General features: G+C 67.0%; 64 protein-coding genes, 1 tRNA gene and 1 pseudogene (2 of these 66 only partly in view). 39 read left to right on the forward strand and 27 right to left on the reverse strand.

All coding sequences use genetic code 11. The annotated features are described in order from the left end of the window. Positions 1–26: the 5' portion of a phosphate acyltransferase PlsX gene (gene plsX / locus ILT43_RS08480; RefSeq protein WP_204198523.1), read on the reverse strand. 1,048 nt of this gene lie to the left of the window's left edge; the window shows 26 of its 1,074 coding nt (coding positions 1–26); the start codon lies at positions 24–26; its stop codon lies off the left edge, out of view. Between the two features lie 24 nt (positions 27–50). Continuing rightward, a complete protein-coding gene (gene rpmF / locus ILT43_RS08485) occupies positions 51–230 on the reverse strand; it encodes a 50S ribosomal protein L32 (protein WP_055841808.1) in 180 nt (59 codons plus the stop codon). 248 nt (positions 231–478) lie between these two features. Between rpmF and ILT43_RS08490 the strand changes: the two genes are divergently transcribed. Both ILT43_RS08490 and ILT43_RS08495 read left to right on the forward strand, forming a co-directional pair. Next, positions 479–916, forward strand: coding sequence for an MAPEG family protein (locus tag ILT43_RS08490; RefSeq protein ID WP_204198524.1), 438 nt, complete (start codon positions 479–481; stop codon positions 914–916). Next, on the forward strand, positions 913–2,538 hold the full coding sequence (locus tag ILT43_RS08495) for a M28 family peptidase (RefSeq protein WP_204198525.1): 1,626 nt from the start codon (positions 913–915) through the stop codon (positions 2,536–2,538). The genes ILT43_RS08490 and ILT43_RS08495 overlap by 4 nt, the downstream gene beginning before the upstream one ends. A 37-nt stretch (positions 2,539–2,575) precedes the next feature. On the opposite strand, the gene ILT43_RS08500 is transcribed toward ILT43_RS08495, so the two are convergent. Further along, positions 2,576–3,238 carry an MBL fold metallo-hydrolase gene (locus ILT43_RS08500; RefSeq protein ID WP_204198526.1) on the reverse strand — a complete coding sequence of 221 codons (663 nt, stop codon included), beginning with the start codon at positions 3,236–3,238 and terminating at the stop codon, positions 2,576–2,578. A gap of 69 nt (positions 3,239–3,307) precedes the next feature. Between ILT43_RS08500 and pabB the strand changes: the two genes are divergently transcribed. The 4 genes from pabB to msrA (ILT43_RS08520) all read left to right on the forward strand — a co-directional run bounded on the left by pabB (position 3,308) and on the right by msrA (ILT43_RS08520) (position 7,286). Beyond that, positions 3,308–5,044: an aminodeoxychorismate synthase component I gene (gene pabB / locus ILT43_RS08505; RefSeq protein ID WP_204198527.1), complete on the forward strand. Its 1,737-nt coding sequence runs from the start codon at positions 3,308–3,310 to the stop codon at positions 5,042–5,044. 60 nt (positions 5,045–5,104) lie between these two features. Continuing rightward, on the forward strand, positions 5,105–6,304 hold the full coding sequence (locus tag ILT43_RS08510) for a pyridoxal phosphate-dependent aminotransferase (protein WP_204198528.1): 1,200 nt from the start codon (positions 5,105–5,107) through the stop codon (positions 6,302–6,304). A 183-nt stretch (positions 6,305–6,487) separates the two neighbouring features. After that, positions 6,488–6,631: a hypothetical protein gene (locus ILT43_RS08515; protein WP_204198529.1), complete on the forward strand. Its 144-nt coding sequence runs from the start codon at positions 6,488–6,490 to the stop codon at positions 6,629–6,631. Positions 6,632–6,659: 28 nt separating this feature from the next. After that, positions 6,660–7,286, forward strand: coding sequence for a peptide-methionine (S)-S-oxide reductase MsrA (gene msrA / locus ILT43_RS08520; RefSeq protein WP_425530293.1), 627 nt, complete (start codon positions 6,660–6,662; stop codon positions 7,284–7,286). Positions 7,287–7,513: 227 nt separating this feature from the next. On the opposite strand, the gene pdeM is transcribed toward msrA (ILT43_RS08520), so the two are convergent. Beyond that, positions 7,514–8,176 (reverse strand): ligase-associated DNA damage response endonuclease PdeM, encoded by a 663-nt coding sequence (gene pdeM / locus ILT43_RS08525; protein ID WP_204198531.1) that lies wholly within the window; start codon positions 8,174–8,176, stop codon positions 7,514–7,516. A gap of 102 nt (positions 8,177–8,278) precedes the next feature. On the opposite strand from pdeM, the gene ILT43_RS08530 reads away from it, so the two are divergent. Continuing rightward, a complete protein-coding gene (locus ILT43_RS08530) occupies positions 8,279–8,620 on the forward strand; it encodes a hypothetical protein (protein ID WP_204198532.1) in 342 nt (113 codons plus the stop codon). A 119-nt stretch (positions 8,621–8,739) separates the two neighbouring features. On the opposite strand, the gene ILT43_RS08535 is transcribed toward ILT43_RS08530, so the two are convergent. From ILT43_RS08535 to ILT43_RS19490, 3 genes are all read right to left on the reverse strand, one after another. Next, the gene (locus ILT43_RS08535) at positions 8,740–9,684 is read right to left on the reverse strand and encodes a retroviral-like aspartic protease family protein (protein ID WP_204198533.1); all 945 of its coding nucleotides are present in this window, start codon (positions 9,682–9,684) and stop codon (positions 8,740–8,742) included. A gap of 62 nt (positions 9,685–9,746) precedes the next feature. Beyond that, positions 9,747–12,134 (reverse strand): ligase-associated DNA damage response DEXH box helicase, encoded by a 2,388-nt coding sequence (locus tag ILT43_RS08540; protein WP_275431438.1) that lies wholly within the window; start codon positions 12,132–12,134, stop codon positions 9,747–9,749. A 14-nt stretch (positions 12,135–12,148) separates the two neighbouring features. Next, positions 12,149–12,355, reverse strand: coding sequence for a hypothetical protein (locus ILT43_RS19490; RefSeq protein ID WP_055841837.1), 207 nt, complete (start codon positions 12,353–12,355; stop codon positions 12,149–12,151). 94 nt (positions 12,356–12,449) lie between these two features. Here ILT43_RS19490 and ILT43_RS08545 point away from each other — a divergent pair, with 94 nt between their 5' ends. Beyond that, on the forward strand, positions 12,450–13,448 hold the full coding sequence (locus ILT43_RS08545) for a ligase-associated DNA damage response exonuclease (RefSeq protein WP_204198535.1): 999 nt from the start codon (positions 12,450–12,452) through the stop codon (positions 13,446–13,448). 52 nt (positions 13,449–13,500) lie between these two features. Beyond that, positions 13,501–13,773 carry a hypothetical protein gene (locus ILT43_RS08550; RefSeq protein WP_204198536.1) on the forward strand — a complete coding sequence of 91 codons (273 nt, stop codon included), beginning with the start codon at positions 13,501–13,503 and terminating at the stop codon, positions 13,771–13,773. A gap of 127 nt (positions 13,774–13,900) precedes the next feature. Here ILT43_RS08550 and ILT43_RS08555 read toward each other — a convergent pair whose 3' ends face one another. From ILT43_RS08555 to ILT43_RS08565, 3 genes are read right to left on the reverse strand one after another with little or no spacing between them, the layout of a single operon-like run. Then, a complete protein-coding gene (locus ILT43_RS08555; protein ID WP_204198537.1) occupies positions 13,901–14,470 on the reverse strand; it encodes a Uma2 family endonuclease in 570 nt (189 codons plus the stop codon). A 22-nt stretch (positions 14,471–14,492) separates the two neighbouring features. Next, complete coding sequence (locus ILT43_RS08560) at positions 14,493–15,206, reverse strand: anti-sigma factor domain-containing protein (RefSeq protein WP_204198538.1); 714 nt, start codon at positions 15,204–15,206, stop codon at positions 14,493–14,495. Continuing rightward, positions 15,196–15,720, reverse strand: a complete 525-nt coding sequence (locus ILT43_RS08565) for a sigma-70 family RNA polymerase sigma factor (protein WP_239474426.1) — start codon at positions 15,718–15,720, stop codon at positions 15,196–15,198. Before ILT43_RS08565 ends, ILT43_RS08560 begins: the two co-directional genes overlap by 11 nt. Before the next feature lie 188 nt (positions 15,721–15,908). On the opposite strand from ILT43_RS08565, the gene rpiB reads away from it, so the two are divergent. The 5 genes from rpiB (at position 15,909) to ILT43_RS08590 (ending at position 19,582) form a co-directional block, all read left to right on the forward strand. After that, on the forward strand, positions 15,909–16,382 hold the full coding sequence (gene rpiB / locus ILT43_RS08570) for a ribose 5-phosphate isomerase B (protein ID WP_204198540.1): 474 nt from the start codon (positions 15,909–15,911) through the stop codon (positions 16,380–16,382). Then, on the forward strand, positions 16,379–17,689 hold the full coding sequence (glyA, locus tag ILT43_RS08575) for a serine hydroxymethyltransferase (RefSeq protein WP_204198541.1): 1,311 nt from the start codon (positions 16,379–16,381) through the stop codon (positions 17,687–17,689). Before rpiB ends, glyA begins: the two co-directional genes overlap by 4 nt. A gap of 5 nt (positions 17,690–17,694) precedes the next feature. Continuing rightward, on the forward strand, positions 17,695–17,868 hold the full coding sequence (locus ILT43_RS08580; protein WP_168377296.1) for a small multi-drug export protein: 174 nt from the start codon (positions 17,695–17,697) through the stop codon (positions 17,866–17,868). Between the two features lie 8 nt (positions 17,869–17,876). Further along, a complete protein-coding gene (nrdR, locus tag ILT43_RS08585) occupies positions 17,877–18,341 on the forward strand; it encodes a transcriptional regulator NrdR (protein WP_204198542.1) in 465 nt (154 codons plus the stop codon). A gap of 80 nt (positions 18,342–18,421) precedes the next feature. Then, positions 18,422–19,582, forward strand: a complete 1,161-nt coding sequence (locus tag ILT43_RS08590) for a TrmH family RNA methyltransferase (protein WP_204198543.1) — start codon at positions 18,422–18,424, stop codon at positions 19,580–19,582. Here the strand turns inward: ILT43_RS08590 and ILT43_RS08595 are convergent. Further along, on the reverse strand, positions 19,517–19,819 hold the full coding sequence (locus ILT43_RS08595; protein WP_204198544.1) for a chorismate mutase: 303 nt from the start codon (positions 19,817–19,819) through the stop codon (positions 19,517–19,519). The genes ILT43_RS08590 and ILT43_RS08595 overlap by 66 nt on opposite strands. Positions 19,820–20,013: 194 nt before the next feature. Here ILT43_RS08595 and rpsD point away from each other — a divergent pair, with 194 nt between their 5' ends. From rpsD to ILT43_RS08625, 6 genes are all read left to right on the forward strand, one after another. Then, positions 20,014–20,628: a 30S ribosomal protein S4 gene (gene rpsD / locus ILT43_RS08600; RefSeq protein ID WP_204198545.1), complete on the forward strand. Its 615-nt coding sequence runs from the start codon at positions 20,014–20,016 to the stop codon at positions 20,626–20,628. Between the two features lie 195 nt (positions 20,629–20,823). Continuing rightward, complete coding sequence (locus ILT43_RS08605; RefSeq protein ID WP_204198546.1) at positions 20,824–22,473, forward strand: M28 family metallopeptidase; 1,650 nt, start codon at positions 20,824–20,826, stop codon at positions 22,471–22,473. Further along, positions 22,470–23,435, forward strand: a complete 966-nt coding sequence (locus ILT43_RS08610; RefSeq protein ID WP_204198547.1) for an agmatine deiminase family protein — start codon at positions 22,470–22,472, stop codon at positions 23,433–23,435. Before ILT43_RS08605 ends, ILT43_RS08610 begins: the two co-directional genes overlap by 4 nt. A gap of 1 nt (position 23,436) precedes the next feature. Continuing rightward, complete coding sequence (locus tag ILT43_RS08615; protein ID WP_204198548.1) at positions 23,437–23,787, forward strand: DUF3147 family protein; 351 nt, start codon at positions 23,437–23,439, stop codon at positions 23,785–23,787. Positions 23,788–23,797: 10 nt separating this feature from the next. Beyond that, positions 23,798–24,646, forward strand: a complete 849-nt coding sequence (aguB, locus tag ILT43_RS08620) for an N-carbamoylputrescine amidase (protein WP_204198549.1) — start codon at positions 23,798–23,800, stop codon at positions 24,644–24,646. Then, a complete protein-coding gene (locus ILT43_RS08625; protein WP_204198550.1) occupies positions 24,646–25,467 on the forward strand; it encodes a hypothetical protein in 822 nt (273 codons plus the stop codon). The genes aguB and ILT43_RS08625 overlap by 1 nt, the downstream gene beginning before the upstream one ends. Here the strand turns inward: ILT43_RS08625 and ILT43_RS08630 are convergent. Beyond that, a complete protein-coding gene (locus ILT43_RS08630) occupies positions 25,448–26,113 on the reverse strand; it encodes a uracil-DNA glycosylase (protein WP_239474432.1) in 666 nt (221 codons plus the stop codon). The two genes, ILT43_RS08625 and ILT43_RS08630, sit on opposite strands and share 20 nt — an antisense overlap. Positions 26,114–26,135: 22 nt before the next feature. On the opposite strand from ILT43_RS08630, the gene folK reads away from it, so the two are divergent. Next, complete coding sequence (gene folK / locus ILT43_RS08635) at positions 26,136–26,624, forward strand: 2-amino-4-hydroxy-6-hydroxymethyldihydropteridine diphosphokinase (RefSeq protein WP_204198552.1); 489 nt, start codon at positions 26,136–26,138, stop codon at positions 26,622–26,624. Between the two features lie 25 nt (positions 26,625–26,649). Further along, a tRNA-Lys gene (locus tag ILT43_RS08640) sits at positions 26,650–26,725 on the forward strand. A gap of 40 nt (positions 26,726–26,765) precedes the next feature. Here ILT43_RS08640 and ILT43_RS08645 read toward each other — a convergent pair. Beyond that, entirely contained in the window at positions 26,766–27,290 is a 525-nt protein-coding gene (locus tag ILT43_RS08645; protein ID WP_204198553.1) for a GAF domain-containing protein, read from the reverse strand. Positions 27,291–27,423: 133 nt separating this feature from the next. After that, complete coding sequence (locus ILT43_RS08650) at positions 27,424–27,747, reverse strand: PilZ domain-containing protein (RefSeq protein ID WP_204198554.1); 324 nt, start codon at positions 27,745–27,747, stop codon at positions 27,424–27,426. A 57-nt stretch (positions 27,748–27,804) separates the two neighbouring features. On the opposite strand from ILT43_RS08650, the gene ILT43_RS08655 reads away from it, so the two are divergent. After that, complete coding sequence (locus ILT43_RS08655) at positions 27,805–28,473, forward strand: phosphatase PAP2 family protein (protein ID WP_204198555.1); 669 nt, start codon at positions 27,805–27,807, stop codon at positions 28,471–28,473. Here ILT43_RS08655 and ILT43_RS08660 read toward each other — a convergent pair. Both ILT43_RS08660 and galE read right to left on the reverse strand, forming a co-directional pair. Further along, positions 28,453–29,289, reverse strand: coding sequence for an HpcH/HpaI aldolase/citrate lyase family protein (locus ILT43_RS08660; protein ID WP_204198556.1), 837 nt, complete (start codon positions 29,287–29,289; stop codon positions 28,453–28,455). The two genes, ILT43_RS08655 and ILT43_RS08660, sit on opposite strands and share 21 nt — an antisense overlap. Then, positions 29,286–30,275 (reverse strand): UDP-glucose 4-epimerase GalE, encoded by a 990-nt coding sequence (gene galE, locus ILT43_RS08665; protein WP_204198557.1) that lies wholly within the window; start codon positions 30,273–30,275, stop codon positions 29,286–29,288. The genes ILT43_RS08660 and galE overlap by 4 nt, the downstream gene beginning before the upstream one ends. Positions 30,276–30,343: 68 nt before the next feature. On the opposite strand from galE, the gene msrA (ILT43_RS08670) reads away from it, so the two are divergent. Both msrA (ILT43_RS08670) and ILT43_RS08675 read left to right on the forward strand, forming a co-directional pair. Further along, positions 30,344–30,880, forward strand: a complete 537-nt coding sequence (gene msrA / locus ILT43_RS08670) for a peptide-methionine (S)-S-oxide reductase MsrA (protein ID WP_239474435.1) — start codon at positions 30,344–30,346, stop codon at positions 30,878–30,880. 93 nt (positions 30,881–30,973) lie between these two features. Continuing rightward, positions 30,974–31,261: a hypothetical protein gene (locus ILT43_RS08675; protein ID WP_204198559.1), complete on the forward strand. Its 288-nt coding sequence runs from the start codon at positions 30,974–30,976 to the stop codon at positions 31,259–31,261. 21 nt (positions 31,262–31,282) lie between these two features. On the opposite strand, the gene ILT43_RS08680 is transcribed toward ILT43_RS08675, so the two are convergent. Next, on the reverse strand, positions 31,283–32,233 hold the full coding sequence (locus ILT43_RS08680) for an L-threonylcarbamoyladenylate synthase (protein WP_204198560.1): 951 nt from the start codon (positions 32,231–32,233) through the stop codon (positions 31,283–31,285). A gap of 40 nt (positions 32,234–32,273) precedes the next feature. Here ILT43_RS08680 and ILT43_RS08685 point away from each other — a divergent pair, with 40 nt between their 5' ends. Next, complete coding sequence (locus tag ILT43_RS08685; RefSeq protein WP_204198561.1) at positions 32,274–33,989, forward strand: acyl-CoA dehydrogenase family protein; 1,716 nt, start codon at positions 32,274–32,276, stop codon at positions 33,987–33,989. Between the two features lie 74 nt (positions 33,990–34,063). Here the strand turns inward: ILT43_RS08685 and ILT43_RS08690 are convergent, their stop codons facing one another. Continuing rightward, the gene (locus ILT43_RS08690) at positions 34,064–35,824 is read right to left on the reverse strand and encodes a fatty acyl-AMP ligase (RefSeq protein WP_204198562.1); all 1,761 of its coding nucleotides are present in this window, start codon (positions 35,822–35,824) and stop codon (positions 34,064–34,066) included. Positions 35,825–35,908: 84 nt separating this feature from the next. Between ILT43_RS08690 and ILT43_RS08695 the strand changes: the two genes are divergently transcribed. The 5 genes and pseudogenes from ILT43_RS08695 to ILT43_RS19495 all read left to right on the forward strand — a co-directional run. Beyond that, positions 35,909–36,478, forward strand: coding sequence for a regulatory protein RecX (locus ILT43_RS08695; protein ID WP_204198563.1), 570 nt, complete (start codon positions 35,909–35,911; stop codon positions 36,476–36,478). 29 nt (positions 36,479–36,507) lie between these two features. After that, positions 36,508–37,125, forward strand: coding sequence for a cold-shock protein (locus ILT43_RS08700; protein ID WP_239474239.1), 618 nt, complete (start codon positions 36,508–36,510; stop codon positions 37,123–37,125). A gap of 8 nt (positions 37,126–37,133) precedes the next feature. After that, on the forward strand, positions 37,134–37,610 hold the full coding sequence (locus ILT43_RS08705) for a DUF192 domain-containing protein (RefSeq protein WP_204198564.1): 477 nt from the start codon (positions 37,134–37,136) through the stop codon (positions 37,608–37,610). Positions 37,611–37,667: 57 nt separating this feature from the next. Next, entirely contained in the window at positions 37,668–38,063 is a 396-nt protein-coding gene (locus tag ILT43_RS08710; RefSeq protein WP_204198565.1) for an NADH:ubiquinone oxidoreductase subunit NDUFA12, read from the forward strand. Between the two features lie 206 nt (positions 38,064–38,269). Further along, a pseudogene (locus ILT43_RS19495) lies at positions 38,270–38,503 on the forward strand (DUF2155 domain-containing protein); the annotation flags it as partial. A gap of 35 nt (positions 38,504–38,538) precedes the next feature. Here ILT43_RS19495 and aat read toward each other — a convergent pair. Next, positions 38,539–39,267 (reverse strand): leucyl/phenylalanyl-tRNA--protein transferase, encoded by a 729-nt coding sequence (gene aat / locus ILT43_RS08715; RefSeq protein WP_204198566.1) that lies wholly within the window; start codon positions 39,265–39,267, stop codon positions 38,539–38,541. A gap of 111 nt (positions 39,268–39,378) precedes the next feature. On the opposite strand from aat, the gene ILT43_RS08720 reads away from it, so the two are divergent. The 4 genes from ILT43_RS08720 to ILT43_RS08735 all read left to right on the forward strand — a co-directional run bounded on the left by ILT43_RS08720 (position 39,379) and on the right by ILT43_RS08735 (position 42,618). Next, positions 39,379–40,620, forward strand: coding sequence for a multidrug effflux MFS transporter (locus ILT43_RS08720; RefSeq protein ID WP_204198567.1), 1,242 nt, complete (start codon positions 39,379–39,381; stop codon positions 40,618–40,620). A gap of 64 nt (positions 40,621–40,684) precedes the next feature. Next, a complete protein-coding gene (locus ILT43_RS08725; RefSeq protein ID WP_204198568.1) occupies positions 40,685–41,029 on the forward strand; it encodes a hypothetical protein in 345 nt (114 codons plus the stop codon). A 4-nt stretch (positions 41,030–41,033) separates the two neighbouring features. After that, entirely contained in the window at positions 41,034–41,768 is a 735-nt protein-coding gene (locus tag ILT43_RS19775) for an MliC family protein (RefSeq protein WP_204198569.1), read from the forward strand. A 247-nt stretch (positions 41,769–42,015) separates the two neighbouring features. Next, positions 42,016–42,618, forward strand: coding sequence for an outer membrane protein (locus ILT43_RS08735; RefSeq protein WP_204198570.1), 603 nt, complete (start codon positions 42,016–42,018; stop codon positions 42,616–42,618). A 70-nt stretch (positions 42,619–42,688) separates the two neighbouring features. On the opposite strand, the gene ILT43_RS08740 is transcribed toward ILT43_RS08735, so the two are convergent. Then, positions 42,689–42,889 carry a hypothetical protein gene (locus tag ILT43_RS08740; protein ID WP_239474441.1) on the reverse strand — a complete coding sequence of 67 codons (201 nt, stop codon included), beginning with the start codon at positions 42,887–42,889 and terminating at the stop codon, positions 42,689–42,691. Between the two features lie 287 nt (positions 42,890–43,176). On the opposite strand from ILT43_RS08740, the gene ILT43_RS08745 reads away from it, so the two are divergent. Further along, entirely contained in the window at positions 43,177–43,623 is a 447-nt protein-coding gene (locus ILT43_RS08745) for an ExbD/TolR family protein (RefSeq protein ID WP_204198572.1), read from the forward strand. Positions 43,624–43,892: 269 nt separating this feature from the next. Further along, positions 43,893–44,231: a hypothetical protein gene (locus tag ILT43_RS08750; RefSeq protein ID WP_204198573.1), complete on the forward strand. Its 339-nt coding sequence runs from the start codon at positions 43,893–43,895 to the stop codon at positions 44,229–44,231. A 231-nt stretch (positions 44,232–44,462) separates the two neighbouring features. On the opposite strand, the gene ILT43_RS08755 is transcribed toward ILT43_RS08750, so the two are convergent. From ILT43_RS08755 to ILT43_RS08770, 4 genes are read right to left on the reverse strand one after another with little or no spacing between them, the layout of a single operon-like run. Further along, on the reverse strand, positions 44,463–45,134 hold the full coding sequence (locus ILT43_RS08755; RefSeq protein ID WP_204198574.1) for a hypothetical protein: 672 nt from the start codon (positions 45,132–45,134) through the stop codon (positions 44,463–44,465). Continuing rightward, the gene (locus tag ILT43_RS08760; RefSeq protein WP_204198575.1) at positions 45,131–46,189 is read right to left on the reverse strand and encodes a ParA family protein; all 1,059 of its coding nucleotides are present in this window, start codon (positions 46,187–46,189) and stop codon (positions 45,131–45,133) included. Before ILT43_RS08760 ends, ILT43_RS08755 begins: the two co-directional genes overlap by 4 nt. Before the next feature lie 4 nt (positions 46,190–46,193). Further along, positions 46,194–47,252: a ribonucleotide-diphosphate reductase subunit beta gene (locus ILT43_RS08765; protein ID WP_204198576.1), complete on the reverse strand. Its 1,059-nt coding sequence runs from the start codon at positions 47,250–47,252 to the stop codon at positions 46,194–46,196. A 46-nt stretch (positions 47,253–47,298) separates the two neighbouring features. Then, entirely contained in the window at positions 47,299–47,499 is a 201-nt protein-coding gene (locus tag ILT43_RS08770) for a hypothetical protein (RefSeq protein WP_204198577.1), read from the reverse strand. Between the two features lie 56 nt (positions 47,500–47,555). Here ILT43_RS08770 and ILT43_RS08775 point away from each other — a divergent pair, with 56 nt between their 5' ends. Continuing rightward, positions 47,556–47,807 carry a DUF2171 domain-containing protein gene (locus ILT43_RS08775; RefSeq protein WP_204198578.1) on the forward strand — a complete coding sequence of 84 codons (252 nt, stop codon included), beginning with the start codon at positions 47,556–47,558 and terminating at the stop codon, positions 47,805–47,807. A gap of 77 nt (positions 47,808–47,884) precedes the next feature. On the opposite strand, the gene ILT43_RS08780 is transcribed toward ILT43_RS08775, so the two are convergent. The 3 genes from ILT43_RS08780 to ILT43_RS08790 form a co-directional block, all read right to left on the reverse strand. Continuing rightward, complete coding sequence (locus ILT43_RS08780; protein ID WP_318293476.1) at positions 47,885–48,352, reverse strand: endonuclease domain-containing protein; 468 nt, start codon at positions 48,350–48,352, stop codon at positions 47,885–47,887. 1 nt (position 48,353) lies between these two features. Next, entirely contained in the window at positions 48,354–50,252 is a 1,899-nt protein-coding gene (locus ILT43_RS08785; protein ID WP_204198580.1) for a ribonucleoside-diphosphate reductase subunit alpha, read from the reverse strand. A 389-nt stretch (positions 50,253–50,641) separates the two neighbouring features. Next, on the reverse strand, positions 50,642–53,239 hold the full coding sequence (locus ILT43_RS08790; RefSeq protein WP_204198581.1) for a putative bifunctional diguanylate cyclase/phosphodiesterase: 2,598 nt from the start codon (positions 53,237–53,239) through the stop codon (positions 50,642–50,644). 115 nt (positions 53,240–53,354) lie between these two features. On the opposite strand from ILT43_RS08790, the gene ILT43_RS08795 reads away from it, so the two are divergent. Beyond that, positions 53,355–53,701 carry the start of a fumarate hydratase gene (locus ILT43_RS08795; protein WP_204198582.1) on the forward strand. Its footprint extends 1,174 nt past the window's final position, so 347 of the gene's 1,521 nt are visible here — the first part of the coding sequence; its start codon is at positions 53,355–53,357; the stop codon falls past the right edge of the window.

A 53,701-nucleotide genomic window follows, 5' to 3' on the forward strand; every position in this document is an offset into this window, starting at 1 on the left:
ATGGCGATCCAGGGCTGTTCGGTCATCGTCGGTTCCAGTCGTTCGGAGGCTTACGCCTCGACCGACACGACCTCGCGGCCATTATAATGGCCGCAGGCGCCGCACAGCACGTGCGGGCGCTTCAGCTCGCCGCAGTTCGGGCACTCCTGAAAGGCCGCGACGGTCAGCGAATCGTGACCGCGACGCATGCCGCGCTTGGAGGGAGAGGTCTTTCGCTTGGGAACGGCCATTGCGGCACCTTGTCGTGTTTATACCGGTGGAGACGAACACAAAAAAGTCGGGCACGGCCGAATTGGCCGCGCCGGCATTCCGGGTCCGTCGCGAAGCGTGGCGCTATAGCGAATTCGGCTGCGGTTGCAAGCGTCGCGACGTGCTTCCGATGCGGCCGGAGGTGCGTTTCGACGGCGGGGACTGGCGGCTTGCCGTGCCGCGACGGGCGGTCCATCCCGGACCCGATACCACAGGAAGGCCGACGACGATGATCCTGCCCGTTTCGCTTACCATCGCCGCCGCGTGCGGTGCGCTCAACCTGTGGCTGGCGCTCAGGACCAGCGTCGGCCGGGTCAAGGGCAAGGTGATGATCGGCGACGGCGGCGATCCGACGATGCTGGCGCGGACGCGGGCGCATGCGAACCTGACGGAATACGCCCCGTTCGTGCTGATCCTGATCGCGCTGATCGAACTGGCGGGCGGATCGCCGACGACCTTGTGGTTGCTGGGGAGTGCGTTCGTTCTCGCCCGGATCGCGCACGGGATCGGCATGCTGCGACCCGCGCCCAACATCCTGCGCGCGGGTGGCGCGGTGCTGACGTGGCTGCTGCTCGCCGGGCTGGCAGGATGGGCGCTGGCGATCGTGGTGGCCGCGCCGCGCGTCGCCGCGGGGCATCCGATCGTGCTGACGGTGGCGCCGCAATGATCCGCCTGCTTCCCCTTGCGGCGCTGTTGCTCGGTGCCGCCTCCGCGCCGCCACAGGCGATCTCGCCGGAACGCCTGTCCGCGGATGTGAAGACGCTCGCCTCCGACGCGTTCGGCGGCCGTGCGCCCGGCACGCCGGGAGAGGCGAAGACGGTCGACTGGCTGATCGCCGCGTTCAGGGATGCCGGGCTGCAACCCGGCGGGCGCGGCGATAGCTGGACGCAGGACGTGCCGCTGGTGCGGACGCAGCTTGGCAGCGGCACGGTATCGGCGGGCGGAGCGCCCCTCGCGATCGGGCGCGACGTGTATCTGAGTACCGTCCGCCCGGTGACGCGCACGACGATCGCCGCCGCGCCGATGGTCTTCGTCGGCTATGGTGTCTCCGCGCCCGAACGGGGCTGGGATGATTTCAAGGGTGTGGACCTGAAGGGCAAGGTCGCCGTCATCCTGGTCAACGATCCCGATTTCGAGGCGAAGCCGGGCGACGACGCGGCGGGCAAGTTCGGCGACCGGCGCATGACCTATTACGGGCGCTGGACCTACAAGTTCGAGGAAGCCGCGCGGCGCGGCGCGATCGCCGCGCTGATCGTCCACGACACCGCCGGGGCCGGCTATGGCTGGGCGACCGTCACTGCGCCGGCGGGCGAGAATTACGACGTCGCGAAACCGGCCGCCTCGCGCGTGCTGCTGCAGGGGTGGCTGGAGGGCGCGGCGGCGACGCGGCTGTTCACCGCGGCGGGGCTCGATCTGGCCCAGCAACGGAGAGCGGCCCGGCGCGCCGATTTTCGGCCGGTGATGCTGAAGGGGCAGGCGTTCGCAGCCGACCTGCCGGTGACGGTCACGAGGGCGGTCAGCCGCAACGTGCTGGCGCGCCTGCCCGGCAGCGGCCACGCGGATGAAGTCGTGATGCTCGGCGCGCACTGGGATGCGTATGGGGAGGGTGCGCCGGACGCGCAGGGCCGCCGCATCCGCCCCGGTGCGAACGACGACGCGTTGGGCGTCGCCGGGCTGCTGGAGATCGCCCGTTCCGCCGCCACGGGGCCGCGCCCCGAGCGCAGCCTCGTCTTCGGCGTGTGGACGGGAGAGGAGCGGGGGCTGCTCGGGTCCGAAACCTATGCCGCCGATCCGGTGTATCCGGCCGCGAAGACGGTTGCGAACCTGACGCTCGACATCCTCCAGACGGGTGGCCCCGCACGCGACGTGATGCTGGTCGGCGACGGTAAGAACGCGCTGGAGGACATGCTGCGCGACGCCGCCACCGCGCAGGGCCGGGTGGTGACGCCAGAGGCGCTGCCGGAGCGGGGGCTGTTCTATCGTGCGGATCACTTCAGCCTCGCGCGGCGTGGGGTGCCGACGCTGCTGCTGATGGCGATCAGCGGAGCGCCCGACCTCGTCACCGGCGGGCGTGCGGCGGGGCAGGCTTGGCTGGACGGCTATATGCGCTGCTACCACCAGACGTGCGACGCGTGGGATGCCGGCTGGGACCTGCGCGGCGCGGCGGCGGATGTCGATCTGGTGCGGATGGTGACGATGGGGCTGGCGACCTCGCGCGCATGGCCGGACTGGAAGCCGGGGTCCGAGTTCGCGGCGGTTCGGGCGAAGACGGCGGGGGAGCGGCGCTAGGCCAGCGTCGCCTTTGCACGCATCGTCGGCCGACGCACTACTGCCCGGCCAGCACCGCGTCGCCGACGAAGCCGTTGCTGGCGCGTTCGTGCGCGAAGGTGCTGGCGTGGCCGTGGCCGGGGATGAAGGCGGTGTCGTCGCCGAGCGGCCACAGCTTTTCCACCACCGATCGCACCAGCTGGTCGTGATCGCCGCCGGGAAAGTCGGAGCGGCCGACGGACCCCTGAAACAGCACGTCGCCGACCAGCGCCAGCTTCGACGGCGGGTGGTGGAAGATGACGTGGCCGCGGGTGTGGCCGGGCGTCTCGTATACGTCGAGTATCAGGTCGCCGATCGTCACCGTGTCGCCCTCGACCAGCCAGCGGTCGGGTTCGAACACCACGCCGCGGATGCCGTACGTGCGGCCGTCTTCGTCCAGCCGCGCGAGCCAGAACCGGTCCTCCTCGTGCGGGCCCTCGATCGGCACGCCGAGTTCGTCCGCCAACGGTTTCGCCTCGCCGGCGTGGTCGATATGGCCGTGGGTCAGCAGGATCTTTTCGACCGTGACGCCCGCCTGCGCGATGGCGGCGCGGATGCGGGGCAGGTCGCCGCCGGGATCGATCACCGCCGCCTTCATCGTCGTGGTGCACCAGATGATCGAGCAATTCTGCTGGAGCGGCGTGACCGGGACGATAACGGCGCGAAGGGGAGGCTGGGTCATGGCGGCTGCTTGGCGCAGGATCGCGCGCATGGTCAATGCTTGCCCTGACCGCGCGCAGGATGCATCTGCATGGACATGCAGCCGAAAGCACCGTTCGTCCTGCTCGACGACGCCCGGCAGGGCGGTGCACCCGCTCGGCTCTACGCCGGGCCGGTGGAGGTGGTCGAAACGTGCGAGGCTGGGCAGGTCGCTGCGACGCTCGACCGGGTCCGCGCCGGTATCCGCCGCGGCCTGCACGCGGCGGGGTTCCTGTCCTACGAAGCGGGCGCGGCCTTCGAGCCGACGATCACCGCGGTCGCGCCGACGACGCCGCTCGTCTGGTTCGGCCTGTTCGACGGCTGGACCACGCCGCCGCCGCCGCCCGATCCGGCCGGTGCGTGGATCGGCGCGCCACGGCCTTTGATCGAACGGGAGGACTATGAGGATCAGGTCCGCGCCATCCTGCGCCTGATCGCGGCGGGCGACCTGTACCAGGCGAACCTGTCGTTCCGCGCGGCCGTCCGCATCGTCGGCGACCCGCTCGCGGTCTATACCCGACTGCGCCGTGCCGCGGGCGCCGGATATGGCGCGGTGATCGAGACGGGCAAGGACACGCTCATCAGCCTGTCGCCCGAATTGTTCTTCTCCCTCCACGGCGATCGGCTGACCTGCCGGCCGATGAAGGGCACTGCGCGGCGCGGCGCGACCCCGTCCGCCGACGCCACGCTGGCCGCTGCTCTGGCGCTCGATGCCAAGCAACGTGCCGAGAACCTGATGATCGTCGACCTGATGCGCAACGACCTGTCGCGCGTCGCCGTCGCCGGATCGGTGGCGGTGCCGGACCTGTTCGCGGTCGAGACCTATCCGACCGTCCACCAACTCGTCTCCACGGTCGTCGCGACGCTCGCCCCGGATCGCGACGCGGTCGACGTGTTGGCCGCGGCTTTTCCCTGTGGATCGATCACCGGCGCGCCCAAGGTCCGCGCGATGCAGGCGATCGCGGAGACCGAGCGAGCCCCGCGCGGGGCTTATACGGGCGCGATCGGGCATATCGACCCGGACGGCACGGCGATGTTCAACGTCGCGATCCGGACGTTGACGATCGCGGGCGGCGACGACGTTGCGACGCTGTCGCTGGGCGCGGGCATCGTCGCCGATTCGGACCCGGCGGCGGAGTGGGAGGAATGTCTGGCCAAGGGAGCGTTCGTGGGGGAGGGGCATGTCAGCTTCGACCTGATCGAGACGATGGCGTTCGACCCGGAAGAGGGCATGCCGCTGCTGGAGCGTCATCTGGCGCGCATGAAGGCGAGTGCGGAGGTGTTCGGCTTCGCGTTCGATCGCCACGGTGCGCGCAACGAGTTGCAGGCGGCGACTTTCCGCCTGCGCGACCCGTGCCGCATCCGCCTGTTGCTGGCACCCTCCGGCTCGGTGGCGGTCGAGATGTCGCCGCTGCCACCTGCACCGCGGGATGGGTGGACGGTCGCGATCGTCCCGCTGCCGGTCTCGCCGCACGACCTGCGGCTGCGGCACAAGACCAGCGACCGCGGCTTTTACGACGAGGCGCGCCGGGCGGCGGCCACGGACGAGGTGCTGTTCGAGCATGACGGGGTGCTGACGGAGGGTAGCTTCACGTCGCTGTTCGTGGAGCGTGACGGTGTATTGCTAACGCCCCCACCCGGCCCGCTGCTGCCCGGCGTGCTGGTCGCCGACCTGATCGCGGCGGGCCGCGCGCGCCCCGCAACGCTGACCCGCGCCGACCTGACCGACGGATTTTTCGTCGGCAATGCGTTGCGCGGGCTTATTCCAGCGATTGTTGCGGTTGCGTAAAGGGCGTCGGCGCGGCTAATGGCCCCGCCCCTTGCCGGGCTGCTCTTTGGGACATCCGCCATGCACGCCTCCGCTGCGCTCGACCGCATCAGCCCGTCGCCGACCCTCGGCGTCACCACGCGGGTCAACGAGCTGAAGCGCGCGGGCATCGACGTGATCGGGCTGGGCGCGGGCGAACCGGACTTCGACACGCCCGACTTCGTCAAGGACGCCGCGATTCAGGCGATCCGCGACGGCAAGACCAAATACACCAATGTCGACGGCACGCCCGAGCTGAAGGACGCGATCGTCACGAAGTTCGCGCGCGACAACCGCCTGACCTACACCCCGAACCAGATCAGCGTGAACGTCGGCGGCAAGCATTCGCTGTTCAACGCCATCGTCGCGACCGTCGATGCGGGCGACGAGGTGGTGATTCCGGCACCCTATTGGGTCAGCTATCCCGATGTCGTCCAGTTCGCGGGCGGCGTGCCGGTGATCGTGAAGGCTGGTCCCGAAGCGGATTACAAGCTGTCGCCCGAGGTGCTGGACGCCGCGATCACGCCGCGTACCAAATGGGTGATCCTGAACTCGCCGTCGAACCCGACCGGCGCGGCCTACACCGTCGACGAGCTGAAGGCGCTGGGCGAGGTGCTGTTGCGCCACCCGCACGTATGGGTGTTCGCCGACGATATGTACGAGCACATCACCTATGACGGCTTTCGTTTCGCGACGATCGCCGAGGTGGTGCCGGAGTTGTACGAGCGGACGCTGACCGTGAACGGCTGTTCGAAAGCCTATTCGATGACCGGCTGGCGGATCGGCTTTGCGGCCGGTGCGCCGTGGCTCATCAAGGCGATGGCGAAGTTGCAGTCGCAGTCGACGTCGAACCCCTGTTCGGTGGCGCAGGCCGCGGCAGCGGTCGCGCTGACCGGCGACCAGTCGTTCCTGAAAGAGCGTGCCGCCGCCTTTCAGGTCCGCCGCGACCTCGTGGTCAAGGCGCTGAATGACATTCCCGGCATGAGCTGCCCGACGCCGGAGGGCGCATTCTACGTCTATCCGTCGTTCGCGCCGCTGATCGGCAAGACCACGCCGAAGGGGGTCAAGATCGTCGATGACGAGGCGTTCGTGACCTACCTGCTGGACGATGCCCGGGTTGCGGCGGTGCAGGGCGCGGCGTTCGGCCTCTCGCCGGCGATGCGGATCAGCTACGCGACGTCGGACGCGCTGCTGACCGAGGCGTGCGCGCGCATCGCGGAGGCATGTGCCGCGCTGAAGTAATCGCGCGCTCCCGGACCGGGGGGCGCAGAGCCTGACAGCCACGTGAACGATCGACCCAGTCGAGGTTCAGTGTTGCAACGCTATGTTTCAGGACAGTCATCTTGTCGTGTCGTGGTGCATCCACGACATGGGAGGCAACGTAGCTTCGTCGGCAACCCGGCGAAGTCATCAAGGTTTGGGATTATGTTGAAGCATCTGAAGTCCAGTTTCGTGTGGCAGTTCGCCGGTGGCTTCGTGCTCGGCGCGGTCGGCCTGCTGGCGATCCAGCCCGCCGAAGCCACGCGCGAGCTGGAGCATCGCTTCGCTCCGACGCATCAGGTCCGCTGATATGAAGGCGGCGGCGCTGGGGCTGGGCATGGTCGCGATCGCCGCGACCTTTGCGATGAGCCAGGCGAACGCCGAGCGCGCCGTGCCGATTCCGGCGGCGCGCGCCGATGTCGCGCCGGCGCCCGGTCTCCAGTCGGCGATCTTCGCCGGCGGATGCTTCTGGGGCATGGAAGCGGTGTTCGAGCATGTGAAGGGCGTCCGCAGCGTCACCGCGGGCTATGCCGGCGGCACGCGCGCCACCGCGTCCTACGCGCAAGTGTCGACCGAGACGACGCGTCACGCAGAGGCGATCCGTATCGCCTATGATCCGCGGCAGGTCAGCTACGCGACGCTGCTGCGCGTGTATTTCTCGGTCGCGCACGATCCGACGCAGGTGAACGGCCAGATGCCGGACATGGGGCCGAGCTACCGCTCCGCGATCTTCGCGCAATCGCCCGAGCAGGCGCGCGTCGCGCGGGCGTACATCGCACAGCTCGACGCGACGCGCGCGTTCAGGAAGCCGATCGCGACGAAGCTGGAACAGGGCCAGTTCTTTCCGGCCGAAGCCTATCATCAGGACTTCTTCGACCGGAACCCGGATCATCCCTATATCCGGATGTGGGACAAGCCGAAGCTGGCCGCCTTCCGCGCCGGCTTCCCGTCGCTGGCGCGGTAGCGGTCGTCCCGCATCGGTCTTTCTCCCTCTCCTTGGGGGGACTATTCGGAAACTTTTTCTGCCGCCCCGGCCTACGCCGGAGTGGTGATTTGGTGATCATCCGCGGAGGTACTTCGCAACGGTTCCCCGCAAGGGGACGGCAGGACCGGGTGGAGCTCTGGCCGGCCGTACGCTGAAGCGCCTCGCCCACCGCCTCCCGGAAGGGAAGCGAGGGGAGGGGCTGTGTATCAAGCCGCCAGCGGAAACCGCAGCAGCCGGTCCTCGACCGGAATCAGCGCCTGACCCTCGCGCCCGACCGCGGCGCGGAGGGCAGGGTGGTCGACGTCCAGCCCTCCCGTCAGCGAACCGAACGCCGGCAGCACCAGCTTGGTCGCGGTGGCGACGAAACAGCGGCGCGCCACCTGACGACCCCGCACCCGCACGCGCAGCTTGGGGTGGAAATGCCCCGATACTTCGGGCCGCACGTCCTTCGGGTCGGCTTCGTGACGCAGCACCAGTCCGTCGACGATCGCCTCGTCGAAAACTTCGCCACCACAGCGATCGAGGATCGCGGGATCGTGATTGCCGGTGATCCACGTCCAGCGCGTCGTCGTGGTCAGCCCCCGCAGCGTGTCCTGCGCCGCCACGGGCAGCCGGTCGCACCCGGCGACATCGTGGAAACTATCACCCAGGCACCAGATCTCCCGCGCCTGCGTCCGCTGCACCAGCACCTCCAGCGCGGCGAGCGTCGCCATCGAGTCATAGGGGGGCAGCAACTGGCCCTTGCTGGCGAACCAGCTCGCCTTCTCCAGATGCAGGTCCGCGACCAGCAACGCGCCGCGTGCCGGCCAGAACACCGCGCCCTCGGGCATCGCCATCACTGCGTGGCCGCCGAACGAAAAGGGAACCATGGCCTGCCAATGCCCCGCCGCGCCAGCCTGCGCAAGCACGGGATTGGCTTTCCGCCGCGAGCGGTTCAGGGTGGGCGACGAACATTGCAGAAAGTCCAGCTCGTGATCCTACTCGCCGCCGCCTTGCTCCTGGCCCCCCAAGCCGCCCCCACCGGTGCCGACGCGGACGGGCGTTGCATCGCCGTTCTCGGTTCGATGGGGTCGAAGGGCAATCCGCAGACCGCCGCGATGGCGCAGGCGGGGATCCTCTATTACGTCGGTAAGCTGAAGGGCCGCAACGCGTCGACCAACGTCGGCGCGGTCGTGATGCGGGCGGCACAGCAGGCGACCGCCCAGAAAGCCAATCCGCAGAACGAGTTGAAGCGGTGCGGCGCGGAACTGAACGTCGCCGGCCAGTCGCTGCGCGGCGTGAACACGGGCAAGGCGCCGGTGCCGAAGCGCTGAGCTTTGGCGGGCGGGGGGCTGACGTTCTCGACAGATTACCACCGACATTCCAACTGGACCCCGGCCTCCGCCCGGGTGGTAGACGAGGTTTGCAATGGTGGCATGAACGGAACGGGCGCTCAGAAACCCGTCACGCTCGTGCCCGACACCCGCGAACCGCGGGGCAGGGTGAGGCGGATCGCGCGGTTGGCGAAGTCGATCTCGACCGCGCGGAACAGGCGCAGCGTCTCCATGCCCAGTAGCAGCGCGGGCGTGTCGCCGAGGCCGAAGCGCGCGAACGGCGCGGCGTCGGCGACCGCGACCGACACGCCGTCGAACGCGACTCCGCCGACCTCCAGCCGCTCCAGTCGATAGGCGTCGGCGCTGAGCGTCGCGCCGCTCGGCGTGATGACGGACATCGCGCCCAGGAAGGGCGGTGGCTTGCGCGTGGCGATCCGCAGCAGTGCGGGGTTGGCGATCGTCACCGGTGAGCCGGTGTCGATGACGACAGCGATCTTCTTCCCCCGCCAGCGCGCATCGGTGACGATCAACTGGCCGTAGAGCGACCGCGCGACGATGACGATCTCGTCCGGCGAGGATCGACGCAGCATCCGCTTCTTCGAAGGTGTCAGCGTCATGCGGTTGCGGTCGAAGTCAATCGCGACCTTCTGCCCCTGAAGCGCGTCGATTCCCAGCATGCCGATCGCGCCGAGATTGGCGCGCGTGAAGGTCGGCGCCTCGATCGTATCGGGGGTCAGCGCCTTCAGCCGCAGCATCGGCACCAGCGTGGTCGGCGCGACGACGCTGCCGCTCATCGTCATGACCCGCACGGTGCGGCCGGGCAGCAGCGCCAGCCGGTCGGCGAGTTCGTGCGACACGACCGTCCGCTCCGCGCCGGTATCGATGACGAAGGGCCACGACCCCTTGCCCGCGATCGACACGGGCACGGTCATGCGCAGGTCGGCCTCGCCGATCGCGAGTTCGTCGACGGGTATGTCCAGGGGCGGCGGAGGCACGATCTGGGAGGTGGCCGGCACGGCGAACGCCGCGGCGGCGACGAACGCCAGGGCGGCGATCCTCTCCATGCCAAGAGGCTGCGCCTGTGGTGCGGGTTTGGCAAGGGGCCGCGCGGGACCGCGGGGCGTCGTCAGTCGGCGCGCATCGCTTCCGCCGCGAGGGCTTCGGCTTCGATCAGCAGCGCGTCGTCGCCCGCATTGGTGGACACCTTCTCGCGTCCGATCAGCACCAGTACCGGCACCGCCAGCGGCGACACGCGGGGGAGGTCGATGTGCACCATCGTGTCGGCCGCGCGGTCGAGCAGGTTCGCGAGCCGGCCGACGTCCGTCATCCGCGCGCGCGCGTCGTCCCACGCCGCCTGCAACAACAGATGCGACGGCTCGTACTTCCTGAGCACGTCGTAGATCAGGTCGGTGGAAAACGTCACCTGACGCCCGGTCTTGCGCTTGCCGGGATGCTGGCGCTCGACGAGCCCCCCGATCACCGCCACCTCGCGGAAGGCGCGTTTCAGCAGGTGCGACTGCTGCACCCAGTCGACGAACTCATGTTCGAGGATATCGGCAGAGAACAGCGAGGCGGGGTCCGTGACCTTCTCCGCTGAAAAGCAGGCGATCGCGTAATCGTTGGCGACGAAGCCGAGCGGCTTCAGCCCCTGCGTCTCCATCCGGCGCGTGACGAGCATGCCGAGCGACTGGTGCGCGTTCCATCCCTCGAAACTATAGGCGACCATGTAGTTTCGGCCCTCGCGCGGGAAGGTTTCGACCAGCAACTGATCGGGCTTGGGCAGGATCGAGCGGGCCGCTTGCATGTCCAGCCATTCGTGCACGTCGGGCGGAAAGCGGTCCCATTCCGATGGCGTGGCGAGGAAGCGCCGGACGCGGTCGGCGAGGTTGGTCGACAGCGGCATCCGGCTGCCGCCATAGGTCGGGATGCGGGCGGGGCGGCTGGTGGCGCGGACGATCAAATCCTCGGTGTCGATCTTCTCCACCTCCAGGCTCAGGCCGGCGAAGAAGAAGGTGTCGCCGTGGCTCAGTGTCGCGGCGAAGCCCTCTTCGACCTTGCCGAGGTTGCGCCCGTTGCGGAAGCGGACGTTGAGCATCGTCGCCTCGACGATGATGCCGGCGTTCAGGCGGTGCTGCGCGACGAACTTCGGGTGCGCGATCCGCCAGAGCCCGTCCGCTTCCTGCACCAGCCGCTTGAACCGGTCATAGGCGTGCAGCGAATAGCCGCCGTCGCGGATAAAGCCGAGCACGCGTTCGAACGTGTCCGCGGTCAACGCGGAATAGGGTAGGGCGGAGCGCACCTCGTCCAGCAGGTCCTCCTGACGGAACGGACCCGCACAGGCGCAGGCCATGACGTGCTGCGCCAGCACGTCGAGCGCACCAGGGCGGAACAGGTCGGGGTCGAGTTCGCCCGCCTCCACCGCATCGAGCGCAGCGCGCGCCTCCAGATATTCGAAGCGGTTGCCGGGCACGACGATCGCCTTCGACGATTCGTCCAGCCGGTGGTTGGCGCGGCCGATCCGTTGCAACAGCCGCGACGATCCCTTGGGCGCGCCCATCTGCACGACGCAATCGACATCGCCCCAGTCGACGCCGAGATCGAGGCTGGCGGTCGCGACCAGTGCACGCAGCTTGCCGTCCGCCATCGCGCCCTCGACCTTGCGCCGTGCCTCCAGCGCGAGACTGCCGTGGTGGACGCCGATCGGCAGGCCCTTGTCGTTGGCCTTCCACAAATCCTGAAAGATCAGTTCCGCCAGGCTGCGGGTGTTGCAGAAGACGATGCTGGTCCGGTTCTCCTCGATGACCTTCATCACCTGCGCCGCGGCGTAACGCCCGGAATGCCCGGCCCAGGGGACGCGATCCTCGGGCAACAGGATGGAAATGTCGGGGTCCGCGCCCGGCTCGCCTTGCACCAGGCTCACGGTGTCGATGTCGCCGTCGGGCGCGAGCCAAGCACGGTAGCCGTCCGCATCCGCGACCGTCGCCGACAGTGCGACCCGACGCATGGCCGGCGCGATCCGTTGCAGGCGCGCCATGCACAGGGACAGCAGATCGCCGCGCTTGCCGGTGGCGAAGGCATGGACCTCGTCCACGACGATCGTGCGCAGGCCGGCGAACATCGTCAGGCTGTCGGGGTAGCTGAGCAGCAGCGACAGCGATTCGGGCGTGGTCAGCAGGATGTGCGGCGGCTTGACCCGCTGCCGAGCCTTGCGGTCGGAGGGCGTATCGCCGGTCCGCGTCTCGACCCGGATGTCGAGCCCCATCTCCTCGACCGGCGTCACCAGATTGCGCTGGATGTCGACGGCCAGCGCTTTGAGCGGCGACACGTACAGCGTGTGAAGTCCCTCGGTCGGAACCTCGATCAGTTCGGTGAGCGTAGGCAGGAAGCCGGCAAGGGTCTTGCCCGCGCCGGTGGTCGCGACGAGCAGCGCATGCCGCCCGGCGCGACCCTCCGCCAGCATGTCCCACTGGTGCCGCCGCGGTCGCCAGCCGCGCGCGGCGAACCAGTCCGCCAGTGGGGCCGGTAGCGTCAGGTCCGGTCGTGCGGCTTTTCCGTCGCCCCGTCCTTGTACAGATCGTGCGTCGCTTGCTCCGTCCGGCGATGTTCCTCGGGCGTGATCGCCTTGTTCTTCTGGCGCGCCCAGATCATCACGCCCAGCAGGACGAATGCTCCGACGAACACCACGATCACCCAGAGGCTGCCGTCCGCCCAGTTGCTCGCCACCTGATCGTTCATGATCCATTCCTTCTCTATGTCGGGCTAAAGAACGACAGGGGCAAGGTTTTCGATCCGGGCGGCTCCATCCGACCCGGTCGCGCGTACTAGCCGCATGGCGAAACTCGGCGACTGGATCGAACCGCATCCCCACGGCATCTATGTCCGCCCCGCCGATGCGTGGATCGATCCGTCGGAACCGACACCGCGGGCGCTGGTGACGCACGGTCACGCCGATCACGCGCGCGGCGGGCACGAGCGGGTGTGGGCGACGCCGGAGACGCTGGCGATCATGGATGCGCGCTACGGTCCGCAAACGGGCGAGCCGGTCGCCTATGGCGAAAGCATTCGGATGGGCGATGTGGAGGTGGGCTTCGTCCCTGCCGGGCATGTGCTGGGATCGGCGCAGATCGTGCTCGACTATCGCGGCGAACGGGTCGTCGTGTCGGGCGACTACAAGCGCCGCCCGGACCCGACCTGCGCGGCGTTCCAGCCGGTGAAGTGCGACGTGTTCGTCACCGAGGCGACCTTTGCGCTGCCGGTGTTCCGCCACCCGGATACCGGCGACGAGATCGACAAGCTGCTGGAGCGGCTGCACGCCAATCCCGATCGCTGCGTCGTGGTCGGGGCCTATGCACTGGGCAAGGCGCAGCGCGTGATCGCGGAACTGCGCGACCGCGGCCACGTCGCGCCGATCTACATCCACGGCGCACTCCAGCGCCTCTGCGAACTGTACGAGGAATTGGGTGTCCGTCTGGGGGAGCTGATCCCGGCGACCGGCGTGCCGAAGGCGGCGATGGCGGGGCATGTGGTGATGTGTCCACCGTCCGCACTCAACGATCGCTGGTCGCGGCGGCTGCCCGATCCGATTACGGCGATGGCATCGGGATGGATGCGGGTGCGGCAGCGCGCGCGGCAGAAGAATGTCGAGTTGCCGCTGATCCTGTCCGATCATGCCGACTGGGATGAACTGATCGATACGCTGACCGAGATCGCGCCCAAGGAGGTGTGGGTGACGCACGGGCGCGAGGATGCGTTGGTCCACTGGTGCATGACACGCCAGATCAAGGCGCGGGCGCTGGCGCTGGTCGGGTTTGAGGACGAGGACGACTGAGGGAACAGGTCGCCGCGCTTGTGCGCTTCAGGTTGATAAGAGGAGATTTTTCATGGCCGCAGACCGGCTTACGATCGACACCGCCACCGTATACGATAATGTCGACGATCGCCGGGTCGAGTTCGCCGCGGACATCGGCGACCAGCGCCGGGCGTTCGCCGCGCAATACGACCTGCTGGAGGCGCTGGGGGCCGAAGTGCCGGACGATCGCGCGGTCGCGGTGTTCCGGAAGCATGTCGACACGATCTCGGCGATCGGGGCCAAGGCGCTGGCGCGGAACGAGGACGAGGAGCTGGTGGTGATCAGCGAGAACGATCTGGATTGAGGTGGAAGTGTTGAGAGGATGGAGGCGTCGCTGACTCGGACGTTACGTCTGCCTCAGCGAGGCGGTCAGGCCAAGACCATGACGCTCTGGATTGCTTCGCTACGCTTGCATGATGGCGGCGCCAGTATCAGTCGAGCGTGATGGTCGCATATGTGCCGGGGACAGCCAGCGTTTCGCCGAACGGCACTAGCCGTAGTGAGGCGTAGTCCCCGTCGACGGGATGCTCGAAGACGTGGGTGACCGATCGCTTGCCATCTACGACCCAGTAATGCGGGACACCGGCGCTGGCATAGAGCAGGCGTTTCACGCCGAGGTCGCGGTCCGCGGTCGTCATGGCGATCTCGACTGCCAGCAATATCGCACCCGCCTCAACGGAACGATGTCCTTCGTACGGGGCGGACAATAGTCCGACATCACAAGCGACGATCGTGTCGTCGCCCAAGTCGATCGCGACCTCCCCGCGAAGACGATTGCGAGCATCGGGAAGCACCGCCCACAGTTGCCCGATCAGTTCGGCCTGCCGACCCGCATGCTCGTTCATTGGCGGGTTCATGCGGACGAGTTCCCCTTGGACAAGCTCGATCTGGATATCGTCGAAGGCCCCCGCCTCGACCATGTGCAGGAACTCCGCCGCGGTGAAGCGCGCCGTGCCGCCGGTATCGCCGGTGACGGATGGAAATCGCGCAGGCTTGTTCATGCCCATCCTCCTACCACAGCCGTCAGACCGCCGACAGCGCGCCCGTCGCAACGACCGGACCGGTCGGCAGCCCGGTCGGCGATCCCCCCGTTGGCTCGACCGAGATCGCCAGGGTCGTTCCCGGCACCAGTCGAGCCCGATCCGCGGCCGCCAGTCGCAGTTCCGTGCCCGCCGCTGTCAGCAGGCCGAGCGGGTGCGGTACGCCGTCGCCGCCGATCGCCCATAGCTGCGCGACGCGCGCGGCGGGCACGGTGGGTGCGGCGGCGATGCGCATCAGCCCGTTCTCGGGATGGTAGGCCGCCGCGACCGGCGACTTGGCGTCGCCCAGCGCCGCAATCAGCAGCGTGCGCGAGCCCTCCTGAACCTGCGGCACCGGTGCCGGCAGCGGCGTCGGTGTGGGGCGGAGCGCGATGACGACCAGCAGCACGGCGGCCAGCGCGCTCATCGCCACCGCGATCAGCGGCCATGGCGCACGCCGGGTGCGCGACGGCTTGGGTCCGCCGAGCGACTCGTCGATGCGGTCGATCAACCCTTCCGGCGCTTCCGCCTCCGGCCACAGGTCGAACAGTTGCGCGAAATACAGCCGCCAGCGTTCCACTTCCGCTGCGAAAGCGGGTTCGGCCAGCACGCGGCGCAACGCCGCCGCGCGCTCCTCGCCGTCGAGCAGCCCCAGCGCCAGTTCCGCGGCAGCCACGTCCAGAGGCTCGGGATCGTGGGTGTCGGGCTCAGGCGTCACGGTCTAGGCACTCCTTCAGCCGCGCGAGGCCGCGTCTTATCCAGCTTTTCGCGGTGCCCAGCGGGACGCCGCGGGCCTCCGCATAGTCGGCATAGGTCATGCCGTCGAAGAAGGCGGTGCGGATAGCCTCTCCCTGACGCGGTTCGAGTTCTTCCAGGCAGTGACGCAGCGAGTGGCGCTCACCCGCGGCGACGAGTTCCGATTCGGCGTCGGGCGCTGTGTCGGGTATGTCGGATGCATCGTCGATCGGGCCGGCGCGCCGTACCTTCTGTGCCCGTCGCCAGTCGATCGCGCGATTGCGGGCGATCGTCGCGAGCCACGTGATCGGGCTGGCGCGGCCGGGTTCCCACGCACCGGCGCGGCGCCAGATGATGAGGTAGACGTCATGAAGCACATCCTCCGCCGCCTGGGTGTCGCCACAGATACGCAGCACGACGCCGAAAAGCTTCGCGGAGGTCAGGTGGTACAATTCGCGGAAGGCGGCGCGATCCTCGCTGCCGGTCGCGATCAGCATCCGGGCGAGGTGGGCGCGCGCTTCGTCGCTGGCGGGGCGGGGTTGGGTCACAGCCAGGCAGCGTAGCGGCTGGCGCGGTGGCGGCAAGCTGCGATCGCAATGCTTTGCGGGTGATGCTTCGGGGTGGCGTTTGCGGTGGCCTGCGGCTATGGCGCGCGCCATCCCACGCGATCAAAGGACTCCAGCGTTTGCGCATCGCCCTCGCCTCCGATCACGCCGCCGTCGCGCTGAAATCCTCGCTGGCGAGCTGGCTGTCGGAGCAGGGGCATGACGTGTTCGATCTGGGGGCGGACGGGACGGCGTCGGTCGACTATCCGGATTATGGCTTTGCGCTGGCTGCTGCGATCGGGGACGGCCGTGCCGAGCGGGGTATCGCGCTGTGCGGTTCCGGGGTCGGCATTGCGATTGCCGCCAATCGCCATTCCGCCTGCCGCTGCGCACTGGTGTCGGAACCGCTGTCCGCTGCGCTGGCGCGCCAGCACAACGATGCCAACGCCATCGCGATGGGCGCTCGCCTGATCGGTGAGGACATGGCCAAGGCTTGCATTGTCGCCTTCCTGACCACCGAATTCGAAGGTGGGCGTCATCAACGCCGCGTCGACAAATTGTCGACCAGTTTCAGTTCTGTCGACACATTGTCGGCCAAGGAGTTCGCCGCATGAGCACGCAGCCCCGCACCCTGTCCGACGTCCAGCCGGACGGCTTCTTCACCCGCGAGCTGGCCGACGCCGACGCCGCCGTGTTCGCCGGGATTGCCGCGGAACTGGAGCGCGAACAGACGCAGATCGAGCTGATCGCGTCCGAGAATATCGTGTCGAAGGCTGTGCTCGCCGCGCAAGGGTCCGTGTTCACGAACAAGTATGCGGAGGGCTATCCGGGCAAGCGCTATTACCAGGGCTGCGCACCGTCCGACACGGTCGAGACGCTGGCCATCGAGCGCGCCAAGCAGATCTTCGGGTGCGGCTTCGTCAACGTGCAGCCGCATTCCGGGGCGCAGGCGAATGGCGCGGTCATGCTGGCGCTGGTCAAGCCGGGCGATACGATCCTGGGCATGAGCCTGGACGCGGGCGGCCACCTGACCCACGGCGCGCGCGCGGCGATGTCGGGCAAGTGGTTCAACGCGATCCAGTATGGCGTCGACCCGGTTACGCACCTGATCGACTACGATCAGGTCGAGGCGCTGGCCGTGGAGCATCAGCCGAAGCTGATCATCGCGGGCGGCAGCGCCTATCCGCGCGTCATCGACTTCGCCCGCTTTCGCGCCATCGCCGATAAGGTCGGCGCGTATTTCATGGTCGACATGGCGCATTTCGCGGGGATCGTCGCTGCCGGCCATCATCCGACGCCGTTCGGCCATGCCCATGTCGTGACCACCACGACGCACAAGACGCTGCGCGGGCCGCGTGGCGGCATGATCATGACCAATGACGAGGCGATTGCGAAGAAGATCAACTCGGCTGTGTTCCCGGGGCTCCAGGGCGGGCCGCTGATGCACGTCATCGCGGCGAAGGCGGTCGCGTTCGGCGAGGCGCTGCAGCCCGATTTCAAGAGCTACATCGCCGCGGTGGTGGAGAACGCCAAGGTGCTGGCGGCCACGCTGAAGGAGCGCGGCAGCGATGTCGTATCCGGCGGCACCGACACGCATCTCGCGCTGATCGACCTGACGCCGCTCGGCATCACCGGTCGCGATGCGGACGAGGCGCTGGAACGGGCCGGCATTACCTGCAACAAGAACGGCATCCCGAACGATCCGCTGCCGCCGGTGAAGACCAGCGGCATCCGCGTCGGCTCGCCCGCCGGCACCACGCGCGGCTTCGGCGCGGCGGAGTTCCGCGAGATCGGCCATATGGTCGCGGATGTGCTCGACGGTCTCGCCAGGAATGGCGAGCATGGGGACCCCGAGGTCGAGGCGGACGTTCGGACCCGCGTGCGGGCACTCTGCGCGCGCTTCCCCATCTATCAGGGCTGAACGGCATGTCGAAGATCGAAGAAATCCAGAGCGAAGTGAAGAACACCCCTGGCCTGGGCAAGAAGATGGCCAAGTACAGCGCGATCGGCGCCGTGATCGCGATTCCCCTTCCGGTCGTCGGCCCGGTGCTGGGCGCGATCGCGGGCGCGGCGTTCGCCTATTCCAAGCGCAAGGGCTGAGCTGCTGAATGCGCTGTCCGTTTTGCAGTCACGAGGACAGCCAGGTCAAGGATAGCCGCTCCACCGAAGATGGAGCGGCCATTCGCCGGCGGCGGCAATGCGAGGCGTGCGGAGCGCGCTTCACGACGTTCGAACGCATCCAGTTGCGCGAACTGACGGTGTTGAAGAGCGAGAACCGGCGCGAGCCGTTCGATCGCGAGAAGCTGATGCGCTCCGTGTCGATCGCCGCGCGCAAGCGGCCGGTCGAGGCCGCGCGGATCGAGAAGCTGGTGACCGGTATTCAGCGCCGGCTGGAGACGCTGGGCGAGGGCGAGGTGACCTCCGCCCGGATCGGCGAGCTGGTGATGGACGGGCTGAAGGGGCTGGATTCCGTCGCCTATATCCGCTTCGCCAGCGTGTACCGCGATTTCAACGAAGCGCGTGATTTCGAGGCGTTCGCCGGGGCCGTGGAGGAGGCGGGGCGGAACGAGTAGCGTTTTCGATCGAAAGAACCGTTCGTCCCGAGAGCGGTCGAGCTTGTCGAGACCGCGTATCGAGCAGTAGGTCCCGTCGCATGACCTTCTGGACGTACATCCTCCGCTGCTCCGACGGCAGCTATTATACTGGGCATACCGACGATCTGGAGCGCCGCGTCGGCCAACATCAGGCTGGCGAGATACAGGGTTATACACAGACGCGCCGCCCGGTTGCGCTGATGTGGTCGCAGGAGTTCCCCTCGCGTCAGGAGGCTCTCGCATCCGAGATGCAGGTGAAGGACTGGTCCCGCAAGAAGAAGGAGGCGCTGTTCCGGGGAGATTGGGACGGCGTGTCGGAGGCGGCTCGCAAGGTTTCTCGATACGGTGTCTCGACGGGCTCGACGCCTACTCGAGACGAACGGGAGGTGGAGGTCGCTAGCGGCGGCGAGCGCAGTCGAAACACCTTCCCGAGCACCACCCCACCCCCCGTGATCGTCCTCGTCCGCCCCCAACTCGGCGAGAATATCGGCAAGGCGGCGCGGGCGATGCTGAATTTCGGGCTGGCCGATCTGCGGCTGGTCGCGCCGCGCGACGGGTGGCCGAACCCCGCCGCCGGGCCGGCCGCGTCGGGGGCGGACATCGTCCTCGAACGCGCGCAGCTGTTCGACACCGTTGCCGACGCCGTGGCCGACTGCGCGCAAGTCTATGCCACCACGGTCCGCAAGCGCGGCGTCACGAAGCCTGTGGTCAAGCCCGACGAAGCGGCCACGGCGATCCACGCCGGTCCCGGCCGGTCGGCGATCCTGTTCGGACCGGAGCGCTCCGGGCTCGAGACGGACGATGTCGCGGTCGCGCGGACGATCATCACCGTCCCCATCAATCCTGAATTCGGGAGCCTGAACCTCGCGCAGGCGGTGATCCTCGTCGCGTACGAATGGTCGAAGCATCAGGATCTGGCGCAGCCACCGGAAACCGAGCTGCCGGAACCCGCGCCGCAGGAGGAGCTGGACGGCATGATCGGCCAGCTCGACGCGATGCTCGTTCACGCCAATTTCTACTTCCCGCCGGCGCGTACCGAAACCACGCGGCGGACATTGCGAACGCTGCTGACGAAGCCGGGCTGGTCGACGCAGGAGGTGCGAACGCTGCGTGGCATCCTGTCCGCGCTCGACGGCGCGAAGATGCGGCGGAATTCAGCCGCGCCGATCGAAAGCGGCGAGTTCGTACGCGATCGAGACCTCGACGAGCCGCTCCCATAGATCGGCGATCGCATCGGCCGGCAGGTCGTGCGCTTCGGCGTCGGCACGGGCGTTGGCGATCACCTCCGCCTTGCGCGCCTCGTCGCGGACGTGGCCGCGCTCCGGCTTGATGCGGGCGGCGGCGTCCATATAGCCGAACCGGCGGGCGAGCAGGGCCACCAGCTCGCGATCGGTCGCATCCACGCCGGCGCGGACCTCGGTCATCGTGGAACAGTCGGCGGGCGCGAGGATCGTCATGATCGGCCTAGTGGCTCGCGCTGCGCCGCCTGTCCAGCAGGCGCGCCATTCTTGACTTCGCCTGCACCCTCGGCTAGGCGCGCCGCTTCGCAATGGCTCCGCACTCCGGTGAAGCGGCGGCCCTGCCTTTTCCTCCTGGAAATCCAGCAGAGCGATACCGGAACCAACGTTGTTCGTGATTGCAAGGAATATACATGTCGAAGCGCCATAGCGCCAAGCACAAGCTCGACCGCCGGATGGGCGAGAACATCTGGGGTCGTCCGAAGTCCCCGGTGAACAAGCGTGAATACGGCCCCGGCCAGCATGGTCAGCGCCGCAAGGGCAAGGTGTCCGATTTCGGCATCCAGCTGCGCGCCAAGCAGAAGCTGAAGGGCTATTACGGCGACGTCACCGAGAAGCAGTTCCGCGCGTGCTATCACGAGGCGGCCCGCATGAAGGGTGACACCAGCCAGAACCTGATCGGCCTGCTGGAGCAGCGCCTCGACATGATCGTCTATCGCGCCAAGTTCGCGCCGACGATCTTCGCGGCCCGTCAGATCGTCAGCCACGGTCACATTCGCGTCAACGGCGTGAAGTGCAACATCGCGTCGCGTCGCTGCTTCGTCGGTGACGAGATCACGCTGGGCACGAAGGCCAAGGAAATGGCGCTGGTGCTCGAGGCGCAGGGTCTCGCCGAGCGTGAGATCCCCGACTATGTCGCGCCGGACGGCAACGCCAAGATCACCTTCGTGCGCGTGCCGACGCTGGACGAAGTGCCTTATCCGGTGAAGATGGAGCCGAATCTGGTCGTCGAGTTCTACTCGCGCTAAGACGGGCATGGTCCGACGGCGCGGTGTTCCGCGCCGCTTCGGATGCAAAAGAAAGGGCGGTCCTGAGGGGCCGCCCTTTCTCGTTGTGGCGGGTGCGCTTACCCAATTCATGGAGCATTCCTCCGCCATAGCGAGGTTGCCGAGTCCGCGGCCCGCTGGCACACGGTGGCCATCCTATCGCTCAGCGGAGCCGCCATGATCCCGATCTTTTCGCGCACGATGCTCGCCGCGCTCGCCCTGACCACCAGCATCGCGGCGCACGCCCAGACCGCCCCCGCCATCGCTGTCGACACGCTGAAGACGGTGACCAAGGCGCTGTCCGACGACAGCTACGAAGGCCGCGCGCCGACAACCCCGGCGGAGGCCAAGACGGTCGACTACATCATCGCGCAGATGAAGGCGGCGGGGCTGAAGCCCGGCAACAAGGGTCAGTGGACGCAGGACGTGCCGATGGTGGAGATCACCGCGGCCAACGTTACGCCGATGACGTTCGCGGGGGGCAAGACGCCGGTCAGCATGGCGTATCGCACCGACATGGTCGCCGGTACGTACCGCGTGACGCCGCGCGTTGCGGTGAAGGACAGTCCGGTCGTCTTCGTCGGCTATGGCATCAACGCGCCGGAGAAGGGCTGGAACGACTATGCCGGGCTGGACGTGAAGGGGAAGACGGTCGTCATCCTCGTCAACGATCCCGACTGGCAGACGATGACCCAGGACGGTCCGTTCGAGGGTCGGGCGATGACCTATTACGGCCGCTGGACCTACAAGTTCGAGGAGGCCGCGCGGCAGGGCGCGACCGCGGCGATTATCGTTCACGATACGGAGCCGGCGGCGTATCCCTGGGGTGTCGTCCAGTCGTCGTGGACGGGTCCGCAGCTGGAGCTGGACGAGAAGGGCGACCATATGGACCAGAGCCAGGTCGTGGGCTGGATGCAGCTCGCCAAGGCGCGTGAGCTGTTCGCCAGCGCCGGCAAGGACTTCGCGGCGCTCTCCGCCGCCGCCAAGGTCAAGGGCTTCCGCGCGGTGCCGCTCGGCGTGAGCATGTCCGTCGGCTTCGACACGACCGTCCGGCGTCAGGCTTCGAAGAACGTGCTGGGCGTGCTGCCGGGTACGGCGGATCCGAACGCCTATGTCCTGTACACCGCGCACTGGGATCATCTCGGCCGCTGCGACGCGGTGGATGGCGACGACATCTGCAACGGCGCGGTCGACAACGCCAGCGGCATCGCAGGGCTGATCGCGCTGGCGCAGGCCAACGCCAAGGCCGGACCGGCGAAGCGGTCGATCGGGTTTCTGGCGGTGACGGCGGAGGAGTCGGGACTGCTGGGCTCGCGCTATTACGCGGAGCATCCGGTATTCCCGCTGGCCCAGACGGTCGGCGGCGTGAACATGGATTCACTGAACGTTGCCGGCCGCGCGCGCGACTTCGTGCTGACGGGCGCGGGGAAGTCGCAGATCGAGGATCTGGTGAAGCCGATCGTCGCCGCGGAGGGGCGCACGATCTCGCCCGAGCCTAGCCCGGAGAAGGGGCTCTACTATCGCTCCGACCATTTCTCGTTCGCCAAGCTGGGCGTGCCGATGCTCGATGGAACATCGGGAGAGAACCTCGTCGTCGGCGGACCCGAGGCGGGCAGGAAGGCGGCGGAGGATTACACCACCAACCGCTATCATAAGCCGGCGGACGAATACGACGCGAACTGGGACTGGTCGGGTGCGGTATCGGACCTGACGATCTACTATAATCTCGGTCGCAAGCTGGCGGACGACACGGCGCTGTGGCCCAACTGGTACCCGACGGCCGAGTTCAGGGCGGCCCGCGACAAGAGCCGGGGAAGCGCACGATGACCAACTGCCCGCCTGCCGAATGGGCCCCGCACGAAGCCGTCTGGATCGGCTTTCCCAGCCATCCCGAACTATGGGAGGACGACCTCGATCCCGCGCGCGAAGAGGTCGTTGCGTTCGCTCGTGCCATCTATGCAGACGGGCGCGGGGAGCGCGTGATCCTTGTCTGCGCGGACGGCGAGGCGGAGAAGGCTGCCGCCGAACTCGCGCCGTTCGCGGAGACGCTGGTGGAACCGTTCGGCGATATCTGGTTGCGCGACACCGGTCCGATCCTGCGCGGTGACGGTGGGGCGGCGCTGTTCCGCTTCAACGGCTGGGGTGGCAAGTACGACCTGCCGGGCGACGACAGCATCGGCGGCCGTCTCGCCGCCAGCCGCGAGGCGCCGGTGGAGGCGCATGACTGGGTGCTGGAGGGCGGTGCGATCGACGGCGACGGGACCGGCATCGTCGTCACGACCGAGCAATGCCTGCTCAATCCCAACCGCAATCCCGGCGCGACGCGGGCCACGACCGAGGAACGGCTGAAGCGCGATCTCGGTTTTCGGGAGGTCGTGTGGCTGGGCGAGGGGCTGCTGAACGACCATACCGACGGGCATGTCGACAACCTCGCGCGGTTCGTCGCGCCGGGACGCGTCGCCATTCCCGAGCCGGCGGAGAACGACCCGAACTGGCAGGTGTACATGCATGCCCGCCGCGATCTCGAAGCCGCGGGGCTGGAGGTGGTGACGATCCCGTCGCCGGGCCGCGTGCTGCGCGACGAGGCGATCGTGCCGGCCAGCTACATGAACTTCTACATCGGCAACGCCGCCGTCGTGGTGCCGCTGTACGGTGCGCAGAACGACGCCGCCGCGGTCGCCGCGATCCAGGCGTTGTTCCCCACGCGCGAGGTGGTCGGTCAGCGTGCGGACCACGTCCTGACCGGCGGCGGCAGCTTCCACTGCATATCGCAGCAGATCCCGGCCTGACATGCTGGCCTTCGTCGTTCGGGCGGCGCTGTCGGGCGTGATCGTCGCGCTTGTGGCGTCGATCGCGCGGCGCAGTCCGGCAGCGGGTGCGCTGATCGCATCGCTGCCGCTGGTGTCGGTGCTCGGCATGATCTGGCTGTGGCGCGACACCGGCGACCGCGTGCGGATGGCGGCGCATGCGGAGGCAACCTTCTGGTACGTGCTGCCGTCACTTCCCATGTTCCTGTTGATCCCGGCGCTGCTCCGCCACGATGTCGGCTTTCCGCTGGCGCTGGCCGCGGGGTGCGTGCTGACGATGCTCCTTTACCTCGCCACCGTCGCGATCGCGGCGCGCTTCGGCGTCACGCTGTAGGATTGAACCGATGACCCAGATCACCGTCGCCGCCTTGCAACTGGCGTTTTCCGACGACCTCGAAACGAACATCGCCAACGTGTCGCGGCTGGTCCGCGAGGCCGCAGGACAGGGCGCGCAGGTGATCCTGCCGCCGGAGTTGTTCGAAGGCGAATATTTCTGCCGCGTCGAGGACGAGGGGCTGTTCGCCAATGCCAAGCCGGTCGGCGAGCACAAGGCGGTCCTGGCGATGCAGGCCCTTGCCGAGGCGCTGCGGGTGACGATCCCGACCAGTTTCTTCGAGGCGGACGGGCCGCATCATTATAACTCACTGGCGATGATCGGCCCGGACGGCGAGGTGCAGGGCGTCTATCGCAAGAGCCACATCCCTGATGGCCCCGGGTACGAAGAGAAATTCTATTTCCGCCCCGGCAACACGGGCTTCAAGGTGTGGCCGCACCCCGCCGCGACGCTGGGCGTCGGCGTGTGTTGGGACCAGTGGTACCCCGAAACCGCGCGTGCGATGATGCTGATGGGCGCTGAAGTGCTGTTCTACCCGACCGCGATCGGTAGCGAGCCGCACGATACTTCTCTCGATACGGCAAGGCTTTGGCGGCGGGCTATGGTCGGTCATGCGGTGTCGAACGTGGTCCCGATCGTCGCCGCCAACAGGATCGGTACCGAGCATGGCCAGACCTTCTACGGCACCAGCTTTATCGCGGATGAGCGCGGCGACATTCTGGCTGAGCTGGGCCGCGAGGAGGAAGGGGTGATCGTGGCGACGCTTGATCTCGACCGCATCAAGCGGCACCGTGCCGCCTTTGGCTTCTTCCGCGATCGGCGGCCGGAGCTTTACGGCAGGTTGGTGGAGGATCGGTGATGCTGGCAGCGGCGGCGACCTACCTGTTCGCTGCCACACTGTCTCCGAGCCTTGCTCAGCAGACGCCGCAGCAACCAACGACAGCAATTTCGGACGACATCGTCGTAGAGGGTATGCGGGACATCGACGATCCAACGTCGGCCGTGACGCATTCGACGCTCGGGAGCGGACGCACCGGCGGGGGTGCGCGGCGAAGTCAGGAGGCTCTGACGCTCGCGTCGCGTTTCGCCACGTGCGCCATCAAAGAAGGAGCGGATAACGAATGGCTCCGCGGCGCACTGGACGGCACGATCAACAGCGCGAGTCAGCGGTTTGCGCAGGGTCGCCTTGTCCAGACGCGATCGGCATGCGCCCAAGACACCGAGATCGCTCGGCAGAGCGGCGCGGCCACGATCATCACCGGATACGACACGAGCTATTATGATCGCGGGGCGATGTTCATTCGCGCGATCACCTTGTTCGCGCCCGACCTGCGTCTGACTAAGACGCAAACGGCCGATCCCGCCGTGCAGGCGCGTTTCAATGCGCGGGAGGTTCCGCTCGCGCGCTTTCGGCTGCCGGTCGATCGTACATATTTCGAAATGGCGATATGCCTCGTCCGCCTGCAGCCTGAACTGTCCGTCCGTTTGGTCAAGACCGACGATGCCAGCCAGATCGCACGGCTGGAGGCGTTGATCGTGAATGGTGGTCTAGCCTGCGTCGGCAATGCCAAACGCGTCTATTTCGACCCTTCCCAATTCCGCATGTACATCGCCGATGCGGTCTATCGCTGGGCGGTCGCGGCCAAGGGCGTCGACAGTCTCATTCCGGCCGACGCCTGATTTCCACGGCCCGAGCGAAGACGGCTTCGAACATTTCGGTCGTCAGGCGGCCGGTGTTCTGGTTGTAACGTGAGCAGTGGTAGCTATCGATCAGCGTCACGCCGCTTGGCATCACGTGTTCTGCCAGATGACCGAACTTCGCCTTGGGCAGGCGCCCGCCGAGGACCTTCACCGCCGATTGATGTGCGATCTGCCCAAGCGCCACGACCACGCGGACATTCGGCAGCACGCCCATTTGGCCAGCCAGAAAGGGGCGGCAGGTGTGGATTTCTTCCGGGGTTGGTTTGTTGGCCGGCGGCAGGCACTTGACCGCGTTGACGATGATCGCGCCGGTCAGCGCCAGGTCGTCCTCCGGAGCCCCCGCATAGATGCCCGTCGCAAGTCCGTATTTCGCCAGCGTGGAGAACAGCAGGTCGCCGGAATAGTCGCCGGTGAAAGGGCGCCCGGTACGGTTCGCGCCATGTTTGCCGGGCGCCAGTCCGACGATCGCTAGCCAGGCCGCCGGATCGCCGAACGCGTTGACCGGGGAGTTCCACCAGTCCGGATACTCGGCGCGCAATGCCGCGCGCACGCCGACGAGGCGCGGACAGAGCGGGCAGTCGCGGGGCGGTTCGGTGTCGGCGATGGGGGAGGGTGCGAAATACATCATTCCGAGGTAGGTCGGCACGGTGTCCCCGGCAACGCCCCCCTATCGCTACGTCGTCGCGCTCGGTTCGAACCGGCGGGGACGATATGGCAGCCCGACGCAGGCAATTACGGTCGCGCTGGAGCAGATCGGCGGAGTCCGCGCGGTGTCGCCGGTGATCGCCACCGCGCCGCTCGGTCCGTCCATCCGCCGGTTCGCCAACGCCGCGGCTGTCGTCGAAACGGTCGAGAGCCCCCCGGCACTGCTCGCTCGGCTGAAGCGCATAGAGCGCGCGCTCGGCCGGCGGGCGGGGCGCCGCTGGGGCGCGCGAGCGATCGATCTGGATATCGTCCTGTGGTCAGGAGGGCAGTGGCGCCGTCGATCGCTCATGATCCCGCATGCTGCCTATGCCGCGCGAGCGTTCGTGCTGACCCCGGTGACCGCGATCGCCCCCGATTGGCGCGACCCGCCTACGGGCAGAACTATGCGCCAGATGTCGTCGCTGGTTGACCGCCGCCGACCATCCACCTAGGTCCGGCCGCGGCACGCGATGGCCGGGGTCCGTAGCTCAGTTGGTAGAGCAAGCGACTTTTAATCGAGAGGTCCCGGGTTCGAGCCCCGGCGGACCCACCATCGCCTGCCGCTTGGCCCGCGCATGGACGGACGGCGGCGTTCAGTCGCTGGAGACGAACTCGCGGAGTTCTTCCAGCCTGACCATCACGGCCGCGGCGAGGTCGCGGAACTGCTGCTCCTGCCGCTGCGTCACGCCGGCGCGGGGGAGGGGGTCGAACGCGCACAGGGCGCCGAGCGGCTGGCCGTGATCGTCGCGCAGGACCGCACCGACGTAGAAGCGCAGCATGCCGTCGACCACGGCAGGGTTGCCGGCGAACCGCGCATCCTGTCCGGCATCGGGGACGAGGAATATCTCGTCCGACGCCACGACGGTGTGTCCGCAGAACGACGTGCGCCGGCTGTAGACGCCCGGCTTCAGCCCGGCAGTCGCGATCAGATACTGCCATTCCTGGTGCACGATCGACACCGCGGCCACCGACGTGCCGAGCGACGCGCGGGCGCGTTCGACCAACCGGTTCAATTCGGGATCGTCGATAATTTCCAGCGCGCCCGATGCGATGACGGCGCGCGAGCGTTCGTCCTCGTCATGAGGCTCTGGCGGCGGGGTATAGAAAGTGATGCCCACGGGCCGCTCCTCGTCTACGATACACACGCTGCACCAAAATGGTTGCATAACAGCTACAATGGGGCAAACTGTATCGGAACAGAAATGGTTCATCGTCACCGCCGGAACGGTGCAGAAAGCCGGCGACCTGTTGTCAGTGAAGTTGCGAAACACTCATCCCGGCCAGCCTTTGTACGACGAGCGGATGCAGCGGTCGCAGGAATTCGACGCCAAGACCCAAATGATGGCACCACCGGACGCGCGCGCCGACCGGTTCCAGGGTCGGGATCGTGACCGTCAGGTGCGCGCCGTCGGCCATGTACAGGCCGGTCGCGATGCGGCATCCACCGGTCGACAGATCGACGAGGTCGGCGGCGACCTTGCGCACGGCGGAGCTACAGATGGTGGATTGCAACCGGACCGGGATGCGCAGCGCGCCGCGCCCGTCCCGTTGCGGTTCGACACGCTGGATGGTCATCGCCGGGGTCCTGCAAGCTGTCCGATCATGAGCCGCACGATAGGAGAAACATCGTAAATGAAAGCTGAAGGCGCGCACCGCCGGCCCTTGCCGCCATTGCTGGCGGGAGCAGCCACTGCATCGGTGGCGGTGGCCCTGCTGCTGATCGCCGGCACGCTGCTCGGGCGGTGGCCGCTGGCGTGGGACCAGACGATCCTGACGAATTTACGCGCATGGGGCGGGCCGCGGTGGCTCGGCAAAGTGGCGGTGGACCTGACCGCGCTTGGCGGCGGCACCGTGCTGACGCTGGCGGTCGCGCTGGTGGCGGGCTTGCTGCTGGTGCGGCGACTGTGGCTGACGGCAGCGGCGATCGTCGTGGCCTGCGCGTCCGGGGCTTGGCTGGTGGGGCTGGCGAAGGACATCGTCGGGCGGACGCGCCCGGATGTCGTCGCGCATCTGGTGCCGGTCTCCAGCGCCAGCTTCCCCAGCGCGCACGCAGCGAACAGCGCGATCGTGTACCTGACCCTCGCCGCGCTCGCCAGTCAGGTCGCGCCGGAACCACCAATTCGGCGCTATCTGATGACGTGTGCGATCCTGCTGGTCGGGGCGATCGGGCTCAGCCGGGTGTATCTCGGCGTGCACTGGCCGTCCGACGTGCTGGCCGGGTGGAGCTTCGGGACGCTCTGGACACTCGGCAGCTGGTGGGCGACCGCGCGTATCCGCGCATCAATCGGCGGCGAGCGCTAGCAGGCGGCGGGCCGCCTTCAGATGCGGCGCATCGACCATCCGGCCGTCGAGTTGCAACGCGCCCGCGCCGGGGTTCGCCGCGAACAGGTCGACGATCGCCTGCGCCCTCGCGAGCTCCTCGGGCGTGGCCGAGAAAGCGGCGTTGATGATCGGCACTTGCGCCGGGTGGATGGCCATCATGCCGGTGAACCCATCGCGCCGTCCGCGTGCGGCATAGCTGGCAAGGCCGTCGAGATCGCGAAAATCCGGGTACACCGTCTCGATCGCCGCCACGCCCGCCGCGTGCGCGCCGAACAGCGTGAGCGACCGCGCCAACTGGTAAGGCGCGGTATAGCTGCCGTCCTGCTCTCGCGAGGTCGTGGCGCCGATCGCCGCGGGCAGATCTTCCGCGCCCCAGGTCAGGCCGGCAAGCTGACCCGAGACGGCGGCATAGTCGCCCAGCCGGAACAATGCGGAGGGTGTTTCCGTCGCGATCGGCAGGATCGGGGTGCCCGGCAGCCGCTCCGCCAGCGTCCGAACGCCGTCTGCACCCTCCGCCTTGGGCAGGACGATGCCGTCCGGGACAGCGCGCAGGATCGCCGCAAGATCGAGCGCCGCTTCCTCGCCATCCAGCGGATTGATGCGGACGAACAGCGTCGGGCCGTGCCCGCGTCGGCGCGTGACGAAATCGGTGACCGCGTCGCGCGCGATCGGCCGGGCCAGCGGCGCGACCGCATCCTCCAGATCGAGGATCAGCGCGTCGGCCCCGAGGGTCAGTGCCTTTTCCATCCGCTCCGGCCGGTCGCCGGGTACGAACAGCAGCGAGCGCAGCCTCATACGCCGCGTTCGGCCAGTGCGCGCTCCCACGCCAGCGCATCGCGGACGATCAGGTCGAGGTCGTCGCGTTCCGGCCGCCAGTCGGTCGCCGCCAGAATCGCACGGTTGTCGGCGATCAGCTCCGCGGGGTCGCCGGCGCGGCGCCCTTCGTAGCGGCGCGCGATCGTGACGTTCGTGACGCGGTCGACGGCGTCGAGCACCTGATTGACGGAAAAGCCGCGACCATAGCCGCAGTTGAGCGTGTGGCTGCGGACCGGCTCGCTGCGCAACAGGGCGAGGGCGGCGACATGCGCGGCGGCGAGGTCACTGACGTGGATGTAATCGCGTACGCCGGTGCCGTCCGTCGTCGCAAAGTCCGTTCCGAAGACTGCGACACTGTCGCGCTTGCCCGTTGCCGCCTCGACCGCGACCTTGATCAGGTGAGTCGCGCCCGCCGTCGACTGGCCGGTTCGCCCCTGAGGGTCCGCGCCTGCGACGTTGAAGTAGCGCAATGCCGCATAGTTGATCGGGTGGGCGGCCGCGACATCGCGCAACATCGTCTCCGTCATCAGCTTCGACATGCCGTACGGGTTGATCGGCACGGTCGGGTCGCCCTCCGCCACCGGCACCTTGTCCGGCGTGCCGTAGGTCGCGGCGGTGGAGGAGAAGATGAAATGCTTCACGCTCTCCGCAACCGCACTCTCGATCAGGGAGCGCGAGGCGGCGGTGTTGTTGCGGTAGTATTTGAGCGGATCGCCGACCGATTCCGGGACCACGACGGATCCGGCGAAGTGGAGGATCGCATCCACGTCATGCCCGCGGATCGCCGCGCGCACGCGGCCCTCGTCCGACACGTCGCACTCGATCAGCGTCGCACGCTCGTCCACCGCCCAGTCGAACCCGGTGACGAGATTGTCGACCACGACGACATCCGCGCCCGCATCGAGCAGCGCCAGTACGGCGTGGCTGCCGATATAGCCCGCACCGCCCGTCACCATTACCGCCATCGTCGCATGCTCCCTGACCCTTACGGTGGCCCTAGCGACTTCCTATCTGCCGATCAAAGGAGACGATGATGACCGAATATGCCACGCTGGCCGGTGGTTGCTTCTGGTGCACGGAAGCGGTGTTCAAGGACGTGATCGGCGTCGAAAGCGTCGAGAGCGGTTATATCGGCGGGCATGTGCCTGATCCGACCTACAAGCAGGTGTGCGGCGGCGACACGGGTCATGCCGAGGCGATCCGGGTCGGCTACGATCCCGACCAGCTTCGCTATGCCGACCTGCTCGACATCTTTTTCGCGACGCATGACCCGACCCAATTGAACCGTCAGGGCAACGATGTCGGGACGCAGTATCGCTCGGCGATCTTCCCCGCCGACGAGGCGCAGGAAACCGAAGCGCGCGCCGCGATCGAGCGAGCGGGCGAAACGGGTGGAAAGATCGTGACGACGATCGAACCGATGACGACGTGGTACCCGGCGGAGGGTTATCATCAGGATTATTGGGAAACGTCGGGCCGGTCGAATCCGTATTGCATGGCCGTCATCCCGCCCAAGCTGCAAAAGCTGCGGAAGAGCTTCGCGGCGCGATCACGGGCGGTGAGTGTCTGATCGAAAGGCGCTTTCGCCAAGGAACGATCATGGATCAGGATCGCTGATGCCGACCGTTCCGGACCCGGAGCGATGCCAACAGGACATTCTTCGATGAAAGCCATCCTCCCGCTCGCGTGCCTGTCGTTGCTCGCCCTGCCGCTCGCTGCCTGCGGGGGCAAAGGCGACGACAAGCTGGCCGAACGCGTGGAGGATGCCGCCGACAACCGCGCCGACTCGCTGGAAGCCATGGCCGACAATCTTCAGGAGCGGGCGGAGCGGACGCGCGATGTGGGCGAGCAGCGTGCCGACGCGATCGACGCGGCCGATGTGAATGCCCAGTCCATGTCGCCGGAGCGGAAGGCGGACATCGTCGCCAACGAGGCCGCGGCCGTTCGCTAACGGCAATCGCGCTGGCGCAGTCTAGCGCGTCGCGGCGCGGGCGAGGCGGTCGTTGATCGCCTCGCCGATGCCGTCCGAAGGAATGGGAGCAACGGCGATGCGCGCCTTCGGCGAGGCATCGGCCCGGTGCAGGGCATCGAACAGCCGTGCTGCCGCCGCCACCGGGTCGCTGCTGGCCGAGAGCGTCTCGTCACCGGGGATCGCTCCGAACCCGATCAGCCATTCGTCCGGCTCGGCCGCAAGGGCGTTCAAGCGCAGCGGCTTGTGCGGCGCGTAGTGCGTCGCAAGCTGGCCGGGTGCGACGATGTCGCCGGCGAGAAGCGGCGGGGATCGCGTCCCGCCGGGTGCCGACAACGACAGGACCGACATCAGGTTCGCCGAGGTGATGGGTCCGGGCCGCAACACGTCGCGCCCCATGACGATCGTCGATTCCAGCCCGGCCGCGCACGGTCCGTCGTCGATCACCAGCGGTACCGCGTCCCCGAGGCTGGCGACGACATGCTCCGCTCGGGTGGGGCTGATGCCGTTGCTGCGATTGGCGGACGGAGCGGCCAAGGCGCGACCGCTCGCCGTGATCAGCGCCTGCATGGCTCGGTGTGCCGGTATGCGGATGGCCACAGTCCCCAAGCCGGCGGTGACGATCGACGCGACCGGAGCACCGGGGCGCAGTGGCAGCACCAGCGTCAGCGGCCCCGGCCAGAACGCCGCCGCCAGCGCGCGCGCATCGTCGTCGAACTCCGCCAGCGCGTCGGCTGCCGCGAGGTCGCCGACATGCACGATCAGGGGGTTGAACGCCGGACGACCCTTGGCCGCGTAGATGCGCGCCACCGCCGCCGAATCGCTGGCGTCGGCAGCGAGGCCGTAGACGGTTTCGGTCGGCACCGCGACGATCCCGCCGCCCCGGATCATGTCCGCCGCCGCCGCGATCGCCGCCGGGCCGTAGGGGAAGATGGAGGCGTTTGGAGCGGTCATCGCCGCGGGCTATAGCCTTGCCAAACACAGGAGAGAAACCTTGGCCTTCGCAGCCCCCGTCGCGGAACAGCGCTTCGTCCTCGATCAGGTCGTCGGCCTGCCCGAACTTGCCGCGACTGAAATGTTCGCCGCCGCGAGCGAGGACGTGGTCGACGCCGTGCTGGAAGGCGCCGGCCAGTTCGCAGAGGGCGAGTGGGCGCCGCTTGCGAAGGTCGGCGACACCATCGGTGCGCAGTGGACGGTCGACGGCGTGGTCATGCCGGCGGGCTATCCTGAGGCGTACCGCGCCTATGTTGAGGGTGGCTGGGGCACGATCGGCGCGCCGGAAGCGTGGGGCGGTCAGGGGCTGCCCTTCGCGCTCCAGACCGCGGTGCTGGAGACGCTGGGCGGGGCCAATACCGGTTTCGCCTTGTGTCCGACGCTGACGGTGGGGGCGATCGAGGCGCTCCAGCATCACGGATCGCCGGAACAGCAGGCGCTCTACCTGCCGCACCTCGCGACCGGGGAATGGACGGGGACGATGAACCTGACGGAGCCGCAGGCGGGCAGCGATGTCGGTGCGTTGCGGACGATGGCGACGCCGCGTGGCGACGGCCGATGGTCGATCAAGGGTACGAAGATCTACATCTCGTTCGGGGACCACGACATGGCCCCGAACATCGTCCACCTCGTGCTGGCGCGGACGCCCGACGCGCCGCCGGGCACGCGCGGCATTTCGCTGTTCCTCGTGCCGAAATACCGGCTGGATGCGGACGGGAAGCCGGGCACATTCAACGATGTCCGCGTCGTGTCGATCGAACACAAGATGGGGCTGCATGCCTCACCCACCTGCGTGCTGTCGTTCGGCGATCACGACGATTGTCTCGGCGAACTGATCGGGCCGGAGCATGGCGGCCTGCGGGCGATGTTCACGATGATGAACAATGCGCGCCTCAATGTCGGGCTTCAGGGCGTGCAGATCGCGGAGGGCGCGACGCAGGGGGCGGTCGCCTATGCGCTGGACCGCGTGCAGTCGGCGCGGGCGGGGTCGCCGGACAAGGCACCGATCCGCATCGTCGATCATCCCGACGTGCGCCGCATGCTGCTGCGCATGAAGGCGCAGACGCAGGCGGCGCGGGCGTTGGTCTATTACGCGGCGGGACAGGTCGATCGTGCGACGCTGGGCGATGCGGCGGCGAAGGGGCGGCTGGAACTCGTCACGCCGCTGGCGAAGGCGCACGCGACCGATCTTGGCAACGAGGTCGCGAGCATCGGCATCCAGGTACACGGGGGCATGGGCTACATCGAAGAGACAGGCGCGGCGCGTTTCTTCCGCGATGCGCGGATCACACCGATCTACGAGGGAACGAACGGGATTCAGGCGGCGGATCTGGTGGGGCGCAAGCTGGGGCTGGAGAACGGCGCGGTGTTTGCGGCGCTGATCGCCGATATTCGGGCGGACGCGAAGGCGGCGGGACTGGTCGAGCTGGTCGAGGCGTGCGACGCCGCCGGTCGCCGGCTCGCCACTGCGGACGCCGACGACAAGCTGGCGGCGAGCTACCCGTTCCTGACGATGCTATCGGTGGCGACCTGCGGCTGGCTGATGGAGCGCGAGGCCGCGGCGGCGACCGGGGATGACGACTTTGCGACGATGAAGCGGGCGAGCGCGCGCTTCTATCTGGAGCAGATCGTGCCGGAGGCGCTGGGACTGGTGGCGGCCGCGAATGCGTCGGCGGAGGCGCTCTATGCGGTGCCGGCGGAGATGTTTGCGGCTTAGCGTTTGCTAGCCGAGCCGCGTCGGCCGTCACCCCTTTTGTGGAAGTGACGGCGGACGCGGACGCCGCCCGTCTATCAGGCGGCGATGTCGTATGGTTTGATCTCGCCCGCCAGATACAGGTTCCGGGCCTTGGCGCGGCTGAGCTTGCCCGAGCTGGTGCGAGGCAGGGTGCGCGGCGGGATCAGTTCCACCACGCAGTTCATGCCGGTGACCGAGCGGACCCGCTCGCGGATCGCATCGCGGAGGCGCGTGCGTTCGGCGTCGTCGCTGCTGCGGCACTGGACGAGGACGGCGGGGGTTTCCTCGCCGCCCGGCGTCGTAATCGCAAAGGCGGCGATGTCGCCGGCCTTGAAGCCGGGGATCTGCTCCACGGCCCATTCGATGTCCTGCGGCCAGTGGTTCTTGCCGTTGACGATGATCATGTCCTTGGCGCGACCGACGATGTAGACATAGCCGTCCGACAGATAGCCCATGTCGCCCGTGTCGAGCCAACCGTCCTGCAGGCACGCCTCGGTCGCGGCGGGGTCGCGGAAATAGCCGACCATGACCGACGGACCCTTGCACCATACCTTGCCGATCGCACGATCGGGCAGGGGCGTGCCGTTCTCCTGACGGATCTCGACCACCATGTCGCGCACCGGCTTGCCGCAGTTGACGATCGCGCGGAACCGCTGCGGCCGGCCATTGTCGTTCGCGCCGTTGTCGTGCGTGCCGGACAGCTCGGTTTCCTCGACCAGCTCGACGCGGATACCCTCGCCCGGCGGCATGATCGACACCGCCAGCGTCGCTTCCGCCAGCCCGTAGCTGGGCAGGAACGCCGACGCCTTGAAACCCGCATCGGCGAAGGCGTCGACGAACGACTGCATCACGTCGGGGCGGATCATGTCGGCACCGTTGCCGGCGACGCGCCAGCGCGACAGGTCGAACCGGTCCGACGCCTTGGTCTGCGACGACATGCGACGCGCGCAGATGTCGTAACCGAAAGTCGGCGAATAGCTGAGCGCGGTGCCCTTATGACGGCTGATGAGGTCGAGCCACGCGAGCGGACGGCGAGCGAAATCCTCCGTCTTCAAATAGTCCGTCGACACCTGATTGGCGACCGGCGACAGGAAGCAGCCGACGAGGCCCATGTCGTGATACCAGGGCAGCCAGCTGATGCAGCGATCGGTGCCGTCGATCTGCATGCCGTGACTGTGCGCGGCGAGGTTGTTCAGCAACGCCTCGTGCGTGATGGCGACGCCGTGGGGGAAACGGGTCGAGCCGCTGGAATATTGCAGGTAGGCGACCTGATCGCTGCTCGCGGTCGGCAGCGCCACGTCGGGCACCGCGCGCGCGCCGAATTCGGCCCAATCAACGCCGGTGGTATTCGCCAGCGCCGCCGCCGCGCCGGCCATCTCGGCCAGTTCGGGCGGGTAGATCAGCATCGACGGATCGCAGCTCGACAGCTGGACGCGCAGTTGTTCGATATAGCTGTCGCGGCCACCGAACGAGGTCGGTAGCGGCAGCGGCACGGGCCACGCGCCGGCGTAGACGACGCCGAAGAACAGGGCCGCGAATTCGGCGGACGTCTCGGCGACGAGCGCGACGCGATCCTCGGGCTTGATACCGGCCGCGATGAGGCGACGGGCAGCGTCGAGCGCGTCCGTCCGCAGGTCCGTGAAGGGGTAACCGCGCACCAGCGTGCCGCGTGCGTCATGGAAATTAAGGCCGCGTTTACCGGATGCAGCGTAATCCAGAGCCTCGCCCAGCGTGGCGAAATCCGCGTAACGGCGGGGCAGCGAATCCTCGGTCGGCGTCGCCTGGGGCGCGTCCATCGGGGTTTGCGTCTCGGTCATCGACGGGTCTTGCCTTCTCTTGGTCTTCCGGCGCGAAACGCGCCAACGTTCCTCTTCACGGCCCAGTGTGGCACAATCAAGGCCATGCGACGCCCCAATCGTGCCGATGCCCGGCCCATTCCGCCCCTCGACGCCGCGTCGCTGGAGCGGCTCGCCCTGCGCTATGTCGAACGGTTCGCCACAACACAGGGCAAGCTGGTCGACTATCTGAAGCGCAAGATCCGCGAGCGCGGATGGGAGGGCGAGCCTGCCGATACGGTCGCGATGGCGGCGAAGATGGCGGATCTGGGCTATGTCGACGATCGCGCCTGGGCAGAAGCGAAGGCGTCGGCGCTCGGCCGGCGCGGGCTGGGGGCGGGGCGGGTGCGGCAGGCGCTGTCCGCCGCGCGTGTCGGCGAAGCGGATGCCAGTGCCGTCGCACCAGCCGTGGCAAAGGACGCGGTGGAGAGCGCGTTGCGGCTGGCGAAGCGGAAACGGATCGGGCCGTTCGCGCTTGCACAAGCGGACCGGCCGTTGCGACAGAAGCAGTTGGCGACGATGATCCGGGCAGGTCACGGCTTCGCGCTGGCGCGGGCGATCGTCGATTCTGCGCCCCGTGAGGGTGACGATCTGGATAGTTTTACCGACCTGATGCATTGCAGCGAAGATGAATGATGCTAGTCAGGCCGCGCCAGGGGTGACTTATGCAAGTTGACGTGCAGCAGGGGGGCGAACCCGGAAGTGGCGCCGAGCCTGTTGCAGTCGGCGGCGTCATCAAATGGTTCGATGTGACCCGGGGCTTTGGGTTCGCGGTAGCCGACGATGCGGCGATCGGCGACATCCTCGTCCATTTCAGCGTGTTGCAGCCGCACGGCCGCCGGAGCCTGCCCGAGGGCGCGCGCGTCGAGGCGATGGCGGTGCAGCGCGGTCGCGGCTTTCAGGCGCGCGAAATCGTGGCCATTGACCTCTCCGGTGCTGTCGAGGAAACGCCGCCGCGACGTCCGACCGTGGCCGGCCGTATCGATCCCGCATCGCTGATCGAATCGGCGGGGCCGCTGGAATCGGTCAGCGTGAAGTGGTTCAACCGCTTGAAAGGCTACGGTTTTCTGATCCGATCGTCGGACGGTCGCGACGTATTCGTGCATATGGAGACGCTGCGTCGCGGCGGCATTCCGTCGGTCGAGCCGGAACAGCCGCTGCTCGCGCGCATCGTTGACGGCGACAAGGGGCCGCTCGCGGTGCTGGTCGAGGACGTGGACGACGACCTTGCCGGTGACGGCTTCAGCGACGGGTCCGACATGGCGGCGGAGGACGAAGCATGATGCGGTCGATGACGATATCGTTGGCGGCGAGCGTGCTGGCCCTGACCGGCTGTTCGCGCGGCGACGGCGATGCGGCGACCGTGTCGCGCACTACGACGATCCCGGTGAAGATCGCCGCGAACGGTCGCGTGCAGGTGTTTCGCGCCGAACTGGCCCGGACCAAGGAGGAGCAGGCCACGGGTCTGATGTTCCGCACCAATCTCGCCCCCGATTTCGCGATGCTGTTCGCCCCCTATCCGGCGGAAGGCGGCGGCCCGCGGGAGGCGAGCTTCTGGATGAAGAACACGCCGAGCCCGCTCGACATCGTCTACATCCGCACCGACGGAACGATCGCGCGGATCGCAGAGAATACGGTGCCGTTTTCCGAGACGCCGATCGCGTCGGGGGAGCCGGTGGCGGCGGTGCTGGAGGTTCGCGGCGGGCGCACCGCCGAATTGGGCATCGGCGAGGGCGACAAGGTGTCGTGGACTATGCCCCGGCCCTGACCATCACAGAAGCCGTCATGGTTGAAGGTGGGCGGCAGGCAAGGTAAGCGACGCATCATGGGCATCAATCGCAATCCCTTCACCTGGTGGAACGGCGCCTCCTGGGGCACGTGGTTCTACGGTCTTCGCGGCATGAAGCAGATGGGCGAGGATTCGCTCGGCAACGTGTATTTCGAAGGTCGCAAGGACACGTACGGCAATCCGCGCCGCTGGGTGATCTACAACGGCTCGAACGATGCCAGCCGGGTGCCGCCTGCGTGGTTCAGTTGGCTGCATCATCAGGTCGACGACGTGCCCGATCGTGCGCTGCCCGCGCCGCGTGCGTGGCAGAAGCCGGCGGTCGCCAACCTGACCGGGACGGCGCTCGCCTATCGTCCGTCGGGGTCGCTGGAGAAGGGCGGCCGGCGTGCGGCTGCGACGGGCGATTATGAAGCCTGGACGCCGGAGGGGTGAACCGACGCTGGATCGCCGCGGCAGTGCTGGTCGCGGCGCTGCTCGGGGTCGGTGGCTGGTTCGGCTATCGCGCGCTGGACGACCGGGATACGCCTGCGCCCGTTCACCGCGTCGAGCAGGTCGTTCCCGAAGGTCCGCCACCCGCGGCGAGCGGGATCGAGACGATCGACGCTGGCGACGAGGCGGTCGCCAGTGGCGGAACGCCGATGGCGCAGCGCGTGGCGGTGCTCGGCCTGCTGAACAAGCGTAACGGCGAAAGTCGCGAGATCACGCTGAAGCCAGGACAGGCGACGCGCATCGGTGATGTCGTGGTACGGCTGCGCGCGTGCGAGAAGACCGCGCCGTGGGAGCAGGACCAACTGACCGGTGCCTTTGCGCAGGTGATCGTCCGCGGTTCCGATGCGAAGTGGCGGCGGACGTTTTCGGGCTGGCTGTTCAAGGAGCGGCCGGGCCTGAACGTCGTGCAGCACCCGATCTACGACGTTTGGACCAAAAGCTGCACGATGTCCTTTCCCGATAAGGGTGCGGATACAGAAGCGCTGACATCGACCAGGCGTTCGAGTGCGCCGAAGTCGGCGGCCCCGGCTGCGGACTTAGGGAACGATGGCCCCGCCGACGACGACGCGCCGGTCGAAAGCGCCGTGCCCAGCAACGCGACGTAATCGTCGCGGTCGATCTCCACCGCGCCGAGCGAGGCGAGGTGCGAGGTCTGGAACTGGCAATCCAGCAGGGTGAACCCGCCGACGCGCAGGCGGGCGATCAGCCACGCGAGCGCGACCTTCGACGCGTCGGTCGCGCGGCTGACCATGCTTTCCCCGAAGAACGCGCGACCCAGCGCCAGCCCGTAGAGGCCACCGACCAGCCGGTCGCCGTCCCAGCATTCGACCGAATGCGCGTAACCGCGAGCATGCAGATCGAGGAACACGCGTTCGATCGCGGTGCTGATCCACGTTTCCGGCCGGTCGGTGGCGCTTTCGGCGCAGAGGCGCAGCACGGCCTGGAAGTCGGCGTCGGCGGTGACCCGAAAGCGATCGGCGGCGATCCGGCGGCGCAGCGAGCGCGACAGGTGGAAACCATCCAGCGGGAGAATTGCGCGGCGGCGCGGCTCCACCCAATACACGTCGTCCGCATCGCGCGCGTCCGCCATCGGGAAGACGCCGACCGAATAGGCGCCGAGGACGAGGTGGGGATCGAGCATGGTCATCGGATGCAACTACCGTGGCGATGCGCGCGACGGTCGGCAAGAGGCTGTCCCAGCGATGTCATGAACGGCCGGGGTTCCGCGACGGGCGAGGAATGGGTACGGGCGGGCATCATGTCAGATCAGACCCACCCCGCGCCGGATCTTCCGGTGGAGCCACTCGGCGCGCCCATAGGCTTTGCCGAATTCGTGGCGCTGGTCGCGGCGCTGATGGCACTGGGTGCGCTGGGCACCGACGCGATGTTGCCGGCGCTGCCCGCGATCGGCGAGGCGCTGGGCGTGGCGAGCGCGAACGACCGGCAGTTCGTGGTGTCGGCATTCCTCGGCGGGTTCGGCGTCGCGCATCTGGTGCACGGGCCGCTGGCGGACCGGTATGGGCGGCGGCGTGTGCTGTTGTTCGCGCTGGCGGGCTATGTCGTCGCCAATGCCGCCGCGGCGGTGGCGGGCAGCTTCACGCTGCTGCTGGTGGCGCGAGTGGCCGGCGGGGCCTGCGTCGCGGCGACCCGGGTCGCGACGATCGCGCTGGTTCGCGACTGTTATCACGGCCGGGCGATGGCGCGCGTCATGTCGATTGCGTTCATGGTGTTCATGATCGTGCCGGTGCTGGCCCCGTCGATGGGGCAGGCGGTGCTGCTGTTCGGCGACTGGCGGACGATTTTTTGGGTGATCGCCGGGGCGGGGGCGGTGATGTTCGCGTGGCTGGGCTTGCGCATGCCGGAGACGTTGCGGCCGGAGGCGGCGCTGCCGATCCACCCGCGGCGGATCGTCGCCGGGTGGCGCACCGCGCTGACCGACCGGCAGTCGATCGGCTACACGCTGGCCGCGACGATGCTGCTGGGGGCATTGTACGGATATTTGAACACGATTCAGCAGATCATGTTCGATGTGTTCCGCCACCCGCAGCTGCTCGCCGCGGTATTTGCGGGGACGGCGGCGACGATGGCGGCGGCGAACCTGCTCAACGCGCGGATCGTGATGCGGCTGGGCACCCGGCGGATCGCCCAGAGCGCGCTGGTGGCGCTGATCGCGACGGGCGCGCTGCACTGGACGCTCGCCGGACTGGGGATGGACTCGCTGATCGCGTTTTCCGTGTTGCAGGCAATTACGATGGCGAGCTTTGCGCTGGCGTCGTCCAACTTCTCCGCGATGGCGATGGAGAATATGGGCGCGATCGCCGGCACCGCTTCAAGCGTGCAGGGCTTTATCAGCATCACCGCCGGTGTCCTGATCGGCGCCGTCATCGGGCAGGCGTTCGACGGGTCGGTCGTGCCGATGGTCGCAGGCTTCCTGATCGCCGGCGTGATCGCGCTCGCGCTGGTCGCCGTGATCGAGCGCGGCCGATTGTTCCGCGCCTAGGCAACGGAACCGCCACGCCGATCCCGCCGTTCGACCTTGCACAGATCAAGAAGAGGACGACGACATGGGCGGTCAGCAGATTCCCGGCCACGGCACCGGCGACGACGGTTGGGACGAGGAAGGCTATGACGAGAGCCAGCGTGCCGAGATCCTGGAGGCCACGCGCAACGGCCCGACCGACGGTATCGTCCTGACCGACCTCGACCCGGATCTCGGCGACGAGGACAGCGAGGGTGAGCCGATCGACGATCTCGACATGACCGACGACGAGGTCGGCGAGACCGACGCGTCGGTGAAGATGGACGAGGATGACATCGACGAGGACGACGTTCAGGAGGAACTGGACGACGGCAGCATCGACGATGACGAAGACCTCGACGACGCCGACGACGTCGCGCTGAAACCCTGACGGGGTGCGCAGCGCCCTGATCGGCATCGCATCGGCCGCGATTAGCATCGTCGCGGCCGGCTGTACGAACGGGGTGGAGTCCGCCGCAGTGGCGAGCAACACCGTCGACCTGTCCGCCGTCGCCAGGGACGCGGTCGCGGACATCGGCAATTACTCGGCGGTGGCACCCATCCCCGCCGACGAGCAAGCGGCGGGCGATGTCGTCCGCGGCATGTTCGCGGCGTTGCTCGACCGGCGCTGGGATGCGGCCCGCGCGGCGTGGCGTGACCCGGCGTCGGCGCACCGGCTGGAGGGTGAGCGCCGCGGCTACGACCGTTTCATGGCGGAGGTCGGGCGCGCCGTGCCGGACGGCCGGACCGACGACATGGCCGTGCCGCTGGAGATCGTCGCGACCCCGGCCAAGGGTGTGCAGCAACTCTATGTCGGCGAGGCGGCGTTGATCCGCGAGCCTGCCACGACCGGTCGCTGGCGCATCGATCGCGTCGAATTGTCGCCGGCCATGCCCGCACGCGCTGCCGCGACCTATCGCTGCGGCGGCGGGGCGATCCTGAGCGTCGCGTTCGACAATCGGCGACAGACGGCGGTGGCGACGTCCGGGCGTGCGACCTGGCGCCTGGAGCAGCAGCGGGCGGCGTCGGGGATCGCCTATTCGGGTGACGGCGCGCTGTTGCGCGGCAAGGGCCGCGATGCCGATTGGTCGGTTCCTGGCGGCTCCATAGTGCGCTGCCGCACGGTCTAGCGCCGCGTCGCCGACCGCGATCGATGTGGCGGGAACATGGCGGAAATGGCGGAAAGCCTCGCTTTTGACATGGTTTATTCACCTGCGTGACAGGAACCGTGTCGTTCCGGCAACACAGGCCGAAAAGCGCCGCCGCTCGAAACATTGCGCTGCAACAAACCTGTCACTGAACGCTTCTGCATGCCTGGATCGGGTCTGGATCGACCCCGACACCGACCGGATAGTTAAACCAACAAGGCCATTTTCGATGCGTAAGCTCTCCCTCGCCGCCGCCCTTCTGGCAGTCACCGCCGCCGTTCCCGCCTTCGCGCAGGACGACACCATTCCCGCCGACGCAGCGCGCGCGCCGGACGGCACCCGCGCATTCGGCATCGAGCCCTACGTCGCCGTGCTGGGCGGCTGGGAAGGCTTCGACCGCAACCCGGGTCACGGCATTCCCGCGACCCCGATCGGCGGCAACAAGCTGGACGGCAGCCTGGTGCAGGGCATCGTCGGCGTGAACGTTCCGCTCGGGCCGGTGTTCGTCGGTGTCGAGGGTAACGCCGCCAAGGGCGTGTCGGGCGACATCGATTGGGAATATGGCGCAGCGGGTCGTTTCGGCTTCCGCGCCGGCGACAGCGGCCTGTTCTACGGCAAGGTCGGCTACCAGTGGGTGAACTTCGACCGTTTCGGCAACAACAGCCGTGACTTCCACGCGATCACCTACGGCGTCGGTGCCGAGGTCGGTCCGAAGGACATCGGTCTGGCGGGCATCACCGGCAACGCCGGCGTGCGCTTCCGCTTCGAGGTTTCGACCTTCGGCGGCGCGGACAGCTTCCGTCCGATGGCCGGCGCGGTGTTCCACTTCTAGTCGCACCGTCGCTTCGGCGAGGAACGGGGCGGGGCGCGACGATGGTCGCGCCCCGCCTTTTTCGTGCGCGCTACAGCCCCGCCGCGTTGGCGACCGCGATGAGGTCGGCGGCGTCGACCGCTTCCCCCGCGGCGTCGGTGATCGTCGCGTTGCCCGAGCTATTGGTGCCGGCCTGTTCGCGCGGGGCGGAGTCGGCGACGTCATAGGCGGTCCAGACGATCCCGCCGGCCCAGAGGAGCGCGGACCAGCGGCTGCGGAACAGGCGGGACATCGGCACCGCAATGTCCTGCCAGATCAGCGGTTAACGAACCGGATGCCGGCAGATTGGTGTCTGCCTCGGATCGGAAGGTTAGGCTAAGGTTAGTCCAATGCGGCGTTTTGGTGGTGGTGGCCCGGATGCTGTCGACGCTCACGATCGGCTCCCGCCCTTGTCGAGGAGCCGGACCATTTACGCGGCTCATCCGGTGTAGGACAGCGAGGCATGGAGAATGTTGGAGACGCTTGACGGCGCACCGATGACGTGATGCAATATCATCACCTTCATCGGGAGATCGTCAGATGTCACGCTCACGTTCCTTCGCCTCCCCCTATGCTTCCGCCCGCGGTGCCACCGCCTCCGGTATCGGCGAGCCGATCAGCGGGCTGAACATCACGCCGCTGATCGACGTGATGCTGGTGTTGCTGGTGATGATGATCATGATCCTGCCGACGACGCTGCATAAGGTGACGATCGACCTGCCTGCGCCCGGCGGCACGACCGAGCCCCGTATCGAGCATCGGCTGGACCTGAGCCGCAGCGGCGTCGCGGTGCTGGACGGCGTGGCGACGAGCGACACGGCCCTGCCGGCGCGGCTGGCGGTGCTGAAGGCGGATCCGAAGGCGCTGCTGGTGATGAACACCGATCCGGAGGCGCGGTACGAACGCTTCGATCAGGTGCTGGCCGTGGTGAAGCGCGCCGGCATCACGCGGCTGGGCTTCGTGGGGAACGAGCGGATGGTGGAGTGAGGGGCTGGGGGTTCCGTCCTTCTCCCTCCCCGGCAAGGGGAGGTCGGGGTGGGGTGGAATTTTGGCCATACCGCTGGTGGAGAGCTCTTCCTTGAAGCCACCAGGTTCCGAACGCGCAGGGCTGGGCTGACACCGCATCGACATCGCTCGCGGCGAAGCCCTCCCCCAACCCCTCCCCGCGGGAAGGGGAGCCTGTCGGGTGCGGGGTGAGCGATACCTCTTCCCCGCACCCCGGCGGCTACCCACATTCGGGGCATGATGGACAGGGCATGACGGGCAGGGTGAAGCGCAAGGCGGGACTGGCGGCGGCCGCAGCCCGCGCCGCCGCCGAAGCCGCACCGCCGCCGACCTGCGCGCTGTGCGAGCGGCCGCTGGGCGCGCGGGTGGAGTGGCATCATCTGGTGCCCAAGAGCGAAGGCGGCCGCGTCACCGCCCCGGTCCACCCGATCTGCCACCGCACGATCCACGCGACGCTGCCGAACGGGGAATTGGCGCGGGCCTATGCCGACCCGGCGGTCCTGCGCGACCACCCCGCGATCGCGCGCTTCCTGCGCTGGGTGGCGGACAAACCGGCGGACTTCTCGGTGCCGGTGAGACGGGGGCGGTGAGGGTGGGGTTTGACCAGTGAGTTCCACTTTGTCTCAGCCTATGGGTCCAACTGTCGTCCAGCAGGGTTTGCGTTTGCAAGGCGCTGCGCGCGGACCCCGCTGCGCTGCTGGTGATGCGGACCGGCCCGGAGGCGCGCTACGACCGCTTCGACTAGGTGCTGGCCGAGGTGAAGCGCGCAGGAATTACGCGGCAGGGCTTTGCAGGGAGTGAGGCAGTGGTGGAGTGAGGACTCAGGTATTATTTGATCTACGCATCGTGATAAGCTCAGGTAACATGATTTCTTCATGGCAGAAATTCGCATAGCGATAAAGCCAAGCTGTTTTGCTACGAACACGTGGACTTGACTTCGTTAAAGAAGGTCGGAACTTTTCTAATATTCCGGAAACATGGTTTCCGTCTAGATGTCCTAAATAGTCTAAGAAAGCCTCATTATCAACATCACGTATAAGAAAGTCGAGCTTTGCACCGGTAGGATACAAAAGGTCCAATGTTTCGCCGGAAACAACAATTCTAGGATCGGTCGCTACTTGGCTTTTCAGCCTATATGCATCAATCAATCCTTGGCTGAACAGCAAAGTCTCATCATGGAAGTGCCGGCCATGACTTATTCCGCCGCGGCATAAAATACCTGCGTTAAAAAGAAGGCTTTGTAAGTCACGCACTAATCGCAGGTGCTGTTCGAATTCTTCGCAACTCGTCGAAAACGGCGACGATACAACTATGCTGTCAGAAAACTGAGTTATCTTCGAATTTATTGATGTGGCGCTTGCTAAGGCGGTGTGGATGGCCGCCTTTAGGCTAGGAAGATATGTTGTCCCGGGAGCGGCGTTCTCATAGTCCGCTACCACCATCTCGCCAAAGCCAAGAATATCAACAAAGGCGACGAAGCTCAAACCAATCAAGAAAGTGTCTCCACCCGTTCGGCTAGCCGAGAAAGCTCAGACTTGTAGCTAGTCATTCTTTCAACGGCTTGATCCCAAACCTTTCCTTGCCAAGGATGACCTTCGTTCACGATGCGAGTGTCATTCTTTTCTATACCAAAGACTGGCTTTCCAGTTTCCTGCATTAGCGGCGCCAAGCCAACAAAATCAGGAATTTTTGCGACGATGCAATCTTCGGCGGTAATGCCTTGAGAAAGTGACACGCCCTCAATCGCCCCGTCTAGTGCAGGCTTTAGCTTGTCCGAGTATCGACCCGGCATGCGAGATATCCACAGTTCGTAGCTCTTTTTGGGTTTGCCGCTAATCATTTTGAAGTTTTGAGAAATAATTCCGAGAAAGAGCGGCGTGCCTGGTCTGATCGGTAGTCCTTGATCGATAAAAGATGCATATATCTGCTGGTGCTCACTTATCCAGCGCCTAAGGATCGTAGATAGAGTACCAATTGCTTGAACGTTAAACCGATCAGGCATAGACGGAACGAAGAAACCATCGCAGACTAAAAAGCATGCGCGTGTCAGGGCGCCGGAACTCGGACCTACATCGATTAGAACGTAATCAATAGAGTGCTTTACGGCCAACCTCTCTATAAACGATCCCATCGCTACATAAGTTCGTTTTTCGTGAGTTTTATTAGAAAATCTTTGGGTATGGGCTTCGGCTAACGAATCTTCAATATCGCTTAAATTAACATCACCTCTGAGTAGAAGCATATTAGGCGAAACCGGTATCAGTTCGACCGAATCGATGTCCACCTCTGGGACGTCTCCATCTATCCTTGGTCTTAGCGCTTCCAAGATAGTAGATCCCGGAAGCGGCTGCGGAACCCCAGTATCCGCTTCCTTTGTGTCTGCTTCTTGGATCGTCTGCGAAATTAACAACTCGGTCAAATTACACTGAGGATCTGCGTCAACCACCAGCACTCTACCGCCACGTTCAGCTAAAAGGTGCGCTAAGTTGAACGTCGTAGTCGTTTTCGAAACGCCACCTTTGTGGTTGTAGAGCGTGATGATCTTCATCGTATTACTCCGCCGCAACCCCAGCCCGCGAGAACATGTCGCCGGTTTGCAGACCCAGATCCTGCTCCGTCGGGCGGATGATCTTCGCCTTCTGGCGCTTGTCGAACGAGTCCCAGACGTCGTTCCACTGGCCCTTGGTCGCGGCCTTCGAATATTCGGTGGCGCGCTGTTCGAAGAAATTGGCGTGCTCGACGCCGTTGAGCATCGGCGCGAGCCAGGGCAGGGGGTGCTCGTCGATCATGTAGATCGGCTTCAGGCCGAGCTGGCCCATGCGCCAGTCGGCGATGAAGCGGATGTACTTCTTGATCTCCTTGGGCGTCATGCCGTTGACCGGACCCATTTCGAACGCGAGGTCGATGAAATTGTCCTCGAGCCGGATCGTGGTCTGGCACACGTCGGCGATGTCGTCCTTCACCGCCTTGGTCAGGCACTGGCGCTCCTGACAGAAGGTGTGGAACATCTTGATGATGCCCTCGCAGTGCAGCGACTCGTCGCGGATCGACCAGGTGACGATCTGGCCCATGCCCTTCATCTTGTTGAAGCGCGGGAAGTTCATCAGCATCGCGAAGCTGGCGAAGAGCTGCACGCCCTCCGTGAAGCCGCCGAACATGGCGAGCGTGCGGGCGATGTCCTCGTCGCTGTCGACGCCGAAGTTCTGCATGTAGTCATGCTTCTCCTTCATCTCGGCATATTCGAGGAAGGCGCCATACTCGCTCTCGGGCATGCCGATCGTGTCGAGCAGGTGGCTGTAGGCGGCGATGTGGACCGTCTCCATGTTGCTGAACGCGGTCAGCATCATCTTGATCTCGGTCGGCTTGAACACGCGGCCGTATTTCTCGTGGTAGCAATCCTGCACCTCGACGTCCGCCTGCGTGAAGAAGCGGAAGATCTGGGTGAGCAGGTTACGCTCGTGATCGGTCAGCTTCTGCGCCCAGTCGCGGCAATCCTCGCCCAAGGGCACTTCCTCGGGGAGCCAGTGGAGCTGCTGCTGACGCTTCCAGAACTCGAACGCCCAGGGGTATTCGAACGGCTTGTACTGCTTGGAGGCGTGAAGGAGGGACATGGGGATTACTCCGGTGCGAACAGGGGGAAGGGGGAAAGGGCGGAATTCATATGGCCATGCTCCACCGCCACATCGCGGTGGCGGACATGGCGAGGACGATGCCGGCGGAGGCGGCCATGATGCCGATCATGCGATAGGCATAGACCTGACGCTCCGACAGGTTGCCGCGCAGGCGCAGCAACAGGACGACACCGGCGATGCCCAGCACCGCGGCGACGACGTACATCACGACGACGTTATAGCTCATGCGACCAACTTCCCTTCCATGCGTTCGGCAGCGGAACCCATTAGAGGAGAAGACGAATGGTCGACGTAAGCCAGATCAAGGAACATGCCGAAGTGATCGGTGCGGACGGCGTGCATGTCGGGACCGTCGATCACGTCGATGGCGACCGCATCAAGCTGACCAAGAACGACTCGCCGTCCACCGAGGACGGGCAGGGGCAGAAGCATCACTATCTGCCGATCGGCCTGATCGCGGAGATCGAGGGCGACACGGTGCGCCTGAGCGCGACCGGGCAGAACGCGGTGGATATGTTCGAAGAAGCCGAGTGACGTCGTTCCTCCTCTCCCCTTGTGGGAGAGGAAGGGGCCCGCTGCCATTGGCAGCGGGAAGGTGAGGGGGCCGTCCGTCATAGGCGGCCCTTTTGCATAGGAGCTGCGGCCGCGATCAACGTCACCACGTCGTCGATGTTGTCCATCACGTCAGAATTGGCGAAGCGGATCACGCGATAACCTTCGTTTTCGAGAAAGCGGGTGCGGATGGCATCCGTGGTTACCCGCATGGCGTGATCGTCGCCGTCCACTTCGACGATCAGCTTTGCGGCATGCGAGCAGAAGTCGGCGTGATAGGTCCCGAACGGCACCTGACGGCGGAACTTCAGTGACGGCACCGATGACCTGAGCGCCGCCCATAATCGCCGCTCCGGCTCGCCAGCCTCGCGCCTCAGAGTACGCGATCGGTTTACGGCGTCGGGAGGAAGCAGCTGGCGCTTGGTCAGCCCATCCGCATTCCCCCTCACCCTCCCACGCCGCTGCGCGGCGCGGGCCCCTCCCTCTCCCACAAGGGGAGAGGGGATTAGAGGGTGATCGCCGTCCACCTCACTGACACGCCAGACACTCGTCGTAGTCCGTGCTTTCCAGCTCGAACTTCGGCTTGGCGATGGTGTTGTCCGCCTCGACGCCGCCCGCGAAGCCGGCGCGCTGGACGGATTTCGAGCGCAGGTAATAGAGCGACTTGATGCCCAGTTCCCACGCGCGGAAGTGGAGCATCAGCAGGTCCCACTTCTCGACATCGGCGGGGATGAACAGGTTCAGCGACTGCGCCTGATCGATGTAGGGCGTGCGGTCGCCGGCGAGTTCGAGCAGCCAGCGCTGGTCGATCTCGAAGCTGGTCTTGTAGCAGTCCTTTTCCTCCTGCGAGAGGAAGTCGAGATGCTGCACCGAGCCGCCGTTTTCGAGCATCGAGTTCCACACCGCCTCGGTGTTCTTCGACTTCTCGTTCAGCAGCTTTTCCAGATACGGGTTCTTGACCGAGAAGCTGCCCGACAGCGTCTTGTGCGTGTAGATGTTGGCCGGGATCGGTTCGATGCAGGCGCTGGTGCCGCCGCAGATGATGCTGATCGATGCGGTGGGGGCGATCGCCATCTTGCAGCTGAACCGCTCCATCACGCCGACATCGGCGGCGTCGGGGCAGGGGCCGCGCTCGACGGCGAGCTGCATCGACGCCTCGTTCACCTGCGCGTTGATCTGCTTGAAGATGCGCAGGTTCCACGACTTGGCCATCGCCCCCTCGAACGCGATGCCACGCGCCTGAAGGAAGGAGTGGAAGCCCATGACGCCGAGGCCGACCGACCGCTCGCGGCCGGCGCTGTAGGCGGCCCGCTCCATGCCGGGCTCGTGCCGGTCGATATAATCCTGCAGGACGTTGTCGAGGAAGCGCATCACGTCCTCGACGAAGCCCTTCTCGTCCTTCCACTGATCCCACGTCTCGAGGTTCAGCGACGACAGGCAGCAGACGGCGGTGCGATCGTTGCCGAGGTGATCCTTGCCAGTCGGCAGCGTGATTTCCGAACACAGGTTGGAGGTCGAAACCTTCAGCCCGAGCTGGCGGTGATGCGCGGGCATCGTCGAATTCACGTGATCCGCGAACACGATGTACGGCTCACCGGTGGCGAGGCGGGTTTCGACCAGCTTCTGGAACAGCGCGCGGGCATCGACCTTGCCACGCTCCGACTGGTCCTTGGGCGACCGCAGGATCCACTCGGCACCGTCGCGGACGGCCTCCATGAAGGCGTCGGGGATCAGCACGCCGTGGTGCAGGTTCAGCGCCTTGCGGTTGAAATCGCCCGAAGGTTTGCGGATTTCGAGGAACTCCTCGATCTCCGGGTGCGAGATGTCGAGGTAGCAGGCGGCCGAACCGCGGCGCAGCGAACCCTGCGAAATCGCGAGCGTCAGCGAGTCCATCACGCGGACGAAGGGGATGATGCCGCTGGTCTTGCCGTTCAGGCCGACCGGTTCGCCGATCCCGCGGACGTTGCCCCAATAGGTGCCGATGCCGCCGCCGCGCGAGGCGAGCCAGACATTCTCGTTCCAGGTGTCGACGATGCCGTTGAGGCTGTCGGGCACGGAGTTGAGGTAGCAGCTGATCGGCAGGCCGCGACCGGTGCCGCCGTTCGACAGCACGGGCGTCGCGGGCATGAACCACAGACGCGAAATATAGTCGTAGATGCGCTGCGCGTGGGCGGCATCGTCGGCATAGGCGGATGCGACGCGGACGAAGAGGTCCTGATACGACTCGCCCGGCAGCAGGTAACGGTCGTTCAGCGTCTCCTTGCCGAAATCGGTCAGCAGCGCGTCGCGGCTATGGTCGACCTCCAGCGCATAGGGCTGCGGCGCGACCGAGCGGCTGTCGAGCGCGATCGGCGCGGCCTTGGCGGCGGGTGCGGCCGTTGCTTCGATGGTGTCGGCCGTCGCGCCCCGGTCGTTGCTGAAATCCATCGTCACGCCACTCCTGTTCGTTTCCGGTTCGTTCGAATCGGCAAGCACTTAGCCTACACCCGCACGCGGCGGTGGTGGAGAACAAAATGCGATCATCGCGGTCGTCGCGCAGTGATCGGGAGCGGTAAGGCTGTCCCGACACTTTCAACGATCACACCAGCTATAGGGTCCCGATCCGTACCTTACCCCCAGAGATTGTGGCATTCGGTCGGGAGAGGCAAGCGCGATCTGCGCGGATCGCCGATCTGCGGGAGATCGGTTCGATGCCGCGCCGCCGCGACGCACGGATTCGCGCCGCCCCGTCGAAGCGCAAGGGAACGCAGCGCGAACGAAAATATTTAATCGATCGTAAACGGGGCAGTGACCGGCGGCCGGAACCGGTGAAAGGGCTAGCCCGCCCGGCGCAGTGCACGCTGCGGTGCGTTGGTGACGAGGTCGACGTCGATGGGCTCGACGAACTCGATCCCGGCGCGGCCGTCCGACGCCCAGCGCAATTTGGCGGCGATCATGCGATCCTTTACGAGCTCGATCAGGACGTCGAAATCCTGTGGTGCGCCGTCGATCGCGATTCCCTCGATCATCGCGCCGGTGGCGGAGATGTCGCGGAGGCGGACGTCGCCCTCCACACCGTCGATCGCGATGTGGGCGGCGCGGAGCATGCGGGTGCGGGGGGCGCGGCTGATGCGGTAACCCGACGCGGCGGTAGGGCCGGCGTCGTCGGCCAGCCGCGCCGTGATATCGGCCGACGGCATCGGGCGGCCATAGACATAACCCTGGATGTGGCTGCACCCCAGATCGCGCATCAGCCACACCTCGTCCTGCACCTCGCAACCCTCGGCGGTCGTCTCCATCCCCAGCGTGTCGGCGAGCGAGACGATGGCGCGGATGATCGCGGCGTTGCGGTTGCCGGGCTGCGCGGCGCCGCGCACGAAGCTCTGGTCGATCTTGATCTTGTCGAAGGGGGCGGTGCGCAGATAGCCGAGTGAGGAATAGCCGGTCCCGAAATCGTCGAGCGCCAGCCGGACGCCGATTCCCTTCAGCGCGCGGAACATGCGATCGGACGAGCTCGTCTCGTCGAGGAACACGCCCTCCGTGATCTCCAGCTCCAGCCGCGACGGAGCGAGGCCCGAGCGGGCGAGGGCGCTGGTGACGAGGGCGGGAAGCTGGGCGCTGGCGAACTGGATGGGCGAGACGTTGACCGCCACGCGGATCTCGCCCGGCCAGGCCGCCGCATCGAGGCAGGCGGTGCGCAGGACCCATTCGCCGAGCTGTTCGATCAGGCCGCATTCCTCTGCGACCGGGATGAACTCGGCCGGAGAGATCGGTCCGCGCTCGGGATGGGTCCAGCGGACCAGCGCCTCGCACCCGACGATGCGTTCGTCGCTGGTGTTGACGACCGGCTGATAGGCGATGTGCAGTCCGCCGGTGACGAGCGCCTGCCGGAGATCGTCCTCCAGCTGCTGGCGGCTGCGGGCACCCGCCAGCATGTCGGGCGAGTAGAAGCGGTGAACGCCGCGCCCGTCGGCCTTGGCGGCGTACAAGGCGAGGTCGGCGTTGCGGACCAGCGTCTCGGCATCCTCGCCGTGATCGGGCGCGAGCGCGACGCCGATGGAACAGCCGATCGTGACCGACGTACCGGCGACCGAATAGGGTTGCGACAACGCCAGGATCACGGCGCGGGCGAGGTCGGCGAGCATCGGGCGCGAGTCGACGCCGGGCAGCAACACCTTGAACTCGTCGCCGCCAAGCCGGCCGACGAGTCCCTTGTCGCCGATTTCGCGCAGCAGGCGCTGGGCGACCTGTTTCAGCAGTTCGTCGCCGGCCTGATGACCGAGCGTGTCGTTGACCGACTTGAACCGGTCGAGGTCCATCAGGAACAGGGCGGCCGGGCGACGCTGGCCGGGCGGCGGCGCGAGCGTCTTGTCGAGCGAGAAGCGCATGCGCTGACGATTGGCGAGACCGGTGAGGCCGTCGAACAGCGCAAGCCGGGTGATCTCCGCCTCCGACCGGCGCTTTTCCGTCAGGTCGACGCCCGAGCCGATGAAGCCGGAGAAGCGGCCGAGTTCGTCCAGCGCCGGCCGGCCGCTGATCGACCACCAATGCGCGCCGCGCCGATCGCCGGCGGCGCAGACGGAATAGTCGGAAAACGAGGTGCGCGACGACAGGTGAAAGGCCAGCGTCCGCTCCGTGCCGGGCGTGGCGGCGTCCATGCGGAAGATGTCGGTCAGTGCGCGCCCGACCGGATGGGGACCGAAGGCGGCGATCTCCGCCGCGACCTTGCCCGAGATATAGGTGACGCGGCCCTGACGGTCGGCTTCCCAGAACCAGCCGGTCCCCTGACCCTCGAACTCGGCGACCATCTTCGCGGCGAACCGGCCTTCACCGTGGGCGAGATCGTTGGCGACGGCAGCGGCGTGGTCGGCGAAGACCAGCCGCAGCGTCAGCGACCCCAGAGCGAGCAGCAGGAGGAGCGCGGACAAAGCGGGCCAGCCGCCGCCGCTACAGATCGTCAGTGCGACCGCCGCACCCCCCGCGTAGGCCAGCGTCGCGATGCGAACGGGCGCGAGGACGATACCGGCGAGCCAGCCCGCGCCGATCAGCGCGACCACGCAAGCCAGTTGGCTGCCGCCCGTCGCCGCGCCGTGATTCCACAACAGCGGCGGGATCGCCGATCCGACCGCGGCGGCGGCAGCGATCAAGGCCCGGATGCGGCGATGCGGCGGCGTATTCCGCGCCATGTGCACGACGCCGAACGTCGCACCGGTGCCGGCCATCAGCCATGCCGTCCAGAGCGCCGAAGCAATGCTGCTGCCCTCGACGATCATCTGCACGATCGCGGCGATCATCAGCGCGGCGAGGGCCGCCGGCCAGGCGGCGCCGACCAGCGCCAGCCTGGCGGCGTCGCGGCGGGTCGTGCGCCCGTCCTCGACGACCCCGAGCATCACCGCTAGCGGGACGGGGGGTAGGACGGGGAGCTCCACGGACATTCCACCCGGCTAGCATGCGCCGCGTTAACAGGTTGCTGATGGCCCGGTTGTCGATCGCCCCCACTGCCCGCCAGCCATTTGCATCGCGCGCCGGGGAGACGCTAAGGCGCCGGGCATGACCGTGACGATCCGCGAAACCGACCTGATCGAGAGCGTCGCCGACGCGCTCCAGTTCATCAGCTACTATCACCCGATGGATTACATCCGCGCCCTGGGCGAGGCGTACGAGGCCGAGCAATCGCCCGCCGCCAAGGATGCGATCGCGCAGATCCTGACCAACAGCCGCATGTGCGCAGAGGGGCATCGCCCGATCTGTCAGGATACCGGCATCGTCACCGTGTTCGTGAAATGGGGCCAGGATTGCCGGCTGGAGGGCAGCCGCAGCTTGCAGGAGGTCGTCGACGAGGGCGTGCGCCGTGCGTACCTGCATCCCGAGAACAAGCTGCGCGCCTCCATCCTCGC

The organism is Sphingomonas longa (assembly GCF_016892685.1).
In the GTDB taxonomy this organism is placed as follows: Bacteria; Pseudomonadota; Alphaproteobacteria; order Sphingomonadales; family Sphingomonadaceae; genus Sphingomonas; species Sphingomonas longa.

Coding starts and splice junctions, on each gene's coding strand:
- rpmF (WP_055841808.1), bottom strand. CDS start 230: ATGGCCGTTCCCAAGCGAAAGACCTCTCCCTCCAAGCGCGGCATGCGT.
- ILT43_RS08490 (WP_204198524.1), top strand. CDS start 479: ATGATCCTGCCCGTTTCGCTTACCATCGCCGCCGCGTGCGGTGCGCTC.
- ILT43_RS08495 (WP_204198525.1), top strand. CDS start 913: ATGATCCGCCTGCTTCCCCTTGCGGCGCTGTTGCTCGGTGCCGCCTCC.
- ILT43_RS08500 (WP_204198526.1), bottom strand. CDS start 3,238: ATGACCCAGCCTCCCCTTCGCGCCGTTATCGTCCCGGTCACGCCGCTC.
- pabB (WP_204198527.1), top strand. CDS start 3,308: ATGGACATGCAGCCGAAAGCACCGTTCGTCCTGCTCGACGACGCCCGG.
- ILT43_RS08510 (WP_204198528.1), top strand. CDS start 5,105: ATGCACGCCTCCGCTGCGCTCGACCGCATCAGCCCGTCGCCGACCCTC.
- ILT43_RS08515 (WP_204198529.1), top strand. CDS start 6,488: ATGTTGAAGCATCTGAAGTCCAGTTTCGTGTGGCAGTTCGCCGGTGGC.
- msrA (WP_425530293.1), top strand. CDS start 6,660: ATGGTCGCGATCGCCGCGACCTTTGCGATGAGCCAGGCGAACGCCGAG.
- pdeM (WP_204198531.1), bottom strand. CDS start 8,176: ATGGTTCCCTTTTCGTTCGGCGGCCACGCAGTGATGGCGATGCCCGAG.
- ILT43_RS08535 (WP_204198533.1), bottom strand. CDS start 9,684: ATGGAGAGGATCGCCGCCCTGGCGTTCGTCGCCGCCGCGGCGTTCGCC.
- ILT43_RS19490 (WP_055841837.1), bottom strand. CDS start 12,355: ATGAACGATCAGGTGGCGAGCAACTGGGCGGACGGCAGCCTCTGGGTG.
- ILT43_RS08545 (WP_204198535.1), top strand. CDS start 12,450: ATGGCGAAACTCGGCGACTGGATCGAACCGCATCCCCACGGCATCTAT.
- ILT43_RS08550 (WP_204198536.1), top strand. CDS start 13,501: ATGGCCGCAGACCGGCTTACGATCGACACCGCCACCGTATACGATAAT.
- ILT43_RS08555 (WP_204198537.1), bottom strand. CDS start 14,470: ATGAACAAGCCTGCGCGATTTCCATCCGTCACCGGCGATACCGGCGGC.
- ILT43_RS08565 (WP_239474426.1), bottom strand. CDS start 15,720: ATGCTGATCGCGACCGGCAGCGAGGATCGCGCCGCCTTCCGCGAATTG.
- glyA (WP_204198541.1), top strand. CDS start 16,379: ATGAGCACGCAGCCCCGCACCCTGTCCGACGTCCAGCCGGACGGCTTC.
- ILT43_RS08580 (WP_168377296.1), top strand. CDS start 17,695: ATGTCGAAGATCGAAGAAATCCAGAGCGAAGTGAAGAACACCCCTGGC.
- nrdR (WP_204198542.1), top strand. CDS start 17,877: ATGCGCTGTCCGTTTTGCAGTCACGAGGACAGCCAGGTCAAGGATAGC.
- ILT43_RS08590 (WP_204198543.1), top strand. CDS start 18,422: ATGACCTTCTGGACGTACATCCTCCGCTGCTCCGACGGCAGCTATTAT.
- ILT43_RS08595 (WP_204198544.1), bottom strand. CDS start 19,819: ATGACGATCCTCGCGCCCGCCGACTGTTCCACGATGACCGAGGTCCGC.
- rpsD (WP_204198545.1), top strand. CDS start 20,014: ATGTCGAAGCGCCATAGCGCCAAGCACAAGCTCGACCGCCGGATGGGC.
- ILT43_RS08605 (WP_204198546.1), top strand. CDS start 20,824: ATGATCCCGATCTTTTCGCGCACGATGCTCGCCGCGCTCGCCCTGACC.
- ILT43_RS08610 (WP_204198547.1), top strand. CDS start 22,470: ATGACCAACTGCCCGCCTGCCGAATGGGCCCCGCACGAAGCCGTCTGG.
- ILT43_RS08615 (WP_204198548.1), top strand. CDS start 23,437: ATGCTGGCCTTCGTCGTTCGGGCGGCGCTGTCGGGCGTGATCGTCGCG.
- aguB (WP_204198549.1), top strand. CDS start 23,798: ATGACCCAGATCACCGTCGCCGCCTTGCAACTGGCGTTTTCCGACGAC.
- ILT43_RS08625 (WP_204198550.1), top strand. CDS start 24,646: ATGCTGGCAGCGGCGGCGACCTACCTGTTCGCTGCCACACTGTCTCCG.
- ILT43_RS08630 (WP_239474432.1), bottom strand. CDS start 26,113: ATGTATTTCGCACCCTCCCCCATCGCCGACACCGAACCGCCCCGCGAC.
- ILT43_RS08650 (WP_204198554.1), bottom strand. CDS start 27,747: ATGACCATCCAGCGTGTCGAACCGCAACGGGACGGGCGCGGCGCGCTG.
- ILT43_RS08655 (WP_204198555.1), top strand. CDS start 27,805: ATGAAAGCTGAAGGCGCGCACCGCCGGCCCTTGCCGCCATTGCTGGCG.
- ILT43_RS08660 (WP_204198556.1), bottom strand. CDS start 29,289: ATGAGGCTGCGCTCGCTGCTGTTCGTACCCGGCGACCGGCCGGAGCGG.
- galE (WP_204198557.1), bottom strand. CDS start 30,275: ATGGCGGTAATGGTGACGGGCGGTGCGGGCTATATCGGCAGCCACGCC.
- msrA (WP_239474435.1), top strand. CDS start 30,344: ATGACCGAATATGCCACGCTGGCCGGTGGTTGCTTCTGGTGCACGGAA.
- ILT43_RS08675 (WP_204198559.1), top strand. CDS start 30,974: ATGAAAGCCATCCTCCCGCTCGCGTGCCTGTCGTTGCTCGCCCTGCCG.
- ILT43_RS08680 (WP_204198560.1), bottom strand. CDS start 32,233: ATGACCGCTCCAAACGCCTCCATCTTCCCCTACGGCCCGGCGGCGATC.
- ILT43_RS08690 (WP_204198562.1), bottom strand. CDS start 35,824: ATGACCGAGACGCAAACCCCGATGGACGCGCCCCAGGCGACGCCGACC.
- ILT43_RS08695 (WP_204198563.1), top strand. CDS start 35,909: ATGCGACGCCCCAATCGTGCCGATGCCCGGCCCATTCCGCCCCTCGAC.
- ILT43_RS08700 (WP_239474239.1), top strand. CDS start 36,508: ATGCAAGTTGACGTGCAGCAGGGGGGCGAACCCGGAAGTGGCGCCGAG.
- ILT43_RS08705 (WP_204198564.1), top strand. CDS start 37,134: ATGACGATATCGTTGGCGGCGAGCGTGCTGGCCCTGACCGGCTGTTCG.
- ILT43_RS08710 (WP_204198565.1), top strand. CDS start 37,668: ATGGGCATCAATCGCAATCCCTTCACCTGGTGGAACGGCGCCTCCTGG.
- aat (WP_204198566.1), bottom strand. CDS start 39,267: ATGACCATGCTCGATCCCCACCTCGTCCTCGGCGCCTATTCGGTCGGC.
- ILT43_RS08720 (WP_204198567.1), top strand. CDS start 39,379: ATGTCAGATCAGACCCACCCCGCGCCGGATCTTCCGGTGGAGCCACTC.
- ILT43_RS08725 (WP_204198568.1), top strand. CDS start 40,685: ATGGGCGGTCAGCAGATTCCCGGCCACGGCACCGGCGACGACGGTTGG.
- ILT43_RS08735 (WP_204198570.1), top strand. CDS start 42,016: ATGCGTAAGCTCTCCCTCGCCGCCGCCCTTCTGGCAGTCACCGCCGCC.
- ILT43_RS08740 (WP_239474441.1), bottom strand. CDS start 42,889: ATGTCCCGCCTGTTCCGCAGCCGCTGGTCCGCGCTCCTCTGGGCCGGC.
- ILT43_RS08745 (WP_204198572.1), top strand. CDS start 43,177: ATGTCACGCTCACGTTCCTTCGCCTCCCCCTATGCTTCCGCCCGCGGT.
- ILT43_RS08750 (WP_204198573.1), top strand. CDS start 43,893: ATGACGGGCAGGGTGAAGCGCAAGGCGGGACTGGCGGCGGCCGCAGCC.
- ILT43_RS08760 (WP_204198575.1), bottom strand. CDS start 46,189: ATGAAGATCATCACGCTCTACAACCACAAAGGTGGCGTTTCGAAAACG.
- ILT43_RS08765 (WP_204198576.1), bottom strand. CDS start 47,252: ATGTCCCTCCTTCACGCCTCCAAGCAGTACAAGCCGTTCGAATACCCC.
- ILT43_RS08770 (WP_204198577.1), bottom strand. CDS start 47,499: ATGAGCTATAACGTCGTCGTGATGTACGTCGTCGCCGCGGTGCTGGGC.
- ILT43_RS08775 (WP_204198578.1), top strand. CDS start 47,556: ATGGTCGACGTAAGCCAGATCAAGGAACATGCCGAAGTGATCGGTGCG.
- ILT43_RS08785 (WP_204198580.1), bottom strand. CDS start 50,252: ATGGATTTCAGCAACGACCGGGGCGCGACGGCCGACACCATCGAAGCA.
- ILT43_RS08790 (WP_204198581.1), bottom strand. CDS start 53,239: ATGTCCGTGGAGCTCCCCGTCCTACCCCCCGTCCCGCTAGCGGTGATG.